The following is a 45,569-nucleotide window of genomic DNA, read 5'->3' as shown; positions in this document are numbered from 1 at the left end:
CGGTAAGACTTTGGTATAAATATGGTGGCGAAAATTACCAGCTGAATCTAATAGATACTCCTGGTCATGTGGATTTTACATCTGAAGTAACTAAATCAATCTCTTGTTCTGAAGCTGCACTTTTAATTATTGATGCTGCCCAAGGCGTAGAGGCTCAGACAGTAGCAAATCTTTATCATGCGCAGGAGAAAAATTTAAAGATTATACCGATAATAAATAAAATAGACCTTCCCGGGGCAAGAATTGAAGAGATTGAGCAGCAAATAGAAGATATATTGCAAATAGAAAGAGGAGATATTCTAAAGACCAGCGCTAAGGAGGGTATAGGGATAAAAGAGGTGCTGGATAGAATAGTGCGAGATGTCCCAGCTCCAATAGGAAAAGAGAAAGACCCTTTAAAAGCGATGGTTTTTGACTCTTATTTTGATGTATATAGAGGTGTTATTCTATATTTGAGAATTTTTAATGGCTCTATCAAGGTTGGGGATAGAATAAAATTATTCTTTCAAAATAGTGAATATACTGTTGAGGAAGTAGGGATATTAACTCCATATCCTGAGAAGATTGATTCTCTAGGTGTGGGAGAGGTTGGTTTCATAGCAGCAGGTATAAAATCTCCGCGGGATGTTGTATCAGGTGATACGGTAACCTCTGCTTTAAATCCTACCAAGGAGCCTCTTACTGGTTTTAGAAAAGCTAAGCCTATGGTCTATGCTGGGCTCTACCCTGTAAGCAATTCTGATTTTACTCTGCTTAGAGACGCTCTAGAGAAGCTATCTTTGACTGATTTCGCTTTAACTTTTGAACCTGAGAACTCACCTGCTCTTGGTCCAGGATTTAGATCTGGTTTTTTAGGGCTGCTGCATATGGATATAATACAAGAGAGGATAGAGAGAGAGTTCAAGATAGACATTATCATTACTACTCCCAATGTAAAATATATTATGGTCAGGAGGAACGGAGAGAAGATAGAGCTTGATACCCCAGCAAAGTTCATTAACTCTAAAGAGATAAGAATATTAGAACCTTTTGTCAAAGCCTACATCTTAATACCAACTGAGTCTATAGGTTCAGTTATGGAGCTTTCTCAGTCACGCCGCGGAATGTATAAAACTACAGAGTATTATGGCAAAGATAGGGTAGGTATAGTTTATGAGCTTCCTCTTGCTGAGATCCTCGTTGATTTTCATGATAAGATAAAATCGGCTACTCGCGGCTACGGTTCTTTAGATTATGAGTTTTTGGAATATAGAGATGTTAATTTAGTAAGAATAGACATATTGCTGAATGGTGAACTATGTGAGGCGCTCTCTGTTTTAATCGATAAAGATAAGGCTCAATACAAAGGAAGACAGCTTGTCCATCAGCTGCGTTCGGTAATTCCTAAACAGTTATTTGAAGTTGCTGTTCAGGCTGCAATAGGAGGAAAAATTGTTGCCAGAGAGACAGTGGCTCCTTTAAAAAAGAATGTCACAGGTAAATGCTATGGCGGCGATATAACAAGAAAAAGAAAATTATGGAGCAGGCAGAGTGAGGGCAAGAAGCGTATGAAAAAATTCGGTAAGGTTGATATTCCGCAAGAGGCATTCTTAGCAATGTTAAAATTGGATTAAGGAGATGGTTATGGAGATGTATGATCTTATATTAAATCGCAGGTCTGTTAGAAAGTTTAAGCAGAATAAAATCAATATTGCAACATTGAGAAAGATAGTAGATGCAGGCAGAGCTGCACCATCTGCTGCAAACCTTCAATTTATTGAATATATAATAGCAAGCGGAGAGGAGGTAGTAGCCAAGATTTTTCCTTATACCAAATGGGCTACATATATTCAGCCGGAGGATAGGCCTAACCCTAGAGAGTGCCCCAGTGTTTATATTGCTATTTTAATCAATCTCAAAAAGAGTCCTAACCCAGATTTAAGAGATGTAGGTGCAGCTGCAGAGAATATAATGCTTGCGGCCGAGAGTTTTTCACTTTCATCCTGTTGGCTTGGGGCAATAGATAAAAAAGAGCTTTCCAAAATATTTAAACTTCCTAGCAGCATAAAATTGGATTCTCTTATTGGATTAGGCTATGGTAGCGAGAGCCCTAGAATGCTGGACTCTGACAAGGATATTAAGTATTGGCGTGACAAGAAAGGGCAGCTCTTTGTTCCCAAGAGAAGCTTTGAAAAGGTAGCTCATTTTAATAGATATCTTAAATAGGATGAATGACCCTAAAGTGGTAGTGGTTATAGCAGCGTTTAACGCAGGGCAGTTTATAGGCGATTGTCTTAACTCTTTGGAGAGTCAAGACTATTCAAACCTGGATGTCTATGTGGTTGATAACAACTCTAGGGACAATACTTCAAATATAGTTCAGGAATTTAAAAGCGTGAAGCTAGTAAGAAATAAAACCAATAGAGGTGTCTGTAGTGCTAGGAACAGAGTTATAAGGAGTACCGAGTCTAAGTATCTGCTAACCTTAGACTCAGATATGATTCTCGATAAAGGTTTTATATCAACTATAGTTAGGGGGGCTGAAAATTCAAATTCCAATGTAGGTATGTGGGGCGGAACCGCTGTGAGCATGAGAGATAAAGAATCCATTGACTCTCTAGGTATTAAGTTGAGCAGGTTCTACAGGTTTTATGATGTCGGTTCTGGAGAGAATATCTCTGATTTAGAAAGGGTATGGACTAGAGGTATTCTAGGCCCCTGTGCGTGTGCCGGATTATACTTGCGTAAAATGCTGGAGAGCATAAAAATAGATTTCTGCTCCGAATTTTTTGATTCCAAAATGCATTACCTGGTTGAGGATTTCGATGTTGCTATGAGGGCTCGGAAGAAAGGCTGGGGTTTTAAATATATTAAAGATGCAACTAGTTATCACTATAGGCATGGAAGTAAGATAGCTCCTGAAGAGATACGGTATTTATCTTTCAGGAATAGATACTACCTTATTATAAAACATTTTAGCTTCAGAAACCTGCCTTATTTAATTTTATCGCTATTTTTCTATGATTTACCGCGAGTGTTTTACTTGGCAGCGTTGGATTATAAGATGATAAAGAGGTCTTTATCTGACCTAAATGCTATGCTATGAAAAAAGAGCTGATATTAAGAAACATAAAAAACCTTAAAGACTTAACCGTCCGCAATATACGCTTTAAATACGCCTCTACATTGCTGGGGATAGTTTGGGCTGGATTAATACCACTTCTTCTTATGGGCGCAATAGGTTTTGTTTTTGTCAAAGTACTTGGGGTCTCTAAGGAAAACTTTCATGTTTTTGTTCTTTCAGCTCTGCTCCCCTGGCTCTATTTTTCTAATGTTTTAGTCGAATCTACAGAGGCATTTATAAAAGATAAGTCCATTATGAATCAGTTCAACTTTTCAAAGATTATCTATCCGCTATCCATTGTTCTTTCAAATACAATTGAGCATATAATAGCCATTCTCTTCCTGCTACCTGTATTTATATTCTTCAACAAGGTTTTGATTTTTAAATTTCCATTACTGATTTTGCCGATTCTAATGGCTGCAATATTTGCAGCTGCACTGTCATTGATAGTAGCTGTAGTAAACCTATATTTCAGAGATTTTCGGCATCTGCTTGGAGTTCTCTTAATGACTCTCTTCTGGCTTACCCCCGTTTTCTATTCGCCTTATATGGTCCCTGAAAACATAAGGTTTCTGATATTTTTGAACCCTTTAACATATTTTATCGAGCTATACAGGTGTATACTTATTGTCAATTACAGTCCTTTTTTAAAAAATACCTATACATATACTTGCATTATAAGTATTGTTTTTATATTATTTGGATACCTACTATATAGAAAAACAGAGAAATATATATTGAAGAGGAATTAAGGTGAGCGACATTGTGACAGCAATAAAGATAGAAGGACTTTGTGAGTATTATAAAATAAGGTTTTCTTATCCTGACAAGTCTGTTGATAAAAAGATAAAAGCTCTTGAGGATATAAGTCTTGAAATAAAAAGAGGGGAGTCCGTAGCGTTGCTCGGTCCAAATGGAGCTGGAAAAACTACGCTACTTAAGTTGATTGCTGGGATACTTAATCCGGATTCGGGAACTATAAATGTAACTGGTAAAGTGAGAGGCATCTTTGCTCTTGAGGCAGGATTTATTCCTGATCTTACAGGATACGAGAATCTTAAGATGATTCTTAAACTCTATGAAATAAAAGACGACGCAGTCTTAAGAGATATTGCTGAATTCTCCGAGCTTGGAGATTTCATATATGCCCCCATAAAAGCCTATTCCCAAGGAATGTATTTGCGTCTAGCATTCTCCTTAGCCATACATACAGATCCGGATATTTTAATAGTAGACGATATTCTAGCAGTTGGGGATTATCATTTTCAGCTAAAATGTATAAAAAGAATAAAAGGGATTACAGGTTCTGAGAAGACAGTGATTATAGTAACTCATAACTTAGATTTGGCAGAACAACTATGTTCAAGATGTATAGTTTTAGAGAAAGGTAAAATATTTGCAGAAGGCAATATAAGTGAGATGAGAAACATATTCCTTGAGATAGAAGGGGATATCTGGGGTAGTGGTTATATTAAGAATACAGACCTTAATGTCGTATTTAATAACGGAAAGATAGTATTAAGATATAAAGGTACTCCTTTGACTGTTGATCTGGGTGGTTTCTTAAGTTTTAAAAAAGATGGAGGCGTTCTTTATTCAACAGATTTTAAATGGGATGTGGAAGAATATAAAGATAGATTAATTGCGTATGGTCTAACCAGGGAGAAGGAAGAGATATGTAAAGTAGACTTAGAGTTTAACCCTGAAGGCATAAATTATACCTTAGAATGTAAATATCCAGAACTTGAAATTAATTTTATGCTTAAGGATGCATACTTAGAAGCTCAGATAGGCAATAATTTGATTGAGCTTCCATCAGTAGAGAGGGTAGTTGCAAGGGAGTGGAAAAAGATAGCCAGTGCCGTTGCGAGCCATATGAGGCTAATACCCGATATTAGAGAGGGGTATCCTGAGATGTCTTTTATAGTTTACTCTGATAAGAAAGCAAAAATAGATCTTTTCAATCATTATTTCAACGCCCCTATGAGGATAGTGCGGATTACAACATCTCAACCTCAAGTGAATATTCGTATGGTGTTAAATCCTACTCAAGAAAAAGAAACAAACAGCAATAGTTTAAAAAATAATGTAGCTTTACGAGATTTAACTGAGTTAATAAACAATAGCTTGATCAAGTTAGGAATTATTAACATGACTTTATTTAAAAAAATAAACTTTATCTCTCATTTTCAAAAAGAAGCTTTTGAAGATTTTGAGTGTGAACTATTAAATCAATCAGATTTATCAAATTTGCAGATGATAATAAAATTTTCAAAAATTGGTGTTTCCTTACTTTTAGTAGTGAATATAAGTTCTTCGGGTTTGATTTTCAATTTTTCTTCTTTTACTCCCAGCGCTACTGTGAATCTAACAGGTGTAGGATTTATATTGGATTCAGAAGCAAGATATAGATATTATAATTCCGATATTGCTGAAGGAGTAATCGGGGAGAAAACCAGCATATTAACAACAGACTCTCTAGTGCTTTCTTCTTTAAAAGATAATGTGCCAGAATTAAAGTTTACCTTGAATAGCACTACAAGCTTGGAAATAGTAGAGGATAGCTACTACAAAGGTGCTACTAATTTAAAATTTTTACCCCACTTAAAAAACAGTGATTTTTCAATCAAAATAGCGACATGAAAAGAAACTGCATAAAAAAAGACGGCATGGAGTTGGATTTTCTTTTAGGTTACGCCACCCTAAGCTATGAAGGCATCATTTTAAGTAGAAGCCGTGGATTATATTCCAGCATTTACCACAATAACGCTTGGTATGATTCGCGTTTTGCAATATGGCAAATACTAGATTCAGATAAAAATAGTATATCTTTGTATGGAGAATGGGCAAATCTTCCTCATAGACAGAGCTGGTATTTTAAGTTCGAAGACGGTAAGTTGCATTGGTCTATAAAATGGGATAATTTGAATGATTTAATCGTAAGTATGGTTCAACAAAATTTTATGCTTATAGATTATTATACTGATTTTGTAGTAAAAGGATATGTTAAAGGTAAATTTCCAGAATATTTCTCTAATTTCAAAGGCTTGCTTTGGGATAGAGTCTGGTCTATGCCTCAACTAAAAGATAGTCAGATAACATTTAAATCTACTAATAGTTCTGTTCCAGACTTAACTTGGATATCAACTTTAACCAAAAAAGACACTTTAAATGTAATTGAAAATACAGGCTTTGAAGATTCAGCTAGAATACTTCAGTTGCTTTTTGTAAATACAGAAGATGGTTTGATTGAAGATAATTGTGCTATGTCATTAGAGAGTGTGTTGAAAATTGATTAAAAGAGTTAAAATTATTTTAAAAAAAATAACATCTTTTTTAAGAGAAAAAGGAATAATCATAACTTTTATTAAAATTTTTGATTATTTAATTTTTAAAAAAGCTGAGAAAAAAAAGAAGAAAGTAGTGCCAATCTTAATCTTTAAAGATGATATCACTGTAGTGACGAACTCAAACGGTATAGACCTGATAGTAGGGAAAAATTTTATCACAAACAACTGCGGATTCCATAGTGCTGTTAAAAATCTAGAAAAATGGCATGATTCAACGCAAGCCGAATTTAGGTTTAAAAGAGAGGGAGATTCTCTTATCGTCAAAGAGAGGTGGTGGAACTTACCTCTTAAGTGTAATTGGGTTTTTACTCTTAAAAAGAGGAGCGTTATTTGGAAAGTCACGCTTATAGTTGAGAATCACATTGTGATTGAAGAGATAAAATCAGGTTTAATTATTAACAACATCTACGATAGTTTAATTTTGGATAAGAAAAGGTTAGATTTACCTTGGGATAACTTTCAATGGCAAGAGATGTTTAAGATTAAAAGAAAAACCCCCTTAACTATAAGTATTAAAGATAGTCTTTTAAATTTCCCCGATTTAAAATTCAAAATAATTGACTCACTTTATCTTTCTAAAACAATAGTGCAAAATACAGATGATCATCTCAACGGCAGGCTGTTGCAAGCAATCATGGAAGGCGAAGTTGAATACAGGCCAGGTGAATACAGACTTTTTGAACTAGAAATATCGATTATTAAAAAATGAAAGTAGCACTACTAAATATGCCTTGGAAATGTCACGGACTCTGGGGAGTAAGAGCGGGTTCACGTTGGCCTCATTTAAGACACTCAAGTAACGAAAGAGATTATTTACCTTACCCTTTTTTCTTAGGTTATGCAGCAGCATTATTGAAAGAGAATGGATTCAACATAATACTTGTAGATGCAATAGCAGAACAGATAGAGGTAACTGATTTTATAAGAACTCTCGAGAAAGAGAAACCAGATTTGATAGTTGCTGAGACATCAACTCCTTCTTTAGGGCATGACTTATCTCTTGCTCAAAGAATAAGAAATATAGCTCCTGTAGCATTCTGCGGTCCGGAGCAAAACATACAAAGTATAGATTTTTTTAAAAAAAATGACTTTATTGATTATATCCTAATTGGAGAGTATGAGAACATACTTCTTGAGCTAGCAACTGCTTTAAGAGACAAGAAATCTCTTTCTGAAGTAAAGGGTATAATATATAGAGAGGATGGCAGGATAGTTAAAAACTGCCAAGCTGATTTAATAGAAGATCTAGATACTCTTCCTTGGCCGCAGAGAGAAGGTCTTTTTATGGAGCACTACGTTGATGCTCCCGGCGGTATGCCTCTGCCATCTGTCCAGATGTGGACATCGAGAGGCTGTCCTTTTAAATGTATATTTTGCCTTTGGCCTCACGTAATGTATCACGGTAATTCTTACAGAACACGGAATGCTTTCAAAGTAGTAGATGAGATGGAATATCTCATAAAAAAGAGTGGCTTTAAGTCTATATATATTGATGATGATACTGCAAATGTAAATAAGGTGTTTTTGATGGAAATAGCAGCTGAGATTAGAAAAAGAAAGCTGAGATTCCCTTGGGCCATTATGGCTAGAGCTGATCTTATGGATAAAGAGTTACTTTTTAGCTTACGTCAAGCAGGTTTATATAGCGTAAAGTATGGGGTTGAATCGTCTTCTCAAGAGTTAATTAACAATGCTAACAAGAATATGGATTTAAAATACACGCTTAAAATGATTGAATTAACCCACTCTTTAGGTATAAAGACCCATCTTACCTTTACTTTTGGTCTGCCTGGAGAGACAAAAAAAACAATAGAAAAAACAATAGCTTTAGCTTGCGAGTTAAATCCTTACTCGGTTCAATTCTCTTTGACCACTCCATTCCCCGGTACAAGTTATTTTAAAAGCCTTAAAGAGAAAGGGTGGAGCGAGCCATCTGATTGGAGCTATTTTGATGGACATAAAGCGTCTGTTGTAAATCTCACCGATCTCAGCTCAGATAACCTGGAAATATCTCTAGCTAATGCTTATAAAATATGGAACCAGAATAAAGTAACCTCTCTACTTAAGAAGACTAAAATCGAAGAGGTAAAATCATTTTGGAATTGTTTAAATTTATACGGTACTAAATTTGCATTACAGAAAAAGATATCTTACTTACATACAAAGCGCCAGTTAAAAAAAATTAAAGAAGATGATGGGCAACAACAGGCCAAGAACAATGCTGTATTAAAAGGTATTTTGAGCGGCCATACTATTTATAGTGGTCCTAAGATAGTAGTCATAGATATAACTAATAAATGTAATTTAAGTTGTATAGGTTGCTGGCTGTATTCACCTTACTTAAAAAATATAAATAGAAAGAGATTGGAAGAGCAGCTATCTTTAGACACTATAAGAGATATTGTTGATGAGCTACATAAGGGTGGAGTAGAAGAGATACAGATTTCAGGTGGTGGAGAGCCGTTAATGCATCCTAATTTATTGGAAATAGTTGAGTACATAAAGACTCAAAAAATACGCCTACACCTTGTGACTAACTTTACTCTTTTCAGCAAAAGGCTTATAGACGAGCTCCTTAGACTTAAGTTGGATTATATCACTATTAGTCTCTGGGCAGGAGATACAAAGACCTACCTTAAGACACACCCAGGGTCAAATCCTGACATGTTTAAGAAAATAGCTATAAATATAGAATACTTGCTTAAGAGAAGAAAAGACGATAGACCGATTGTCAAAATATATAATGTAATATCTAAGGCAAACTATTGCAATATCCCGCAAATGTTGGATTTTGCATTAGATAGAAGAGTAGACTCTCTTGAGTTTCAGTTAATGGAGCCAATAAAGGATACAACAGAACACCTGGCTATTACAAAAAAAGAGGCTCTTATCATCAATAAGATGCTTATTCAATTTAAAGATCGTAAAGATTATGTGCCAGACTTTATATCAAATGAAACCATTGAAGTTTTTGAGTCCTCTTCACATAAAAATGAGCTTAAAGATTTCGGTAGGTTTTTAAATAAGTTCAAAGAAGGATTTAGCCTTACTAACGGTGTAAGACTGGCAAGATGCCCTAGCGGAAAGTACAGCGAGAAAAGAAGAACCCGTCCACCTATAGATATAAGATGTATAATTTATTATTTTAATCAGGATATATGCAAAAAGTGTAAGTTATATCAGAAATGCTATAAAGACGATAGTAAGACACCGCTTGAAATAAACCTTTTGAGGATTTTGGGGATTGAGACTTTCCTGAGGCGTGTAGATTCGATATCCAGAGAATGTTTAAATTTAGATGGGGAGTTTGTAGATTCGTTACCTTGTTATGTAGGATGGTATTTTACAAGGATAACCACTAACGGTGATGTTGAGCCCTGCTGTAAGGCGGAAGATCTGATGCTTGGAAATATTAAAGAGAATCGCTTCCAGGATATATTCTCATCTACACCCTACAATAGGTTCCGTTATAACTGTAAGAACCTCTCTAAAAAAGATGGTTATTTCTCAGCTATAGACTGCTATAAAATCTGTGATAATCTCGGGATGAATCTAAATATCCACAAGGAGTTATTGGATAACATTAAACCCCGAAACTCTAATTATTCGGAGGTTAAATACCACAAGAAAAATATTATAATACCGGCTAAAAGTTTTAAATACGGTAATTTTAATAGAGACAGCAACTCTTTTGGTAATGAGATAGTTATAGATGGAGGGGTTGGTTTTGGGTATGCAAAGTATAATATAAAAGTTTCAACTCCCGGATTCTATGAATTCTATATTAAATATGCTTCTGAGGTGCCTAGGCCTGTCGAGCTTAGAATAGACAATGAGTACCTTAGTAAAATTGCAAAAGCTACAACAGGTGGCTGGGGGAATAAGAATCTTAAGTCTTTTAAAGAGCTTGAATATTATTTTGATGCAGGGGTTCATAGTATAGAGATATACTCCTCTCGCCATATTCCGCATATAGACAGATTTGAACTAAAGATTAAAAACAAAAAAAGAGAACAATATCTCTGTGACCCGTCAACGCTCTATAGCAAAAAAGATCCTCTAAGAATACTAAAAGAGTCGTTCAAAACACATGGAGTAAAACTCACACTAAAGAGGGTTTTAAAATTTTTAAAACCCGTAAATTTCATCAATAGTTATATGGATATCATAGGAATATTTGACTCAAGATATGCTTACAAGGGTCCTTTCCATGTTCAGATAGACCTGACTAACAATTGTAATAATGATTGTATAGGGTGCTGGTGTAATTCGCCGTTATTAGGAGAGGAAAAAATGCCTTCTGAATTAAAAAAACAGTACATACCTCTTGATACTCTCAAAAACATTTTAGACGATGTAAAAAATATGGGTGCAAAAGAGGTCTATTATTCTGGTGGCGGAGAGCCTTTTATGCATCCTGATATAATGGAAGCCTTAGAATATACAAAAAGATTGGGATTAACTTGCTATATAAATACAAATTTTACATTGCTTGATAAAGAGAAGATCGATCGCCTAATAGCAATCGGAGTTGACCATCTGACAGTAAGTATCTGGGCCGGAAGCGCAAAAACTTACTCTGATACACATCCAAATAAAAACGAAAAGACATTCTATAAAATAAAAGAGGATCTGGATTACCTTAATCGTAATAAAGGCAGAGCTCCATTAGTAAAGCTTTACGAGGTAATATCCAACATTAATTATCATGAGATAAAAGAGATGATAGACTTTGCACGCACTAGCTGCTGTGAATCTGTTGAGTTTACACTCATAGATACTATTCCAGGTAAGACCGACAAGCTCTCTTTGAATAAGGAAGAGAGGGAATATCTTTACAATACTTGTGGTGAAATAGCTAAAGAGCTAGCTTCTAACTTCGATTATAAAGGAGTCCACCTTTTTAGGTTTGATCAGTTCATGAGAAGATTGAGCGAAGACAAAGCTGTTAGAGAAGCAAAGTATGATAGAAATATAATTGATTCAATGCCTTGTTATATTGGATGGCTATTTGTCAGAATACTCCCAGACGGCAACATTAATACTTGCTTAAAATCACATAGATTTCCTATAGGTAATATCTATGAGGATAGCTTCCGTGAAATCTGGAACTCGCCTAAGCAGATATATTGCAGAGAGAAAATGCTTTGCTATAAAAAAGAAGATCCTTTTTTTAAGATTATCGGTAATGATTTAAATGCAGAAGAGGCAGGTTGTTATAAGAGTTGTGATGATATCGGACGTAATCTTCATATGCACAAGAAGATTATGTCCTTAACAAAACTGGAAACTTTTATTCTAAGATTAATAGCCAGATATAAGAAGAGGGAGAGGGAGGGAATAAGAGAGAATCTTAAGGAAATAAATCAAGCTCAGTCAAAAGATAAGGTAATAGCAGGTATTGCAACATCCAGGAAGGCTTTTCAGGGTCCGGAGCATGTCGTTATGGACCTAACCAATAGGTGTCAGCTGAGGTGTAACGGCTGCTGGCTCTACTCGCCTTACCTTAAGGAGAATAAGCCTTCATCGGAATGGTTAAATAAGGAGATCCCATTAGATAGCGCTAAAAGCTTTATAAAGGAAGCAATAGCTATGGGGCTTAAGACAATACGTTTTACAGGCGGAGGGGAGCCGTTGCTTTATAAAGGGGTCTTTGAATTAATTGAGATAGCCAAGTCAGATGGCATTAAGACTTGCATTACAAGCAATTTTTACGGTCTAGATAGAGAGAGGGTAAAAAAACTTGCAAGCTTAAACTTGGATGAACTTGCTTTGAGTATCTGGGCTCCAGACCCCAAGAGTTATGCTTTACTGCACCCTGGGGCAAAAGAAGAAGATTTTCTTAAGATAAAAGAAAATATAACTCTTTTTAATTCTATTAAAGCTAATGATACCAAGGTTACAATAGCAAATGTTATTAGTAATCAGAATTTTAAGAAAATGAAAGAGATGGTAGATTTTGCTTTAGAGACAGTGTCGGATGCTCTATATTTCACTCTTATAGATACATTAAAAGGGGAGACAGACATCCTGCTCTTAAAAGAAGAACAACTTGTGCAATTGAATTCTGACCTCAAGAGCATTATCTTTTCTCTTGGAGATAGCAGGATAGAGATAGAAAATCTCAGCGGTTTTATTGAAAGACTGAGCTTAAATAATACAGTGGGTGATTACGACAAAAAGAGGATTGATAGAATTCCATGCTATGTCGGTTGGTATTTTCTGCGTATCTTAGCAGATGGTTCTGCTGTCCCCTGCTGCAGGGGAGTAGATTATGTTATGGGTAATATCAACAGTTCATCACTCTCTGATATCTGGTATTCCAAGGAGTATAATGGTTTTAGGCATCGGGCAAAGAACTTCAAAAAAGATCACCCTTTCTTTGAGAAGATGGGCTGCTATAAAGAATGTGATAATTTCATGCATAACGAACAGATCCATGAAAGGGTAAATAAGGATAGATGAAGACAGCTGCTTTTCCTAAATATCTTATGATCCAAACAGTTTCAGGCTGCAATGGGAGTTGTTATTTTTGCCCCCACTCTTATCTTGAAGAGAGAACAAAATCTCAGCAGATGGACTTTAAGATCTTTAAAAAGATAATCGATGAGTGTAAAGACCATAAAGATCTGAAAGTGGTAATGCCTTATTTAATGAACGAGCCTTTACTTGATAGGGAGATAGACAAGAAGATAGCCTATATCAAAAAGAGGCTGCCTCAGAGTTTAGTCCATATCTTAACCAACGGCAGTCTTCTGGATGAAAATATGGGTGCTAAACTTATTGAGAGCGGTATAGATTGGGTAGGATTTAGCCTGCATGGAATAACTGAAAATACCATTAAGGAGACCATGGGGTTGGATTCAGAAAAGGTCTTAAATAATATATCTAATTTCATGAAGATTGCCCAAAGAGATAAAAAAGATATAGCTGATTTTATAATGCTTACTCTTATAAAAAATGAGAGATTGCCAGAAGAGGAATTTGAAGATGCAGTCAGTTTTTGGAAGAGAAAAGGTATTAAAAGAATAAGCAGCTATTCTCATCCTATATCTAGAGCTGGAAATGTCCCTTTGTTAGATAAGGTAAGAAATGAGGGGCTATATGGCTGCAACTCTATTTGGGTTGATGAGATGATGCATGTTCTTTCAAATGGGGATGTGGTTCTCTGCTGCATGGATTGGAATAGAGATGTTCTACTGGGTAATATTGAAAAAGACTCTCTTTACAATATTTGGCACTCAAAAAAATATAATAACTTAAGAGACCAGATAAACGGTAAGGTGCCGGCAGAAAAAAAACTGATCTGCCTTAAGTGTGAATGTGCCCAGACAGAATCCAAGAGGGAGAATAATAGTATAACCTTAATTATTCCTCCACCCTGGGGAGTTGAAAGGCCTCCGGTCGGACTGGCTGTAATAGCTGAGGTATTGAGAGTATCTGGTTATAGAGTAAAGATTATGGACTTAAATCTTAAGATCTATAGCTCTGTAAATGAGGATGATAAAAAATATTGGGGAATGGATTGTTCTCTTTACTTTAGAGATAAAAAATTCATCGACTCTCTAATGGAGAAGTATGCTGATCTATTCTCTGAAATAGAGAATGATTTAAAGAACGACGATTCAGGCATAGCTGCATTCTCAGTACCCACAAATTCGATGTACCTAATGCTTAAGTGGATGATTGAGAAAATAAAATATAGCCAACCTCAGAAGAAAATAGTATTGGGTGGTATTTCGGTTACAGTCAAAGAGCAGAGAGACGAGTTTTTTGAGATGCTAGGCAACTTTAATTTGATAGATGCAGTGGTTCTTGGAGAAGGCGAAGATACCATCTTAAAACTTGCTCATAAATTATCCAATAATAGACCTATAGTCGATGTTGAAAATACTGTCATAGTTCAAGGCGGCAACTTCATAGAGACAGGGCCTGGTAATGTAGATAATTTAGATAGGATTCCTTTTCCTAAGTATGAAGGGTTTTTGCTTAAAGAGTATACAGAGAATAACAGTATCTCCTTAGAGCTCTCTCGGGGCTGTATAGGCAGATGTAGTTTCTGCAGTTTTAAAATATTGAGCTCTTCTTATAAGAGAAAATCTCCTCAAAGAGTAATAGCTGAGCTTAAATACTATAAGAAAGAGTTAAAAAAAGAGTACTTCTCTATTGTAGATTCATCGATAAATTCTGACTTAAAATGGTTAGAAAAATTATCTGAATTGATAATAAAAGAGGCTCTTGATCTAAAGCTTGCAGCCCTTGCAATACCGCGAGGAGATATGAGCCTAGACTTGCTTAAAAAGATGAAAAGAGCAGGTTTTTATAGGTTAGAGTACGGAGTGGAGAGCGGCTCTAGTAGAATACTTAAGCTTATGGGGAAGACATTCTTAGCCGAAGATGCAAGAAGAGCTCTCTCTTTAACAAAGAGAGCAAACATTCAAAATGTACTCTATTTTATTGTTGGGTTTCCAACTGAGAGCGATGATGATTTCCAAGAGACGCTTGATTTTATAAGGTTGAATAAAGCGAACATAGATTACGTTAAATCTGTAAATCCTCTCTTCTTAATGGCTGGCTCAGAGATATTCGCAAACCCTGAAAAGTTCAATATCAGCTTGCCTAGCGAAAGTCCTGATGTTAAATGGTTTATAGGGAGAGGGAATGACTTTGATTTTAGGATGAAGAGGGTTAAAAGAGTGCATGAACTCTTAAGAGAACTTAATATTCCTTATACCACTGGAGCAACGGCTCTGCCGGATAAAAGCATTCAGGTCAAGAAGAAGGACGTAGCTCTTATTACAACAGCTCCTTGGGGTGTTAACAATCCGCCCTTAGCGCTTGGATATTTGTCAGACTATCTTAAAAAAAACAACTACGACCCCGCTGTATTTGATTTTAACATTGAATTTTACAATTCTATAGATCAAGAACTGCAGCATCTCTGGCATGTTGAGAACAAGAACTTCTGGAGAGATGAAGAATGGTTTAATCTTATCTTAAAAATCTTTGATAGAGATATAGATCTAACCGTAAACAAAATACTAGAGAGCGGAGCTAAGATCATAGGGTTCTCTGTAGTAGACCCCAAAGAACGGCTGACAATAGAATTTATAAAGAGAATAAAGGCAAAGGATAGCTCAAAAAATATCATCTTAGGTGGTCCTGCCACATTGACAGCACATTCAAGAAATATATTTATAGACAACATTGCAGAGCATATAGATTTTTTTGTTGTTGGAGAAGGAGAAGAGACACTCCTTGAGATAATGAAAGACGAGAATTGCAATGATATCCCTGGAGCAATAAGAGTGACTGATGGTAAACCAGGAAGATTAAAAGAGAGAGAGGTAATAAAAGATTTAGATAGCATATCCTATCCTAGCTATGAAGATTTTGATCTGAATCTTTATCCGGGGAAATCTCTTATTTTGGAGTGGTCTAGAGGCTGCGTAGGAAATTGTGCTTTCTGCATCAATCATGAGCTTATAAAAGGCTACCGTTCGCGCTCTGCAGAGCATATATTCCAAGAGTTAAAATACCACAAAGATATCAATGGTATAAGTAATTTTACGGTCTGTGATCCGCTCTTAAATGGAAAACCTCAAATCTTAGAGCAGCTTTGCAATAAGATCATAGAGGATGGACTTAAAATAGAGTGGACAGGCGAAGCTATGCCTAGAAAGGATATGGAGATTACCCTTCTTGAAAAGATGAAAGAAGCTGGGTGTGTAAAGCTCCAGATTGGACTAGAGAGCGGCTCTGATAAAGTCTTAAAGAGAATGCGTAAGTCATATGATGTTAAGACAGCTGAAGATTTCTTGAGAAAAGCATCTCTTGCAGGCATGGAGACAGAGCTCTTTGTCATGATAGGTTTTCCATCTGAAGATGAGGCTGAATTTCAGAAAACAGCAGATTTCCTCAGACGCAACAGAGAGTATATTAATACTCTTAAGTCGATTAATACTCTTCACCTTATAGCCGGTACGGATTTATATAAAAATTACTCTGAGTTTAAAATAAATTCTTTACCCGATGATAACTGGCACTATCTCTGGGAAACAGAAGATGGTAATAATTATACTTTAAGAAGAGAGAGGGGAGAGTCTCTCTTGAAGCTGGCAGAAGAGCTGGGTTTTAAGGTTATGGAGACAAACCTAGATGAGGGCAAGCAGCAGAAAGAGGATAAAGTCGACATCTCTAGACTGGAGGTTCTTGTAAACAGGATTCAACACCTTCCTAAGCAGAGAAAAGATTTCTCAGGAGAGGCTTTAATTCCAAGAAAACGAATCTTAAAGTTGCCTTATCTGATTTTGATAATAGTTCTAACTTTGGCAGCAGAGACATATCTTTGGATTTTAAAAAAGATAAGGAGAATAATAATCTTCCCCGGAAGCTGATATATATGAAGATATTAATGCTGCACCCGCATGACATTTTCCATTTAAGTGAACCCTGGACGATAAGAATAAAGGCTATAGCTAAAGAGTTCAAGAAGAGCGGCCATGAAATAAGAATAGCCTATTTCCCGCTTAGCCATAAAGACCTTAAGAGCTCACCGTTTAGCCATAATAACATCAGCATAATAACTTTAGACAGAAGGAGGGGGTTGGGGATATTTTTTAAAAATATCAAGAGGCTTATAGATGAAGTTGAATGGGCAGATATTGTTCATTTCCAAAAATGTTTTCACTATTGCTCTATCCCAGCTGTAATAGCAGCCTGGATAAAAAATAAACCCTTACATTATGATTGGGACGATTGGGAAACAAAAATATATTTTTACGGAAGACCGGCCTCTCCAGTTATAGGACTGTATATCTGGATGCTTGAAAGAGCGCTGCCAAAGTTTGTGGACTCTATCTCTCTCTCTAGTCAAAGACTTGCCCAGCTTGCAACAGATGGTTACTCTGTATCCAAAAAGAGGATTACAGCTGCTCCCGTAGGAGCGGACCCAGAAGAGTTTAAGCCTGAGAATTCAGGAGAAGAGACCAGAAGAGAGTATCGTATTGATGGGCCCATAGTCTTATATCTTGGTCAATTGCATGGTGCCCAATATGCTGAACTATTGATTCATGCTGCAAAGCTTGTTATTCAGTGGCATCCGACAACGATGTTCTTTATTGTTGGAGGAGGCTATAGATTAGAAGAGCTTAAAAACATGGCAAGAGAGTTTGGGCTCTCAGATAGGATCATATTTACTGACTCTCTTCCTCATAACCAAATGAAAAGATATATAGCAGCAGCCGATGCCTGCGTAGGTTGTTTTGCTAAAAATGATATCACAATATGTAAGAGCCCTTTAAAGCTTGCCGAATATCTCTCTTCAGGTAAGGCTATAGTTGCCAGCAATGTGGGTGAGGTTAGAAATATGATCGGAGGGGTTGGTGTATTAGTAGAGCCCGGTAACCATATTATCTTAGCAGGCGGAATAAGTGAGCTTCTCTCTAGGCCGGATCTAAGAGCAAAGATGGGTGTCCTAGCAAGAAGAAGGGCTCTTGAGAGATACAATTGGAGCTGGAGTGCAGATAATATTATAAATATATACAGAAGAGTCCTTAAGGGTTATGAGCTTAAAAGACTATGAGCTGGTATTTATAACAAGAGAATCTCCCAATCTCCCTGGAGCAAAGTATAGAGCTTATAATTTCACAAAGATATTAAAAGAGAACGGATATAGGGCCGATGTTCTATCCTACGCTGCAGATCTTGGAGCTTATTCAGGCATCTTAGAGCAGTATCTCTCAATAATCGATAAGATAAGTTATAATTTAAAGGCTTACCTCAGGTTTAAACAATATAGATGTCCTCTCTTTGTAATTCAGCGTTTTAATTATCACTCCCTAGCTCCGCTGCTATTTTGCCTTAAAAATAGGATAAAATTTATATACGATATAGATGACTGGGAGTTTAGGGAGAATATCGATTATTTTAAGGGTATATTCCCAAGGTCAAAAGCAGAATTTCTATTCAGAAAGACAGCAAGAAAGGCGGCTCTTTGTATAAGCGGAAGCCATTATCTACAAGACTATATAACTACTATTACACCAAAAAGCTATTATCTTGCTCCAGGAATAGATATTGAACTGTTTAAACCTACAACAGAGAAGACTGCCTTATCTAAGACTTTAGCCTGGGTGGGAACAATGTTCAGAGAGGAAGATTATATCAACCTAAAGTATCTCTTTAAGATAATGAAAGATTTACCTGATCTTACACTTGAGGTGGTAGGAGACGGTCACTACAAGAGTAGGATTACAGCAGAATCTAAGAGATTAGAGCTTAGAAATATTATCTACAGAGGCTGGATAGAGGGTTCCATGATTCCTAAGTACCTTGAAAATATAAGCCTAGGGTTGTTCCCCCTTAAGGTGAAGAGTAGATTTACAGAGGCTAAATTTCCGGTAAAAATAATAGAGTTTATGAGTAAAGGTATACCTGTTATTGCAACATCGTTTGGTGAGGTTAAAAGCATAATCAAAGACGGAGAGAACGGCTTACTTGCTAAAGATGAGAATGATTTTAAATATAAGATAGAGATGATATTAGAAGATAGTGAACTTTATTCTCGGATCTCAAGATCAGCCAGAGAGAGTGTGGTGTTAAATTATTCTGATCGCAGGCAGACTCAAAAGCTAATATCAATATTAGATAGAGAGCTATGAGTAAAAAGATAGTGCTTATGAACTCCGTGGGTAAAGATGATCTAGGGCGCTTTATAATACACTCTCCTTCTAGATGGTCTGAAGGAGTAAAAGAACTATCGTCTTGGTTTAACTATTATCCTTGGGAGCTTGCTTATGCAGCTGCCTTACTTAAGAAGAGCACCCCTTATAAAATCAAGCTCATAGACCCTTGCCTTAAGAGGTGGAACAAGGAAGAGACTTTGAGTAATATCTTAGAAGAGAATCCGGACTGGCTAATAATAGAGAGTGCTACGCGGACAATATCTGAGAATCTTTGGGTTGGAAAGAGCTTAAAGAAGATGATTCAGACTAAGATAGTATTTGTTGGCCAACATGCTACAGCTTTTCCCCAAGATCTCATCTCTAAAGGTGTAGACTATGTAGCTATTGGAGAGTATGAAGAGACATTACTTGAGTTCTTAGTAGCTGAAGATAGTTCTATAGCCGGACTCTATCCGAATCAACGCAGACTATTGATGGATATAGCAAAGCTGCCTTGGCCAGAAGATGAAGATGTAAAGAGGATTGAATACGGCAGCCCCGGTGAGCCAAGTTCGGAATATCTTGAGATTCAGGCCTATGCCAGCCGCGGCTGCTATGGAAACTGCTCTTTCTGTGTCGCAAGAAATATGTATTACAACCAGCCTAAACAAAGGTTTCGCGAAGTAGGTGACATTATATCTGAGATAGAGTATTTAAAAAATAGCTATCCCCAGCTTGAGGGCATTTTTTTTGATGAAGAGTCTCATAATTCAAGCAAAAACTTTACTAAAAAGCTAATGTCAGCGATTATAAGTTCAGGATTAAATAACTTAAAATACGAAGCTATGTGCGATTTGAGATTCTTAGATAGAGAGAGCATGGATCATATGAAAGCAGCAGGGTATTACAAGGTTCGCTTCGGAATAGAGACAGCTTCTGAAGAATTGGCCTCATCGATAGCTAAACCTGTCTCAATCAATGAGGTACTTACTACTTTAAGCTACGCTAAAGAGATAGAGCTGAAGACCTACACTACTTTTATGCTTGGATTGCCTGGTTCAAATATTAAAAAAGATGGCCAGACAATAGACTTTATATCTCATATTATAAAACAGGATTTGGTGGATAATGTGCAGATATCTCTGGCTACGCCTCAACCGGGTACCCCCTTCTATGATTGGGCAAAAGAGAGAGGTTTTATTACAGATAACGATCCTCACTCTTTTGACGGAGGAGGCCCAGCTATCTTAAACTATCCCGATTACGGAAAAAAAGAGATAGAAAGATCATTAAAAATGGCTATTGCAAAAAGAGACCATCTTTTCTTTATAAATAAAATGAGAGAGCACCCGCTTGATTTTGTAGCTAAACGTTATAAACGTTATGGCTTGAAGCTCTTGATTGAGAAACTGTTAAGGCGTATTAAAACAGAACTCTCTTACTTTAAACTCTTTAAAGCAAGATAATCTATGAAAAAATCTATCTCAGTTATAGTGGTAAATTACAACAGAAAAGAGTATCTCTACTACTGTCTTAAATCAGTTTTAAATCAAAGTTATAGCAATATTGAGATTATAGTTATAGATAATGATTCCTCTGACGGTTCTATTGAGATGGTCGAACAAGAATTTCCAGAAGCAAAGATAGTTAAAAACCGAGAGAACATGTTTCTAGCAACTCCTTACAATCAGGGCATAAGGCTTGCTAATGCTGATCTTATACTCTGTATGAATAATGATGTTATCTTAGGTAGAGATTATATTAAAGAAGTGACTTCAGTCTTTCAAAAGGATAAGCGTATAGGCTCTGCAACTGGCAAACTTATAAACCCGACCACAAGACTTATAGACTCAACAGGTCAGATATTAACACGTACTAGACGCGGCTATGAGAGAGGTTATAAAGAAAAAGACTCTAACAACTATAGTGAAGGATATGTTTGGGGAGTGGGAGGAGCAGTTGCTTGTTACAGAAGAGAGATGCTAGAGGATATAGAGATAGAGAATGAATATTTTGACCAGACTTACAAGGCCTACTTGGAAGATTTAGATCTAAATTGGAGAGGTAAGAACAGGGGCTGGAGATCGTATTTTAAGCCCAGTGCTATTGCTTTTCACTATCGGGGAGTGACAGGCTGGAGAAAAAAATCCCGCTTTGGGTTTTTAAACCTCAATGATGACTTAAAGGTGCAGTATCTAAAGAATAGGTATGCAACGTTGATAAAGAATGAGACTCTGGGTGATTACATGAAGCACCTGCCTTGCGTCTTGCTCTACGATAGCTATCTTCTGATTCTCTTGATTTCAATTAACCCCTTATGTATACTATACCTCATAAAAGATATCTCCTGGCTTAAGAATGCCCTTAAAAAAAGGAGGATCATAAAAGAGAGATGGCTAAATTAACTATACCTCAGATAAAAGAGAAAAAAGAGCGCAGAGAGAAGATCACAATGCTCACAGCCTATGATTATCCAACTGCGAGGCTGATAGAGAAAGCAGGGATTGACATTGTTTTAGTAGGGGACTCTCTCGGTAATGTGGTATTGGGGTACGATTCAACGCTTCCTGTCACAATGGATGAGATGCTGCATCACACAAAAGCAGTTCGAAGAGGAGCAAAGAACATTTTCTTGATAGCCGATATGCCTTTTATGTCTTATCAAACCTCAAATGAAGAAGCGTTGCGTAATGGAGGAAGGTTTATTAAAGAATCAGGAGCTGATGCCGTAAAACTGGAAGGTGCAGAGGCAGTAAGAGACAGAATAGAGGCTCTAGTTAAAGCCGGGATACCTGTTTTAGGCCACATTGGTCTGACTCCTCAGACAGCCGTTGTTTTAGGAGGTTATAAGGTTCAAGGTAGAGAACCATCTTCAGCAGAGAAAATATATAAAGATAGCCTGCTTCTGGACAAGCTGGGCTGCTTTGCAATTATCCTAGAGTGTATTCCCCAGCAGTTGGCAGAGATAATAACAGAGGCTGTTTCAGTCCCTACTATAGGCATTGGAGCAGGCAAGCATTGCGATGGTCAAGTTCTGGTAATACACGACATGCTTGGAATAGGAGAAGATGTAAAGAGGAAATTTGTAAAAGAGTATCTTAATTTAGAAGAGGAGATATTGGGGGCATTAAAGAGTTTTAGTTCAGATGTTTTAAATGGTTCTTTTCCATCTCAAGAGAACTCATTCAATGTTGATAAAAATATTCTGGAAAAAATTAAAAAAATATAGAAGTAAAGGGTTATGATTAAAAGAATAAAAGAAGCTTTAAAGACTTTTTTTCTCTTCTTAAAGAGCGTAGTCTATAATTTTAATCAGGATAAATGTAAACTACATGCAGCAGCGCTATCTTTTATCACTATTCTCACATTAATACCTTTTTTAGCCTTAATATTTGCGATATCAAAAGGGTTGGGTATCCAGAACTACTTCCAGGATATCGTTATCCATAAGATTGCTCTAGGAAAACAGGATATCTTTCTTAAAATTTTACAATATATAGAGAATACAAATCTTAAGAACCTTGGAACTGTAGGTATTGTCGTCTTGCTTCTTGCTATGGTAAGGCTCTTAGGTTCAATAGAGGAAGTATTTAACGCTGTATGGAACGTAGATTCTGCTCGCAGGATAACAAGAAAAATATCTGATTACTTAACAATCGTAGTGCTCTGCCCGATATTTGTATTTGTAACTTTTACATTTACAGCAAGCTTGAGCTCTAATGCTCTTATTCAAAGCCTGCTTCAGAACGATTTATTGAACAACGTTTACTTGAACTTCATCAGGTTCTTACCTTTTATAAGTATCTGGATGGCACTATCAATATTCTATATGTTTATGCCAAATATTAAAGTAAACCTGACCTCAGGAGTAATATCTGGAATAATAGCGGGTACAATATGGCAGATATTTCAATGGGCCTATATTCAGTTTCAAATAGGAATTACAAAATATAATGCAATCTATGGGACCTTTGCTAGTGTTCCAATATTTATTGTTTGGATATATTTTAGTTGGGTGGTAATACTCTATGGGGCAGAGTTGGGTTTTGTGTTTCAGAACCGAAAGAATCTTAAAGATATTTCTGGAAAAGATGAAGATTCATTGCTTGAATTTAATGAGCTCTATAATTTCCTTAAATTTATCGTTCAGAGGTTTCAAGACGGTAAGTTCCCTCTTGACTATGAGATTATCCTTTCAGAATTTAATCTTCAAAAGAGCAAGATAGTAAGACTGATAAACTATTTAGAACAACATAAGATATTAAAAAAGAAAGAGAATGAGCTCTATTTTATAAAAAATCCCTGTAATATAAAATTGACCGAGGTATTTCTGCCTCAAGAGATTCACTCAGATAGCAAACAAGCTACCCAGATAATGCAAGGTATCTTAAACAGGGAAGAGCTCCAAAAACATACTCTTACGGATATTATTTAAGGATATCTTTATTTAAAAAGGAGCAGGCTATGAAGAGAAAATCTTTAATTTTAATGGTGTTGGTTCTATTTTTAACAATAAGCACCGTGCTTTACGGCTCCGACTTTGATAATGTTTTAAAAGGGGTCTTCTCAGCTGTATCAGAGCCAACCAAAACCTATACTTTCAGTGCGGGTGAGAAAATATTATCCAATATGGGTGAGGATCTCTATTATTCTGGTTATGAGTATTCAGGTAATAGAAAAACATTGCTGCTTACGTGTTTAGAAGGGGGTAATGCTATATTGATGAAATTTCCAGAACCAGATCTAATAACTGTCCGGGGTATGAGATTCAAGATAATCGAGTTCAATAACCAGCAGCTTAAAATAGAAAAAGTATACCGCTAAGAAGGGAGGATAATTTTATGGGATTCAAGGACTTTCCTGACATGATGAAGCTTGCTCAAGAGGCCAAAAATGTTCAAAGAGAGCAAGAAGAGGGGCAGAAAAAGCAGATTGAGGCATTAGGTAGAATAGAGCAGATACTGGCAGAGATACTCCTAGAATTAAGAAAAAAATGACACTCTGTTTCAAGAGAACCTTCCTTCTATTGGGATTCTTATTATTATTATTCACATCAGGCTGCACTAGAGTAAATTACAATATACTTACCGGCAAAGAAAATCTTAATTTTATCTCGGAAGAGAAAGAAATTAAGCTGGGTAAAAAGATTTCTCTGCGGGTTGAAGAAGAGTTTGAAATAATGAAAGACCCCCGCTTAAAAGATGTTGTTAATAAGATAGGTTATAAACTTGTCGAACATTGTGACCGAAAAGGACTGGTATATTATTTTAATGTAATAGATGAAGAAGAAAGTAATCATGATGAAGGATCTTCTGATAAAGGCCCTAATGCTTTTGCATTGCCGGGAGGCTATATTTATATCAACAAAGTTCTTATTGATATGCTGGAAGGAGAAGATGAAGTAGCTGCAGTACTTGCTCATGAGCTATCACATATTGTTTTAAGGCACAACATTCTTAAACTTCAGGAAGCAATAGGCACTCAGGCTTTATTTATAATGATGGGTACAAGTTCACCTGATGCACGTACTGCTAAAAACAGTCAAGTTGCCATGATACTGCTGCTCCTTGCTTATAGCAAAGAGAGAGAGTTTGAGGCAGATAGATTGGCTTTAAAATATCTCCAGGAAGCCGGTTTTAACCCTCAAGGAATGATATCGCTATTAAAAAAAATACAAAAATTTCAATTTGATTCACCAATTAAAAGATACTATCTAAAAACACACCCTTATTTAGATGAAAGAATCGAACAAGTTCAAAGAGAACTTAAGATATATAATAATATCCTGCATTAAATATCTATATTTGCTTTTTAAAAAATAGCACCTGCAGTAATATTTAGTTTAAATTATGGTATGCTTACTGTAACGGGGTGTAATAATGTGGAAAAAAAATATTTTTATAACCATAGTGTTGTTATCTATGTGTTCCAACGCTTTTGCACGTAGAGTAAAAGATGTATCATCAGTCCTCGATGTTTTTAATCCCAAAATAAATTTACTTTATGAATTATTGAAATATAGTGTTGGCGCACATGGGCTGATAGCGACAGAGCAATCGGGCATGCGTGAAATTCCTATACCCGCTGTTATTACAGATGAACATCAGGGCTTAGTTCTTTGGCTGCAAGAACAAGGATTAAAAAATGTCGTTGTCATCAACTTAGATGCTCACAGAGACTATAGAGATACTACTGAGACCTACCAAGACACCACTGATCTTCACTCTGGAAACTGGGTTAGACTGGGAAAGGAACAAGAGTGCATAAGTGATGCCTATTGGCTTGTTCCTCCCTGGGTTGAAGTCACACCTTATAGAAAGGATATTGCAGCTCATATTTCAAGCCTTAATGAAGTGCCTTGGGATCAATATAAAGGAGAGACTATTGTTGTCAGTATTGATTTAGACTCTTTTTCAAACAGATTAGCCCCTCGCCATAGAATTCCTTTAGACCAAGTAGTAAGCTATTTAAATGAAATGGCTGAACTGCTGATAGAAAATGATGTAAAACCTATATTCCACATTACTCCTTCACCTATCTTTACTTATGCTGAGGATGTTCCACTTCTACAAGAGGCTATTTTCAATGCCTTCTCTTTGGTATATGCGCATTCTGAAGACTGACAGCTCTATGTTTTAAAATACTATTCTTGATTTTTTTACCCCCCTGTGATATACAAGTGCTATGCAAATTTCTAAAGATATTGTAGCTCATACAGCTTATCTGGCCCGATTATATTTAAGTGATGAAGAGATAGAGCAGTACTTGCAGCAGATAGAGAATATACTGAGCTATATTGATAAATTAAAAGAACTAGACGTTAAAGATGTAGAGCCTACCTTCCACGTCTTAGAGCTTAAAAATATGCTGCGTAAAGACATTGAGAAGCCGTCGCTTTCAGTAGAAGAGGTACTTCAAAACGCCCCGGATAGAGAAGGTAATTTTTTCTCAGTACCCAAAGTCTATTAAGATGAATCTTACAGAACTCAGTGCGTATAAACTCAAAGACCTCATAGATAGAAAAGAGGTTAAAATCAAAGAGGTTGTTGAGTCCTACTTAAACAAGATAGAACAGACTGATAAGAATATAAATGCTTATGTATCAATAAATAAGGATTGCGCCATTGAAGAAGCAAAGAGATTAGATGGGGATGATAGCGATCTAGCACTTAAAGGATTACCTGTTGCAATAAAAGATAATCTCTGTGTCAAAGATGAACCCACGACTTGTAGTTCTAAGATCTTAGAGGGTTTTAAACCTCCTTATAATGCAACCGTAATTGAAAATCTCAAAAGTAATGGAGCAATATTATTAGGAAAAACAAACATGGATGAGTTTGCCTTTGGCTCTTCTTGTGAGACTTCCTGCTATGGCGCTACAAAGAACCCTCACGATCTCTCTAGAGTTCCAGGCGGTTCTTCTGGAGGTTCTGCTGCAGCGGTTGGAGCTGAAGAAGCTCTCTGGGCACTGGGAAGTGATACCGGAGGCTCGATACGCCAACCTGCATCCCTATGCGGAGTGGTAGGGTTAAAGCCTACCTACGGCAGGGTATCCCGTTACGGTTTGATAGCATTTGCATCTAGCCTAGATCAAGTCGGCCCTTTAACAAGAGATGTTAAAGATACTGCTCTGCTTCTGGAGGCAATATCAGGTTATGACCCAAAAGATTCAACCTCTTCTAGTGAGCAGAAGCCAGAATATAGTAAAAATTTAGAACCTGTGCTCAAAGGCATAAAGATAGCAATACCGAATGAGTATTTCCCTGAGGGGATAGATGGTGAAGTTCAAGATAGAATCGATGAAGTGTTAGAGTTATTGAAAAAAGAGGGGGCTACCGTAGACAGGATAAGCTTGCCCCATACTGAATATGCAGTAAGCACTTATTACATTATAGCTCCTTCTGAAGCGAGCTCAAACCTGGCCCGCTATGATGGAGTAGAGTACGGCTTAAGAGTCGAGAGCGCAGGCTGGATAAAAGAGATGGTAAATCCAATGATCAAGATGTATTTAGCAACAAAGTCAAAAGGCTTTGGAGAAGAGGCAAAAAGAAGAATAATCCTAGGAACATATTCATTATCAAGCGGGTATTATGATGCCTACTATCTAAGAGCAGCTAAGGTAAGGACTCTTATAAAGAGAGATTTTCAGGAAGCTTTTAAGAGATATGACTGCATTATATCTCCAACCTCTCCTACGGCTGCTTTCAAGTTGGGGGAGAGAACAGAAGATCCTCTTAAAATGTATCTCTCTGATATTTTTACGATTCCGGCCAATCTGGCTGGAATACCTGCGATATCAATGCCTGTAGGTAAAAACAGTGAAGGCCTTCCTTTAGGACTTCAGATAATGGCTGATTATTTTCAAGAACAGAAATTATTAAACATAGCTTATGGAGTAGAAAGAGCTTATAGCGGACTATGAAATATAAAACCACAATAGGGCTTGAGATACACATCCATCTTGGAAGCAAAACAAAGATATTTTGCTCTTGCTCTACAGCATACACAAAAGATCCTAACACACATACCTGTCCCGTCTGTCTTGGTCTTCCTGGAGCATTGCCGGTCTTAAATCAGCGAGCTTTTCATTATGCTATAAAAGCTGCCTTGGCCTTAAACTGTGCTATCTCTGAGTATGTCAGTTTTGACAGAAAGAACTACTACTATCCAGATCTACCCAAAAATTACCAAATATCTCAATATAGTTTTCCGGTGGGCAAGGATGGATTTCTAAATATTAACGGTAGAGATATTCACATCAACCGTATTCACATGGAAGAGGATGCCGGAAAATTAATGCACTCAGAAGATAATAAGAGAAGTTTTGTCGACTACAATAGAACAGGAGTTCCGCTGATAGAGATTGTAACTGAACCCGACATACATTCACCTCAAGAAGCATATGACTTTCTTCAGGAGCTTAGAACTACTGTGCTCTATCTTGGTATATCTGATTGCAACATGGAAGAAGGAAGTTTAAGGTGCGATTCAAATATATCTCTAGCTGCAGAAGGCGCAAAAGAGTTAGGAAGGAAGATAGAGTTAAAAAACATGAACACATTTCGGGGTATCAGGCAAGCTCTGGAACATGAAATAGATAGACAGAGAATCGTGCTTGAAAACAGTGAAGAGGTTGTTCATGAGACTCGCCTTTGGGATGAGAGAAGACAGATGACAATTGCGATGAGAAGCAAAGAAGATGTTCATGATTACAGGTATTTCCCTGAGCCTGATCTAGTTAAATACGAAATATCCAAGGAGCTAAATAATAGTATTAAAAAAGAATTACCGGAGTTGCCGCAAAAGAGAAGAGAGAGGTTTAAAAATAAATACAGTTTGAGTGATTATGATACCGAATTACTGGTAAAAGATAAGAGTGTTGGAGATTATTTCGAAGAGGTTTTAAAGGTCTGCGATAACCCTAAGCTGATCTGCAATTTCATAACATCTGATATAATAGGGGTAGCTAATGAACACAAAATAGGCTTTAAAGAGATAAAGCTTTCTGCTTTAAATTGTGCTAAATTACTTAATATGATAGAAAAAAAAGAGCTATCTATAAAGATAGCAAGGAGCATCTTGCCTGAACTTATAAAGAGAGATCTCGACCCTTCGGTTATAATTGAAAAAGAGAACCTAACACAGATAAACAAAGAATCTGATATTCAAGATATAGTAGCCCGGATCATAAGAGAAAATCCCGGGGCTGTTGAAGATTTTAAAAGCGGCAGGAGAGAGGCAATAAAATTTCTTATAGGACAGATTATGAAGGCAACGAAAGGGAAAGCAAACCCTGGAATAGCCAATAAACTATTAAACCGAGAACTGGGAGGCCTGACATGAAGAGGGTTTTATTTTTAATTGTTATTGCAATAGCTATCTCAATAACTTTGCATAATATCCCAAGCTATTCATTGGATGTCGACATCAACAAGCCAAGTAAAAGCAACGATCAAGATCTCTATTCAAATCTTGAGGTCTTTTCTGACGTCATAGCCCTTATTCAGCAAGAGTACGTAGAGGAAGAAACGCCGAAGGATATAATCTATGGAGCGCTTCAGGGGATGTTGGGAGCACTAGACCCTTATAGTCAGTTTTTAGAGCCTGATCTCTATCAAGAGTTAAGAGTGGAAACCGAAGGTGAATTTGGAGGAATAGGAATAGTGATCGCCATAAAGACCGGAGTGCTTACTATAATATCACCTCTTGAAGGTACGCCAGGATATGAAGCAGGCCTACAGGCTGGGGATAGAATAGTAAAGATAGGAGATGAGAGCACGAAAGGAATTACTCTCATGGAGGCTGTCAAAAAATTAAGAGGCAAGCCCAAAACAGAGGTTGCTATTACGGTATTAAGAGAGAGTGAACAACGGTTAATAGGTTTTAAAATCATAAGGGATATTGTAAAGATAGAGAGCGTTAAAGAGGTTAGGGTTATAAATGACGATATAGGCTATATTAAGATTCTTGAGTTTCAAGAGAATACATTGCCTGATTTTAAAAAAGCACTAAAGAGCTTTAAAGATAAAAAAATCGAAGGCCTGATAGTTGATCTAAGAAATAATCCCGGCGGACTTCTTGATATAGCAGTAGCTATAACGAGTGAGTTTCTACCCAAAGGGGATCTAGTGGTTTATACTCAAGGTAGAAATGCTAAACAGGATATGAGGTTTCACTCCGGCGGAGGAAGCTTCATAAAAGCACCTCTAATCGTTCTTATAAATAAAGGCAGTGCAAGTGGTTCTGAGATTCTTGCTGGGGCAATAAAAGATAATAACAGAGGCTTGATTATAGGTCAGACTTCGTTTGGAAAAGCCTCTGTACAGACAATTATACCTTTAAAGGATAATTCAGCAGTAAGGCTGACAACAGCCCATTATTATACTCCGAGCGGAAATTTGATACACGAAAAGGGAGTAGAGCCTGATGTTAAGATAGATAAAAAAAGAATCAAAGCTCTGCTTGAAGATGCCTCATCCGAATTAGATACCGAAACTATGTTTGAAGATATTGAAGAAGGAAAAGAAGAGATATCGCTCGAAGAAAAAGAAGATAAGCTGGACTTTGAGCTTGAGCAAGCAATAAATATAATGAAAGGGTTAGTCAAGTACAATAAGATGCTCTCTGAATCTTAATGAGACTCTCTTTAAAGCTGTTAATTGCATTATTTATTACAATCTCTACATTTTATCTCTTGCCTTATGATCATATTAAGAAAACAGAGAGAATTGAATCCCACCTAAAGAATTACTTAGGCAGTTTCGGTATTGACAATTATGCATTAAAAAAAGAGTCTAAAGATATTTATAAAAAATTTGGCTCCAAATATCTGCTTATAGAGAGGATATATGAAGTACCTCCTGATTTCCCTTTCTATGCATTTCGAGAAGAACTGAAGAGCATACTAGAGAGAGAAGGTTTTCTACTCATAGAAAGAGGTGGGCTGCCTAGTGATGCGGAATACAGCGTATTATTTAAAAAAATGCCTTTATATAATATTAAATTAATCAAAAAAGATAAGGGCTGCTTAGTTATAGTGCTCGATGACTTTGGATATAGTAATAAGACTCTCCATTACTTAAAAGAAATCGAACTGCCTCTAAATATATCAATACTCCCTAATCTACAGTATTCAAAGAGCATAAGCTTGATAGCCAAGAAGAGCGGCCATGAGGTACTCCTTCACCTACCAATGGAGCCTGTTAAAAGCAAAAAAATAGAGAAACACCTTGAGAAATTCACGATTAAAAGCACAACCTCGGATGAAAATATAATAGAAGAGCTGAATGGCTTTCTAAATGAATTAAGAGATGTCAAGGGGGCAAACAACCACATGGGCTCATCTTTATGCAGAGATAAAGAAAAGATGACTACTATCTTAAAGATTCTTAAAGAGAGAGGTCTCTATTTTTTGGATAGCCGCGTAGTGTCAGACTCTAAAAGTCTAGAGGTAGCAAAAGAGCTAAATTTAAAATGTTTTCAAAGAGATGTTTTTATAGATAATATTGAAGATAGTGGGTATATTAAAAAGCAGATTAGAGAGGCTATACGTTTGGCAAAACGGAAAGGTTTTGCAATAGCAATAGGTCATGATAGGGAGACAACACTTAAAACCATATTGAGTATGTTAGCCGAAATAAAAGAGAGCACTTACCCGGTTAAATTGTCGGAGCTAAGATGAGAATACTGGGCATAGAGACTTCATGTGATGAGACATCAATAGCCGTTGTTAAAGACGGTAATATTGTCGAATCAAATATTATAGCTTCTAGCGTAGGGCTGCATAAAAAGTATGGAGGAATAGTGCCTGAGATAGCAACACGTCACCATGTAGAGGTAATACTTCCTGCCTTCAAAGAGGCACTCTCTAAATCAGGGGTAGGTCTATCCAAAATAGATGCTCTGGCTGTTACGCAGGGGCCGGGATTAATAGGCTCACTTATGGTAGGTATCACATTTGCAAAATCTATTGCCTATGGGTTAGGTCTGCCGCTGATACCTGTAGATCATATTCTAGCCCATCTATATTCACCCTATTTAAGTCAAGCAGAGATAGAGTTTCCTTACTTAGGACTTGCTATTTCAGGCGGTCATACAAGTCTATTTATAGTCAAAGGTTTTTGCGATTTTAAATTAATTGGAAAAACTAGAGATGATGCCTTAGGTGAATCCTTCGATAAGGTTGCCAAAATGCTCGGGCTCGGTTTCCCTGGAGGTCCAGAGGTAGAGAGAAGGGCAAAGAGAGCAAAAAAAAGAGATATTACTTTTACCCCGCCAAAGGTAAAAGATGGTTATGACTTAAGTTATAGCGGCCTTAAGACCGCGGTACTCTACCATCTAAAGAAACAAGATGAACTTAAAGATTCTGACATTGATGAAATATGTTATGGATTCCAGGAGGCAGCTTTTAAATCCTTACTTTTTAAGGCAGAGCAGGCTTTAGTTGATTTTAAGCTTAAAAGGATTATTGCCGGCGGAGGAGTAACAGCTAACAATAGATTGAGAGAGCTGCTGGAAAATCTAGAGACAGACGTATATCTGACTGATAAAAAATATTCATCAGATAATGCAGGAATGGTTGCAGGTTTTGCTTACCAACTGTATAATAAGAACAAAGGAATAGGAGCTGATTTAAATTTTGAACCTTATTCGATATTTGGAGAGAGATGGACTTAACCGATATCTTTAAAATACTACTGGCATTGATACTCTCAGGATTGATTGGTCTTGAGAGAGAGCAGCACGGAAGAGCTGCTGGCTTCAGAACCCATATACTGGTTGGAGTAGGCTCTGCTCTTATGATGATCATATCTATAAATATGCACAAACTCTATGGTGCCTCTGCAGACCCATCCAGAATAGCAGCGCAAGTTATAAGCGGAATAGGTTTTCTGGGGGCAGGAACAATAATACGCTTTAAAGCCTCAATACGCGGTTTAACTACAGCAGCGTCTCTTTGGGCTGTTGCTGGAATAGGACTTGCAGTAGGTTCTGGCGGATACATTTTGGCAATAGTGACAACCGCAATAATACTAGGGGTCTTATTTTTCCTCCCCGACTTTGAAAGAAACATCTTAAGAAGCTCCGCCTTTAAAACTCTGCAGATAGAAGGCTCGAAAGACTTAAAAATACTTCAGGAGGTTAGGTTGATACTAGCTGAATATAGGAGCGAAATAAAAGATTTCAGCATTAAAACTCTATCTGATCAAGAAGATAGCTGCCTAATAGAATTCAACTTAAAGATTTTAGGCAGATATACTGAAAATATTAAAAACGATCTAGTTAGGATAGCAGGAATAAAATCAATAAACTGGATATAAGGGAGGTGTAATATGGCTATTAAAAAGAAAGGTGATGATAAAGTCTTAGAAGTCAATGCTACAATGCAGGGAGAGCTTACCTTTAAAGACTCTGTAAACCTTACTATAAACGGAAATTTTCAAGGCAAACTTGACACGAAAGGTACACTGATAGTGGGAAAGGATGCTTATGTAGGTGCAGAGATAATCGGTGAAGATATTACAATCGCAGGTAAAGTAGAGGGTAATATAATTGCCCTTAAAAGATTGACTCTAATATCACCTGCTAATGTTAAAGGTGAGATTAAGACCCCTGTCTTGGTTGTAGAAGAGGGGGCAATATTAAACGGTGAATGCATAATGAGATCTGAAAAAGCAAAGTTTCTGACGCTTGAAGAGATGGCAGCTTATCTTAAGGTTGACAGAGAGACTCTTCTTAACTGGGTAGAAGATAACAAGATACCTGTTATGAGAGAGGGGTCTAAATATCTCTTTGATAGAAAAGAGGTTGAAAACTGGCTTTCCAAAGAAAAAGTTTCTTAATTTTAAAAACAATGGATAAGCTTTTAACTTTCAGCGAGTCAGCCGCATTTCTTAAGATTGAGGATGATATATTTCAAGGTTTAATAGATGAGTATAAGATTCCGCACTACAAGATTGCCGGTAAGTTTATCCGATTCTCACAGCAAGAGCTTGAAAAGTACAAAGATTTGGTTAAAGAGAACAAGTCGGATAGAGACAGCAACAGGAAAGGGATAGCAGAAATAGAGAAGACAAGAGAGATTGAATACAAGAGAGAAGACCTCTCTCCCGCTGTAAAGATTTCAGAGTTCCTTAAATTCAATGATTTTTATATACTAAGTCTAATAGTGGTTATGGTATTGTTATACTACATAATAAAATTCTAACTATGCTAAAAATGAAATTTTATGCTATAATTAAAAAATGAAGAGATTAAAAATAACAGCTGTTATTTTTATCACCCTGTTATCTAGCCCACTCCTTTTAAAAACTTTTCTTGCAGAAGCAGGAGAGGCTTATCCAGAGTGGAAAATAAAACTCGCCTATACTTTAAGCGCAAAAGGTAACGATGTTAAAAGTCAGGATCCAGAGTTAGCTAAAGAGTATTATGCTCGCGCAAAGAAGTTATATCCTTTTGCAGCTCCAAAAAAAGAAGAGATAAAAGTTGCAAAAAGCATAGAGCCAAAGAAAATTATAGAGTTAAAAATAGAAGAAAAAGTTGAGATTAAGGAAGCGTCTAAAGGGGTGGACGAAAAGAGTGATAGATCTGAGCTAATAACTAAAGTAGAGAGAAAACCGTTAATAAAGGTCTCAAAGAAAGAAGAAGTAAGATCTCTACCTAAAATAACAAAACCTGCAAAGAAAAAATATAAAGCCGAAGAATACAGCGATTATCCAGAGGATGCAATAATAGCAGAATTTATAAGCGTAGATGCACGCAAAGTCTATGGGGCTGAAAGATTGGGCCCGACAATAAACACAATACTTGACCCTTACTACTCAAAACATAAAGCCTTCAGGATCCCCTACTTTAAAGATCGTGAAGGATTAAAGATCCACCCTTGGATAGGGGTAAGAGGTGAATATAAGTACGATGAACAGAGAGTAGGAATAGAGAGCTTAATGCTGGAGGCTCAGGAGTTTAACCAGAGAAGAAATGACCAGGTACGGGACTATATATCGATCAACAAGCAAGAATATTACCGGGAAGAGGTGATCTTGCATATCAGAGAATGGCTCCCCAAGTTTACTTTTATAAACCATGAGGAGACTGTAAAGAGAGTCTATAAAGCTAAGGAGATATGGTCTTTAAATGACACCTATTACGACAACCGTAATAAAAGATACTATCAGATGGAGTACACCATTCCTCGCCTTAAGAAATTAGGTTATCTAAAGTTAAAATTGCGTTATGGCGATGAGTTGTCTTATAGAACAAATGACCCGGCTGCATATCTACCTTATGAATCCCATTTGGTGGGATTTGAAACATCACCTCATATCTCACGCCTTGGTAGGTTAAAGATAAAGTTTGAGTACGAATACTGGAATGGTGAATATAAGCAAGCAGAGAATCAAGGTTGGTCTGAGAGAGAAGCCTGGGGAAGAGATTATTTACTAGAATTTGAGCTCTATAATCAGAAAAAATTCTTAAGAATTACTCCACACTTTAGTTGGGGCAAAGAGCAGCACTCTCCAAGTCACGATACCTGGTGGACAAAGAAGACAGGCTTAAAGGTGCAGAGGAATATAAATGGAAAGTTGAGTTATACAACAGATTGGACATATATCGATTATACTAGGATAAAGAGCCCCGAAACTGCCTCTGCTCAAACTGTATCTGCTTCTTGCTGGACCTGGGAGAATGAGATGGAGATCGAGCTGTTGCGAGACTTTAAGCTCACAGTTGGCCTTGACTATGGAAATGGACTGAGCTTTAGCGCATTCGACAATATAACTGGTAGAGGTGAATTAATGCTTAGAAAGCCTGGATTAATAGATTTACGCTTTGGCTATAGATATACAGACTACTTTAATGTTAATGATAATGTCGATACAGTCTACTTTAAATTAGGATTATTTATATGAAGAGAATATTACAATTGTTAGTCTTAATACTGATGCTTAGGCAGCCTCAGCTATTCTGTGAATATTTAAAGATTGCTGATTTTGATAGAGGAGAGAAGCCTAATCTTATAAGCGGTGACTATGGTGGCTGGAATAGAACAGAGCGGGATAGGACACAGTTTTGCAATGAGGACTTTACAACTGATCCTCAAATAGTCTATGGTGGGCGAGGCTGTAGTCTCTCCCTCTATTACGATGTTGATTCGCCTTACCCTCCTGTATATAACGGACTCTGGATGCGTCTTGAGAGAATAGATTTAACGGGCTGGAAGTATCTTTCTTTTTACGTTAAAGGTGATGAAGAGTATGGTTGCACCTCAACCTTTGAAATCCAGATTAAAAACATTCAGGGTAAACAAGCATCTTTTAATGTTGATGGCGTTACATCTGAGTGGCAACAGGTAATAATACCGTTAAATAAGATGAATGAGGAGGCTGATTATTCAGAAGCTTATGAGATGCTTTTAGTATTTGACGAAAGAAGCGCAACCCAGAAAGAGGGAAGAATATTTCTGGACGAATTTTGCCTTTACAGATAAAATTTAAAATGCTAACCTACTCACAATTAAAGAATCTATGAAGTTCTTATCAGTGTTTATAATCCTATCAACTGTTCTATTTAATTTTGGATGCAGTAAAAACTATAGAACAGAGACAATGATCCAAGAGGAGGCTTTTAACTATCAAAAAAACGGAAGAGATGCTCAAGATAAGAACGATTGGAAAAAAGCTATAAGTTATTACAAAAAAGCAGCCTATCTCGACCCCTACAATGTAAAGATGCACAATGATCTAGCTATTGCATATGAGAGACAAAAACTATATACTCTTGCTGAGGATAGCTACAAAAAAGCAATAGAGGTAGATAAGGATTTTCTGGCTTCTTACTTTAATCTTGGACGCTTGTATGAGAAAATGGGAATAGTAAGTGATGCAATATTCTACTATAAACAGAGAGTAAGTTTGGCTAAAGAGAAAGATGATCCTTGGGCCTGGAAGGCAAGGCAGAGAATAGAGTACTATGAATCTATGGATTTGGAGAGATAGGGAATGATTAAACCAGGCATACTTCTTGTAGTAACATTTATCCTGTTAGGTAATATAGTTTTTGGTGGAGATGAATTTGTAGAAGAGTCTAGAACCTACAGGGCGGAAGGATATAAAGCGCAGCAGTCTGGAGATATAGAGATGGCTTTGGTCTACTATAGAAAAGCCGCTGCATTAGATCCATTCTACGCCATACCTCATAATGATGCAGGAATAATTTATGAGATAAAAGGTTTCTTAAATAAGGCCCAAGAAGCATACCTGAAAGCAATTCAGGTAAACCCTGATTTTGCAGAAGCACATATGAACCTTGCTCTGTTATATGAGCGTATAAACGAGATAGATAAAGCCCTGCCGCATTTTATCAAGAGAGTTGAGTTAGGCAGTAAGAACAGTTCTTGGACAAAAAGAGCTTGGCAGAAGCTTTGGAAATATGCCCCGGAGCAAGCAAGGGAGACAGAAGCCAGAGTGCTGGCGCGCGAAGTTGCAAACAGAATGCAGGAGCAGAAAGAGACAAATAAAGTACTTGCTGCTAAACATTATCAAAAAGGTATATACTATCTCAAGAAAGGCCTCTATGAGAATGCCTATGACGATCTGAAGCAGGCAGCAATGCTATTTCCAGAAAATAAAAGTTATCAAAAGAGTTATAAGGAGGCAGAGAAAAAGCACATTATAAGCCGGATCAATATCTACTGCAAAAATGGAAATGATTATATTGAATCAGGCGATTATGTCAAGGCCAAGCAGGAGTTAGAGAAAATTATCGAGTTGGTTCCCAGGCAAAATTAATTCTGACCTCACCGTTGTTAAAATATGAATCCTAAAACAATCTACTTAATCGATGGTAGTAATTATGTTTACAGGGCTTACTATGCGTTGCCTAGGCTCTCGAACTCCAGAGGGCTTCCAACAAATGCTATTTACGGATTTTTAATCATGCTGAGAAAGATAATGGAAGAGAAGAACCCTGATTATATTGCGGTTGCATTTGACCATAAAAAACCAAGTTTTAGAAAAGATATCTACGGTGATTATAAAGCAACGAGGAAGCCTACGCCAGAGGACTTAATAAGACAGTTCCCAATACTAAAAGATGTTCTTAGGGCCTATGGGATAACTCTTTTTGAGATAGAAGGATATGAAGCGGATGATGTATTGGCAACATTGGCAAAAAAATCCAAAAGAGAAGGGTTAAAGTCTTACATAGTAAGTTCTGACAAAGATGTTATTCAGGCAATAGATGAAAATATAGAGGTATATGAACCCAAGAAAGATATTTACCTTGATGTAGATACTATCAAAAAAGTCTATTCTATAACACCAAATATGTTTGCAGATTTTCTGGCTCTAAAGGGTGACCAGACAGATAACATCCCTGGTGTTCCGGGAATTGGTGAGATAGCAGCTCAAAAATTAATATCTCGGTACGGTTCAGTGGAAGAGCTGCTGAAAAAGATAGAGAGTTTGCCTGATAAGACAAGAGAGCTCATAGGGGAGAACAAGGCCCAGCTTCTATTAAGTAAAAAACTCACTCTTCTTAGGAGTGATGTCGATTTTAAAATAGATTTTAAGGCTATGAAGAAGACCGTGCCTCACTATGAAGAGTTAGTACCTCAACTTGAAAAGCTGGAGTTTAATAATCTAACAAAAGAACTTCTCTTAGCAGTAAAGCCTCTGCAATTACCTAAACATAGAGAGGTTAAGGATGCTAAAGAGTTATCGGCCTTGATTAAAAGTATAGAATCCGAGAGTTATTTCAGCTTCCATATAGCAGAGAGAGGAGAGAAAAGAGAGTCCTCTCTTTTAATATCTACGGCAAAATCTATATCAGTCATACCTCAAGGCCTGATCGAAGAAAACAGGGAGGCTTTAAACAGCATCTTTTCTAATTCCAAGATTGAAAAAATATCTTACGGGATAAAAGGCTTGTCTAAAAAACTTAAAGATTATAATATCGAACTCAAAGGCCCCGGATTTGATGTTAGAATAGCATCTTATCTGCTTAATCCATCTTGGCAAAAATATGAGTTATTTAAAATAGTATTGAACTACCTTAAAAACGCCACCAATCTCTCAGCTCTTTTAATAGAGTCTGAGCAAAAAGGATACGATGTTCTTAAAAAAAACATAGCAGCTGTATATGCATTTAGAGAACTCTATCCCCACTTAAAGAAAAGAATAAAAACCCTTGGCCTTAGTAAGCTATACTATGAAATAGAAGAACCGCTGATATTCTTACTCTCAAAGATGGAAGTGAGAGGCATAAATGTAGACAGAGAGTACCTGGAGAACCTGCTTGAAGATTACAACAAAAGGCTATCTTCAATCACCAAAGATATCTATGGGATAGCAGGAGAAAAGTTCAACCTTAACTCTCCTAAGCAGCTTCGGGAGATTCTATATGATAAGTTCAATTTAAAGCCGGTCAAAAAGGGTAAGACTGGGCCTTCGACAGATGAGGAGTCGCTGCAGAAACTTAAGCATCTCCATCCAATAGCAGATCATATCCTTAAATTTCGTGAGCTAAGTAAGATAAAAAGCACCTACATAGAAGGGCTGCTTAAAAACATATCTGATGACGGCAAGATTCACACTTCATTCAATCAAGCGATCACACAGACAGGACGCTTGAGCTGCTCTAAGCCGAACTTGCAAAATATTCCAATACGCTCTGATCTGGGTAAGCAGATAAGAGCTGCATTCATACCCTCTAAAGGCTATCTGTTTATATCTGCAGACTATTCTCAGATTGAGCTAAGAATACTTGCCCATCTCTCAGGAGATGAAAATCTGATAAAAGGCTTTAAGGAGAATAAGGACATTCACAAACAGACCGCCTCATTGATGTTTGAAGTAGCAGAGAAAAACGTCACGCCCAAGATGCGTTCCATGGCCAAGACAGTAAATTTCGGCATCATATACGGAATCTCTCCCTACGGGCTTTCAAAGCAGTTAAACTCAGGCATCGACGAATCCTCTGATTTCATAGATGCCTATTTTAAGCTCTACCCCGGCGTTAAGAAATATATTCAGCGTGAGATAAAAAGGGCTCGCAAGTCCAACTCTACAGAGACGCTCTTTAAAAGAATACGTTATATACCAGAGATAAACTCAGATATTGTAAATATACGCGAATTTGGAGAGAGAATAGCGATAAATACCCCCATTCAGGGCAGCTCGGCTGACCTTATAAAAAAAGTTATGCTAAAGACCCAAGAGAATTTAGAGAGAGAAGAGGTAGATGCCAGACTTCTTCTTCAGATACATGATGAATTGCTCTATGAAGTTAGAGAAGAGGATTTAAAGAGAGCTCGCAGCATCATACAGGACAATATGGAGAATGCTCTTGCTTTAGATATCCCGTTAAAAGCAAATATATCAACAGGCTCTAGCTGGCTAGATCTTAAAAGCTGAATTAAAGGAATATATGCCTAAGAGATCAAAAGTGTTATTTGTTTCAACAGAGGTCACGCCTTACGCCAAGACAGGCGGATTAGCAGATATAGCAGGATCGCTTCCGCCTGTCCTTAAAGAGATGGGTTTAGATATTAGGGTAATCATGCCTAAATATAAAGGAATAGACATAAAAGCAGATCAAACCATGTTGAGCAATTCTGTTCCGCTCTATTTTATAGAAAATGACAATTACTACAAAAGAGAGTATATCTACTCTACGCCCGAAGGTGACTACCCCGACAACATGGAGCGATTTGCTTATTTCTGTAAAGAGACGCTTGGCAGGATTAAAAGAGAGGGTTTTAAACCGGATATCATCCATGCCAACGATTGGGAGACAGCCCTTATACCAGTATATCTTAAGACAATCTATGCAGAGGATGAATTTTTTAAAGATACAAAGACAGTATTTACAATCCACAATCTTGCCTATCAGGGTATATTTAAAGCTTCCCAGTGGAGTGAGACGGGATTGAGTCCTGAGTTATTTAATCCTGCTAAAGGACTTAAGCACTATGAAAAGATAAACCTTATGAAGGGAGCCCTTATATTTGCGGACCATATTACAACAGTAAGCCCTAGATATGCAGAGGAGATACAGGGCGATGAATATGGATTTGGACTTCAAGATGTATTAAGCTCGCGCAAGGAAAATATCAGCGGTATAATAAACGGTATCGACTATTTGTGTTGGGATCCAAGTAGCGACCCTCAAATACCCCAAAATTTCGACATCAACTCCCTAAATAAGAAATCTATCAACAAGCAACATCTTCAAACAGAGATGGGCCTGGAGATAGGCCGAGATATCCCGCTAATAGCTGCAATAGGCAGGCTGACAGACCAGAAAGGCTGGGATTTAATAGTTGAATCGATAGATGAGATATGCGAAGAAGATCTTCAGCTAATAGTATTAGGTGAAGGAGAGAAAAAGTATCAAGACGTAATGATGGAGATATCTAAAAAATACCCTCTTAAAATTTCAATAAACATAAAATTTGACTCTACTTTGGCAAAAAAAATATATGCAGCAGCCGATATATTTCTCATGCCTTCTAAGTTTGAGCCCTGCGGCTTAGGCCAGCTTATAAGCTATAGATATGCAACTCTACCTCTAGCTAGAAAGACCGGGGGGCTAGCTGATACTATAACCGATTACACTGAAGATAAAGCCCATGGAACAGGTTTTCTCTTTGAAGACTATAGAAGTAAAGATTTTCTTGATGCTCTAGAGAGAGCGCTGGACGTCTATAAAGACCGTAGAGCATGGAGAAACATCCAGAAAAGAGCAGTAAAAGCTGACTACTCTTGGAAGCATTCAGCTAAAGATTATGAAAATATTTACAGAGATACAATAAAAAGCTTGAAAAGAGATGCCTAAATCAAGTAAAATAATAATAGCAATAACTGGTGAAATAGGGGCAGGCAAAACTACTTATGCAGAAGAATTTGAAAAGCATGGTGCCCACCCAGTTTACACGGATGCAATAGCTCATGAGATTCTAAAGTTTGATGAAGTCAAATCCCTAATTGAAAAAAAATTTGGAAGAAATCTGCTTCAAGATAATGGAATCAATCCTAAGATGCTGGCAGATAGAGCATTTAAAGACAGGGTCAGCTGGCAAAGGCTCATTGATATAACGCATCCTTATATATTGAAAAAAACTAAAGAAATAATAGCTGAAAGTAGATCCGACTATTGTGTAATCGATGCACCGTTGCTCTTTGAATCTAAACTTGATAAAGATTCTGACTTTATAATACTTATTAAGGCTGATACTAGATTAAGAAAGAGACGGCTTGAAGGCAGAATGAACTGGGAAGAGGCTAAAAAAAGAGCTTCTTACCTTATACCAATAAAAGAGAAAGAACGATTAGCAGATATTGTAATAGATAACAACTCAAAAGAAAAAAGGAAGGTGAAAGAAAATGTCGAAAAAATCTTCAGAAGAATTAAAAGCAGAAGAAGTTAAGCAGCCTGAGAAGGTAGAGACCCAAAAACAAGAGAATGAGAGCAAGGAGGCTCAAGGCATAGAGAGAAAGCCGTCTCCTAAGAACAATAAGCTAGATATAGCACAACTGCAGCATATGGGAATGCCGGATCTCTTCAGCCTAGCAAAAGGTTTAAAGGTAAACGGGATATCGGGTCTTAAAAAACAGGATTTAATATTTAAGATCATAAAGACAAAAGCTATGCGAGAAGGTGAAGTCTCCGGCGAAGGCGTACTTGAGGTATTGCCGGATGGATTCGGCTTCTTAAGGTCTCCTAATTACAGTTATCTTCCTTCACCTGATGATATTTACATCTCTCCTTCTCAGATAAGAAGGTTTGGTCTTAGAACCGGTGATACCGTATCCGGTCAGGTTCGCCCGCCTAAAGACGGAGAAAAATACTTTGCCCTCCTTAAAGTAGAGGGGATAAATCATCAGAATGCCGATGATAGTGCTTATAGAATACCATTTGATAATCTTACTCCTTTGTATCCAAACGAACGATTCCTGCTTGAGACCGATCCCAGCGAGATAACAACGCGGATTATCGACTTAATTTCCCCTATAGGAAAAGGTCAGCGTGGACTAATAGTGGCACCGCCTTATAGCGGAAAGACAGTAATATTGCAGAAAATAGCCAATGCAATAAGTGCAAACTATCCCGAGGTGATTTCCATTATATTACTAATAGGGGAGAGACCTGAAGAGGTTACCGATATGGAGCGTTCTGTAAAAGGTGAGGTAATAGGGTCAACTTTCGATGAGCCAGCAGAGCGCCATATTCAGGTTGCAGAAATTGCAATGGAGAAAGCCAAAAGGCTTGTAGAGTCCGGGAAAAACGTTGTGATATTACTTGACAGTATGACCCGTTTAGCCCGTGCGTACAATACAATAGCACCTCACAGCGGAAAGGTTCTAACAGGTGGCATTGATTCCGGAGCCCTAGATAGACCTAAGAAGTTCTTTGGTGCAGCGAGAAATATTGAAGACGGAGGTTCTTTGACAATACTTGCAACTGCGCTTGTTGATACAGGTAGTAGGATGGATGATGTTATCTTTGAAGAGTTTAAAGGAACTGGAAATATGGAGCTTCAACTCGACAGAAATCTATTCCAAAAGAGAATCTATCCTGCAATAGACATTAGAAGGTCCGCCACAAGACGTGAAGACCTGCTTCTTGATCCTGATGAATTAAAAAGAATCTGGGTCTTAAGGCGGGTGCTGCATGATGTAAATAATGAAGAGGCAATGAAAACATTAATGGCTAAAATGAATAAGGCTAAGAATAATGTTGAATTCCTCTTAGGGTTGAATATCGATGCCGTAGAATCATCTGAATCTACTCTATAAAAGGAGATAAGTATGGAAGATATTGAAAGAGGTCATTTTACAAAAGAAGATCCTTGGCGAATATTCAGAATAATGAGTGAGTTTGTTGACGGATTTGAAACTCTCTCTGAGATTAAGAAAGGAGTTGCAATATTTGGCTCTGCAAGACTAAAGCCAAGTAATAGATATTATAAATTGGCTGAGGAGACTGCCTATCTGTTTACAAAGAAAGGATACTCTATTATAACAGGAGCTGGCCCAGGAATAATGGAAGCAGCTAATAAAGGAGCATCTAAAGCAGGAGGGCCATCCATTGGGCTTAACATTCTCCTTCCCAGTCAGCAGAAATGCAATAAATATGTTCAGACACCTGTTGAGTTCAGATATTTCTTCTGTAGAAAAGTTATGTTTGCAAAATATTCTAAAGCTGTTCTTATCTTTCCAGGAGGCTATGGTACTCTAGATGAACTTTTTGAATTCCTAGCATTAATTCAAACTGAAAGAATAGATAAGCTTCCTGTAATACTCATATCTAAAGAGTTTTGGGGTGGTGTAATAGGCTGGATAGAAGACAAATTACTCAAAGAAGATATGATAGAGAAGAAAGATCTAGCCATCTTTCATCTTGTTGAAAATGGGGAAGAGGCACTTAAGATAATTAAAAAATTTTATAAGTAATTCTTGTCCCAACAATTCTAACAATATAAACTATTTATTTGCAATAACTTAGCATTGATTGTGCAACTTTATAATAGTTTTAAAAAAACTTTTGTCATAGTTTGACATTTAGTTGCTTATGTGGTATAAATATTACAGGCAGAAAGATGAAGAGAGAAAAGATAATAAAAATTGCAACAGGAAAAGCGCTCTTGAGCATAACGCTTTTTATCTTTACATCTGCAAAAATCTCTAATGCCCAGATAGTGTTTGATGAGGGAGGACTTGGAGGAGGATTAAATATACAATCTGTTTACAATACACCGGTAAATGGTTATGGAATCGCTGATGTTAATAGCGGAATAGCATTACTAGAAACAGAATTAGATATTAGCTTGATACCTATAGCTAGCTTTGATTACTTTATGAATGATGCAAAATCTTTTAAAGATTCTATATATGTAGTGACCCCTCTTGATATACGCCCTTGTTATGATGCTGCTATTGAACAGAAGATTGGAGACTATAACATAGTAATAGATGCTTTAAGACCTAGAGAGGACTTTAATCGGGTAACAAAGTTACTTATGCTAAATATACTTGTTGCTCAGAGAAACAGATTAATAGAATTTCAAAAAGAGCTGCAATCTGTTCCAGCCCCTATGCATGAATCTTTAATCAAAGGAGAACTTGATGACCCAGAAGCATTTAATTATTTTATTGTTTTAGCTGAAAGCTTAGCAGAAGAGGTGGAGAACTGGAAAAATTTAAGTTATATAGAAAAAGAGGATATTAAGTCAAGAGCCATAAGTACGTTTGAAGAATTCAACATTTTAACAAATAACTGGTGTCCTGATAGTCTAATTACAGCAAAAAATAGTTTAAGTGGTGTACGTTTAAGCTGGTTTTTTAACTTTTTAGGTATATCAAAAGAAGACCCTAGCTGCTTAGATCAAATTAAATACTTTGAAACTACAGCAGAAGAGATGTTCAATTTATCAGAAAAAACAGATGAGATATATTTCAAACTTATCGATTTAGTGGAAAATACAAGAGAGGTTGTTTTAAATATTGCAGAAAACAGAATGGACCATGTAGAGATATCTATAAACTCTTTAATAGAAACAATTGATAGGTTAGATAGCATTGGTTCGGCCAATTATATAATTAAAGCGATGGAGGTAGAAATAAGAGAAGTGTTAGGAGAAATACATACAACAATAAACACTTTAGGAGATGATGGAACGTTAATGCAGCAATACCTGGAGTTAGAGACATTTTACAATAATAGATACAGCTACATCCCCCCAGAACAGAGCTCTTCTGTAGTTGAAACAGCGACAGTTGTTTATTCTACGGGCGGAGCGATGGAATGGCAATCAAGTAGTATAGTAGGGCAAGAATTGGCTACTGTTGTAGTAGGAGACCCTATAGGAGTTGAAACAGCGACAGTTGTTTATTCTACGGGCGGAGCGATGGAATGGCAATCAAGTAGTATAGTAGGGCAAGAATTGGCTGG

The 45,569-nt window shown here is 37.0% G+C and carries 38 protein-coding genes; all 38 read left to right on the top strand.

Going from position 1 to position 45,569, the window contains the following annotated elements; genetic code table 11:
- A partial coding sequence (gene lepA, locus P9X27_03670; protein ID MDP8253481.1) for a translation elongation factor 4 occupies window positions 1–1,613 on the top strand: 1,613 nt, incomplete at its 5' end.
- Between the two features lie 10 nt (window positions 1,614–1,623).
- Window positions 1,624–2,205, top strand: a complete 582-nt coding sequence (locus P9X27_03665) for a nitroreductase family protein (protein MDP8253480.1) — start codon at window positions 1,624–1,626, stop codon at window positions 2,203–2,205.
- Window position 2,206: 1 nt separating this feature from the next.
- Window positions 2,207–3,085 (top strand): glycosyltransferase, encoded by an 879-nt coding sequence (locus P9X27_03660; GenBank protein ID MDP8253479.1) that lies wholly within the window; start codon window positions 2,207–2,209, stop codon window positions 3,083–3,085.
- On the top strand, window positions 3,082–3,855 hold the full coding sequence (locus tag P9X27_03655; protein ID MDP8253478.1) for an ABC transporter permease: 774 nt from the start codon (window positions 3,082–3,084) through the stop codon (window positions 3,853–3,855). The genes P9X27_03660 and P9X27_03655 overlap by 4 nt, the downstream gene beginning before the upstream one ends.
- Before the next feature lies 1 nt (window position 3,856).
- Entirely contained in the window at window positions 3,857–5,746 is a 1,890-nt protein-coding gene (locus P9X27_03650) for an ABC transporter ATP-binding protein (protein MDP8253477.1), read from the top strand.
- Window positions 5,743–6,402, top strand: coding sequence for a hypothetical protein (locus tag P9X27_03645; protein ID MDP8253476.1), 660 nt, complete (start codon window positions 5,743–5,745; stop codon window positions 6,400–6,402). Before P9X27_03650 ends, P9X27_03645 begins: the two co-directional genes overlap by 4 nt.
- Window positions 6,395–7,162: a hypothetical protein gene (locus tag P9X27_03640; protein MDP8253475.1), complete on the top strand. Its 768-nt coding sequence runs from the start codon at window positions 6,395–6,397 to the stop codon at window positions 7,160–7,162. Before P9X27_03645 ends, P9X27_03640 begins: the two co-directional genes overlap by 8 nt.
- The gene (locus tag P9X27_03635) at window positions 7,159–12,918 is read left to right on the top strand and encodes a radical SAM protein (GenBank protein MDP8253474.1); all 5,760 of its coding nucleotides are present in this window, start codon (window positions 7,159–7,161) and stop codon (window positions 12,916–12,918) included. The genes P9X27_03640 and P9X27_03635 overlap by 4 nt, the downstream gene beginning before the upstream one ends.
- Window positions 12,915–16,850 carry a radical SAM protein gene (locus tag P9X27_03630; GenBank protein ID MDP8253473.1) on the top strand — a complete coding sequence of 1,312 codons (3,936 nt, stop codon included), beginning with the start codon at window positions 12,915–12,917 and terminating at the stop codon, window positions 16,848–16,850. Before P9X27_03635 ends, P9X27_03630 begins: the two co-directional genes overlap by 4 nt.
- Window positions 16,851–16,855: 5 nt before the next feature.
- Window positions 16,856–18,037, top strand: a complete 1,182-nt coding sequence (locus P9X27_03625) for a glycosyltransferase family 4 protein (protein MDP8253472.1) — start codon at window positions 16,856–16,858, stop codon at window positions 18,035–18,037.
- On the top strand, window positions 18,018–19,115 hold the full coding sequence (locus P9X27_03620) for a glycosyltransferase family 4 protein (protein MDP8253471.1): 1,098 nt from the start codon (window positions 18,018–18,020) through the stop codon (window positions 19,113–19,115). Before P9X27_03625 ends, P9X27_03620 begins: the two co-directional genes overlap by 20 nt.
- Window positions 19,112–20,584, top strand: a complete 1,473-nt coding sequence (locus P9X27_03615; GenBank protein MDP8253470.1) for a radical SAM protein — start codon at window positions 19,112–19,114, stop codon at window positions 20,582–20,584. The genes P9X27_03620 and P9X27_03615 overlap by 4 nt, the downstream gene beginning before the upstream one ends.
- 3 nt (window positions 20,585–20,587) lie before the next feature.
- Window positions 20,588–21,523: a glycosyltransferase family 2 protein gene (locus P9X27_03610; GenBank protein ID MDP8253469.1), complete on the top strand. Its 936-nt coding sequence runs from the start codon at window positions 20,588–20,590 to the stop codon at window positions 21,521–21,523.
- Window positions 21,511–22,347: a 3-methyl-2-oxobutanoate hydroxymethyltransferase gene (gene panB / locus P9X27_03605; GenBank protein MDP8253468.1), complete on the top strand. Its 837-nt coding sequence runs from the start codon at window positions 21,511–21,513 to the stop codon at window positions 22,345–22,347. The genes P9X27_03610 and panB overlap by 13 nt, the downstream gene beginning before the upstream one ends.
- Before the next feature lie 12 nt (window positions 22,348–22,359).
- A complete protein-coding gene (locus P9X27_03600; protein MDP8253467.1) occupies window positions 22,360–23,553 on the top strand; it encodes a YihY/virulence factor BrkB family protein in 1,194 nt (397 codons plus the stop codon).
- A gap of 29 nt (window positions 23,554–23,582) precedes the next feature.
- Window positions 23,583–23,942 carry a hypothetical protein gene (locus tag P9X27_03595; GenBank protein ID MDP8253466.1) on the top strand — a complete coding sequence of 120 codons (360 nt, stop codon included), beginning with the start codon at window positions 23,583–23,585 and terminating at the stop codon, window positions 23,940–23,942.
- 17 nt (window positions 23,943–23,959) lie between these two features.
- Window positions 23,960–24,115: a hypothetical protein gene (locus P9X27_03590; GenBank protein MDP8253465.1), complete on the top strand. Its 156-nt coding sequence runs from the start codon at window positions 23,960–23,962 to the stop codon at window positions 24,113–24,115.
- A gap of 29 nt (window positions 24,116–24,144) precedes the next feature.
- Entirely contained in the window at window positions 24,145–24,912 is a 768-nt protein-coding gene (locus P9X27_03585) for a M48 family metalloprotease (protein MDP8253464.1), read from the top strand.
- A 127-nt stretch (window positions 24,913–25,039) separates the two neighbouring features.
- Window positions 25,040–25,741 (top strand): hypothetical protein, encoded by a 702-nt coding sequence (locus P9X27_03580; GenBank protein ID MDP8253463.1) that lies wholly within the window; start codon window positions 25,040–25,042, stop codon window positions 25,739–25,741.
- Window positions 25,742–25,802: 61 nt separating this feature from the next.
- Window positions 25,803–26,087, top strand: a complete 285-nt coding sequence (gene gatC, locus P9X27_03575; protein ID MDP8253462.1) for an Asp-tRNA(Asn)/Glu-tRNA(Gln) amidotransferase subunit GatC — start codon at window positions 25,803–25,805, stop codon at window positions 26,085–26,087.
- Window position 26,088: 1 nt separating this feature from the next.
- Entirely contained in the window at window positions 26,089–27,540 is a 1,452-nt protein-coding gene (gene gatA / locus P9X27_03570) for an Asp-tRNA(Asn)/Glu-tRNA(Gln) amidotransferase subunit GatA (protein ID MDP8253461.1), read from the top strand.
- Window positions 27,537–28,961 (top strand): Asp-tRNA(Asn)/Glu-tRNA(Gln) amidotransferase subunit GatB, encoded by a 1,425-nt coding sequence (gatB, locus tag P9X27_03565; protein ID MDP8253460.1) that lies wholly within the window; start codon window positions 27,537–27,539, stop codon window positions 28,959–28,961. The genes gatA and gatB overlap by 4 nt, the downstream gene beginning before the upstream one ends.
- A complete protein-coding gene (locus tag P9X27_03560; GenBank protein MDP8253459.1) occupies window positions 28,958–30,253 on the top strand; it encodes a S41 family peptidase in 1,296 nt (431 codons plus the stop codon). The genes gatB and P9X27_03560 overlap by 4 nt, the downstream gene beginning before the upstream one ends.
- Window positions 30,253–31,299, top strand: coding sequence for a divergent polysaccharide deacetylase family protein (locus P9X27_03555; protein MDP8253458.1), 1,047 nt, complete (start codon window positions 30,253–30,255; stop codon window positions 31,297–31,299). Before P9X27_03560 ends, P9X27_03555 begins: the two co-directional genes overlap by 1 nt.
- On the top strand, window positions 31,296–32,294 hold the full coding sequence (gene tsaD / locus P9X27_03550; protein ID MDP8253457.1) for a tRNA (adenosine(37)-N6)-threonylcarbamoyltransferase complex transferase subunit TsaD: 999 nt from the start codon (window positions 31,296–31,298) through the stop codon (window positions 32,292–32,294). The genes P9X27_03555 and tsaD overlap by 4 nt, the downstream gene beginning before the upstream one ends.
- Entirely contained in the window at window positions 32,285–32,938 is a 654-nt protein-coding gene (locus P9X27_03545; GenBank protein MDP8253456.1) for an MgtC/SapB family protein, read from the top strand. Before tsaD ends, P9X27_03545 begins: the two co-directional genes overlap by 10 nt.
- Window positions 32,939–32,950: 12 nt before the next feature.
- Window positions 32,951–33,460 (top strand): polymer-forming cytoskeletal protein, encoded by a 510-nt coding sequence (locus P9X27_03540; protein MDP8253455.1) that lies wholly within the window; start codon window positions 32,951–32,953, stop codon window positions 33,458–33,460.
- Window positions 33,461–33,471: 11 nt separating this feature from the next.
- Entirely contained in the window at window positions 33,472–33,825 is a 354-nt protein-coding gene (locus tag P9X27_03535) for a helix-turn-helix domain-containing protein (GenBank protein ID MDP8253454.1), read from the top strand.
- A 37-nt stretch (window positions 33,826–33,862) separates the two neighbouring features.
- Window positions 33,863–35,527, top strand: a complete 1,665-nt coding sequence (locus tag P9X27_03530) for a hypothetical protein (GenBank protein MDP8253453.1) — start codon at window positions 33,863–33,865, stop codon at window positions 35,525–35,527.
- Entirely contained in the window at window positions 35,524–36,105 is a 582-nt protein-coding gene (locus P9X27_03525; protein MDP8253452.1) for a hypothetical protein, read from the top strand. The genes P9X27_03530 and P9X27_03525 overlap by 4 nt, the downstream gene beginning before the upstream one ends.
- Window positions 36,106–36,142: 37 nt before the next feature.
- On the top strand, window positions 36,143–36,613 hold the full coding sequence (locus P9X27_03520) for a tetratricopeptide repeat protein (protein MDP8253451.1): 471 nt from the start codon (window positions 36,143–36,145) through the stop codon (window positions 36,611–36,613).
- A 3-nt stretch (window positions 36,614–36,616) separates the two neighbouring features.
- Complete coding sequence (locus P9X27_03515) at window positions 36,617–37,405, top strand: tetratricopeptide repeat protein (GenBank protein MDP8253450.1); 789 nt, start codon at window positions 36,617–36,619, stop codon at window positions 37,403–37,405.
- 24 nt (window positions 37,406–37,429) lie between these two features.
- The gene (polA, locus tag P9X27_03510; protein MDP8253449.1) at window positions 37,430–40,030 is read left to right on the top strand and encodes a DNA polymerase I; all 2,601 of its coding nucleotides are present in this window, start codon (window positions 37,430–37,432) and stop codon (window positions 40,028–40,030) included.
- Between the two features lie 13 nt (window positions 40,031–40,043).
- Entirely contained in the window at window positions 40,044–41,453 is a 1,410-nt protein-coding gene (gene glgA / locus P9X27_03505; GenBank protein ID MDP8253448.1) for a glycogen synthase GlgA, read from the top strand.
- Window positions 41,446–42,045 (top strand): dephospho-CoA kinase, encoded by a 600-nt coding sequence (gene coaE / locus P9X27_03500; protein ID MDP8253447.1) that lies wholly within the window; start codon window positions 41,446–41,448, stop codon window positions 42,043–42,045. Before glgA ends, coaE begins: the two co-directional genes overlap by 8 nt.
- A complete protein-coding gene (gene rho / locus P9X27_03495) occupies window positions 42,002–43,414 on the top strand; it encodes a transcription termination factor Rho (GenBank protein MDP8253446.1) in 1,413 nt (470 codons plus the stop codon). The genes coaE and rho overlap by 44 nt, the downstream gene beginning before the upstream one ends.
- Window positions 43,415–43,426: 12 nt before the next feature.
- The gene (locus tag P9X27_03490) at window positions 43,427–44,071 is read left to right on the top strand and encodes a TIGR00730 family Rossman fold protein (GenBank protein MDP8253445.1); all 645 of its coding nucleotides are present in this window, start codon (window positions 43,427–43,429) and stop codon (window positions 44,069–44,071) included.
- 146 nt (window positions 44,072–44,217) lie between these two features.
- Window positions 44,218–45,569: hypothetical protein (locus P9X27_03485; GenBank protein MDP8253444.1), on the top strand; the 1,352-nt coding region annotated here is incomplete at its 3' end.

It is taken from the genome of Candidatus Kaelpia aquatica (genome assembly GCA_030765335.1).
Taxonomy (GTDB): domain Bacteria; phylum Omnitrophota; class Gorgyraeia; order Kaelpiales; family Kaelpiaceae; genus Kaelpia; species Kaelpia aquatica.
The sequence above is the reverse complement of the archived record's forward strand: the minus strand, read 5'-3'. Positions and strand labels throughout refer to the sequence as shown.

Coding starts and splice junctions, on each gene's coding strand:
- coaE (MDP8253447.1), top strand. CDS start 41,446: ATGCCTAAATCAAGTAAAATAATAATAGCAATAACTGGTGAAATAGGG.
- P9X27_03610 (MDP8253469.1), top strand. CDS start 20,588: ATGAAAAAATCTATCTCAGTTATAGTGGTAAATTACAACAGAAAAGAG.
- P9X27_03545 (MDP8253456.1), top strand. CDS start 32,285: ATGGACTTAACCGATATCTTTAAAATACTACTGGCATTGATACTCTCA.
- P9X27_03520 (MDP8253451.1), top strand. CDS start 36,143: ATGAAGTTCTTATCAGTGTTTATAATCCTATCAACTGTTCTATTTAAT.
- P9X27_03645 (MDP8253476.1), top strand. CDS start 5,743: ATGAAAAGAAACTGCATAAAAAAAGACGGCATGGAGTTGGATTTTCTT.
- tsaD (MDP8253457.1), top strand. CDS start 31,296: ATGAGAATACTGGGCATAGAGACTTCATGTGATGAGACATCAATAGCC.
- gatB (MDP8253460.1), top strand. CDS start 27,537: ATGAAATATAAAACCACAATAGGGCTTGAGATACACATCCATCTTGGA.
- gatA (MDP8253461.1), top strand. CDS start 26,089: ATGAATCTTACAGAACTCAGTGCGTATAAACTCAAAGACCTCATAGAT.
- P9X27_03555 (MDP8253458.1), top strand. CDS start 30,253: ATGAGACTCTCTTTAAAGCTGTTAATTGCATTATTTATTACAATCTCT.
- glgA (MDP8253448.1), top strand. CDS start 40,044: ATGCCTAAGAGATCAAAAGTGTTATTTGTTTCAACAGAGGTCACGCCT.
- P9X27_03615 (MDP8253470.1), top strand. CDS start 19,112: ATGAGTAAAAAGATAGTGCTTATGAACTCCGTGGGTAAAGATGATCTA.
- P9X27_03635 (MDP8253474.1), top strand. CDS start 7,159: ATGAAAGTAGCACTACTAAATATGCCTTGGAAATGTCACGGACTCTGG.
- P9X27_03525 (MDP8253452.1), top strand. CDS start 35,524: ATGAAGAGAATATTACAATTGTTAGTCTTAATACTGATGCTTAGGCAG.
- gatC (MDP8253462.1), top strand. CDS start 25,803: ATGCAAATTTCTAAAGATATTGTAGCTCATACAGCTTATCTGGCCCGA.
- P9X27_03625 (MDP8253472.1), top strand. CDS start 16,856: ATGAAGATATTAATGCTGCACCCGCATGACATTTTCCATTTAAGTGAA.
- P9X27_03630 (MDP8253473.1), top strand. CDS start 12,915: ATGAAGACAGCTGCTTTTCCTAAATATCTTATGATCCAAACAGTTTCA.
- P9X27_03540 (MDP8253455.1), top strand. CDS start 32,951: ATGGCTATTAAAAAGAAAGGTGATGATAAAGTCTTAGAAGTCAATGCT.
- P9X27_03515 (MDP8253450.1), top strand. CDS start 36,617: ATGATTAAACCAGGCATACTTCTTGTAGTAACATTTATCCTGTTAGGT.
- P9X27_03490 (MDP8253445.1), top strand. CDS start 43,427: ATGGAAGATATTGAAAGAGGTCATTTTACAAAAGAAGATCCTTGGCGA.
- panB (MDP8253468.1), top strand. CDS start 21,511: ATGGCTAAATTAACTATACCTCAGATAAAAGAGAAAAAAGAGCGCAGA.
- P9X27_03655 (MDP8253478.1), top strand. CDS start 3,082: ATGAAAAAAGAGCTGATATTAAGAAACATAAAAAACCTTAAAGACTTA.
- P9X27_03620 (MDP8253471.1), top strand. CDS start 18,018: ATGAGCTTAAAAGACTATGAGCTGGTATTTATAACAAGAGAATCTCCC.
- P9X27_03560 (MDP8253459.1), top strand. CDS start 28,958: ATGAAGAGGGTTTTATTTTTAATTGTTATTGCAATAGCTATCTCAATA.
- P9X27_03660 (MDP8253479.1), top strand. CDS start 2,207: ATGAATGACCCTAAAGTGGTAGTGGTTATAGCAGCGTTTAACGCAGGG.
- P9X27_03595 (MDP8253466.1), top strand. CDS start 23,583: ATGAAGAGAAAATCTTTAATTTTAATGGTGTTGGTTCTATTTTTAACA.
- P9X27_03530 (MDP8253453.1), top strand. CDS start 33,863: ATGAAGAGATTAAAAATAACAGCTGTTATTTTTATCACCCTGTTATCT.
- P9X27_03600 (MDP8253467.1), top strand. CDS start 22,360: ATGATTAAAAGAATAAAAGAAGCTTTAAAGACTTTTTTTCTCTTCTTA.
- rho (MDP8253446.1), top strand. CDS start 42,002: ATGTCGAAAAAATCTTCAGAAGAATTAAAAGCAGAAGAAGTTAAGCAG.
- polA (MDP8253449.1), top strand. CDS start 37,430: ATGAATCCTAAAACAATCTACTTAATCGATGGTAGTAATTATGTTTAC.
- P9X27_03590 (MDP8253465.1), top strand. CDS start 23,960: ATGGGATTCAAGGACTTTCCTGACATGATGAAGCTTGCTCAAGAGGCC.
- P9X27_03665 (MDP8253480.1), top strand. CDS start 1,624: ATGGAGATGTATGATCTTATATTAAATCGCAGGTCTGTTAGAAAGTTT.
- P9X27_03535 (MDP8253454.1), top strand. CDS start 33,472: ATGGATAAGCTTTTAACTTTCAGCGAGTCAGCCGCATTTCTTAAGATT.
- P9X27_03580 (MDP8253463.1), top strand. CDS start 25,040: ATGTGTTCCAACGCTTTTGCACGTAGAGTAAAAGATGTATCATCAGTC.